The following is a 57,671-nucleotide window of genomic DNA, read 5'->3' as shown; positions in this document are numbered from 1 at the left end:
CGCTTGCAGCCTCTTTGGGATTTCCAATGATTTGGCCATGCAGGTAGTCAGCGTCGGCTTTGTCATCGGTGTCATTCAGGACTCCTGCGAGACAGCCCTCAACTCTTCTACTGATGTCCTCTTTACAGCTGTGGCCGAGATGAGCAGCTGGCCGAAAGAAAAACGCTATTAATTTCAACAAAAACCTCTAGACTTCCATCATTACAGAAAGCTAGAGGCTTTTTTATGTGCGAAAATTAGTTCTTTCGATGCTTGGCAAAGTATTTCTTTGTTTCACTGATAACAATAGGAGAAAGCACCAGAAGAGCGATTAAGTTCGGCAAGGCCATGAGGGCATTGACAATATCTGCAAGAATCCAGACCGCCTCTAGACCCACAAAGCCACCGAGAACAATCATAAGGACAAAGAGCAGGCGATAAACGCGGATATAGCGCACCCCAAAGAGAAATTCAAAACAGCGCTCGCCATAGTAGTTCCAACCTAAAATAGTCGTAAAGGCAAACAGAACTAGAAAGACTGAAAGCAGAACCGGACCAAAATTAGCAAAAACACTCGCAAAGGCTGCCTGAGTCAGGGACACACCGTTGAGATTGCCATCCCAGACCCCTGTGATTAAAATCGTCAATCCTGTCAGGCTACAGATAATCAGGGTGTCAATAAAGGTTCCGGTCATGGAAATCAAGCCCTGTTCTACCGGTTCCTTAGTCCGAGCTGCCGCCGCTGCAATGGGCGCTGATCCCAAGCCAGATTCATTGGAGAAAACTCCACGCGCGACCCCATTTTGAATTGCCATCTGGATGGTCGCACCGGCAAAGCCACCGACAGCAGCCGTCTGGCTAAATGCTGAGCTAAAGACCAGCTGGAGAGTCGGCAGCAGACGATCGAGATTAACCGCTAAGACAGTCACAGTCCCCAAGATATAAATAGCCGCCATAAAGGGCACAACCTTGGTCGATACTCGAGCAATAGACTGGATACCGCTGAAAATAACCAGAGCCACCAAAATAGCCAAGATAGAAGCTGTCACAGCTGGAGGCAGCTGAATGGTATTCTGCATGGCCTCTGTGATGGAATTGACCTGCGTAAAGGTCCCAATCCCCAAGAGAGCCACCAAGATACCAGCTATCGCAAAAAAGATGGCCAGCGGGCGCCATTTCTCGCCCATTCCTAATAGGATATAGTGCATGGGACCGCCCGCCATAGCGCCATGAGCATCCTTGCGGCGGTACTTGATAGCTAAGAGGCCTTCGGCATACTTCGTCGCCATCCCAAAGAAAGCAGCCACCCACATCCAGAAGAGAGCACCCGGTCCACCCGTTTTAATGGCTGTTGCCACTCCGATGATATTTCCCGTTCCCACCGTCGCGGCTAGAGCCGTACAGAGAGCCGCAAAGCTCGAGACATCGCCCTGATGCTCCTCGTCTGATACAAAGATTAGCCGAAAGGCACGCGGAAGACGAAAAATCTGCAACAAGCCTAGACGCAGACTGAGATAGATACCAGTACCAACCAGCAAAATGAGCAGGGGCGGACCCCAAACAAAAGAATCCAGACGATTCAATATTTCCAACATGATATAAACTCCTTTTCACACCGAGAAAAAGAAAGAGCACATGAAAAACATGTACTCTGGATGTGCTGGAGTAGGGAAATCCCTGCCTCTTCGCTCTGTCCTTTTACCTGAGAGTTTGAGCGGTTCTAAACCGCCTTGCCCCTTCGGTGCCATTCATGGTCTCTCCAGAGTTCCGTCCATTTCACAGTCAGAGGTGCCCGCCTCTTTCTGAAAAACTTCGTTCGGTGTTGATTATTAATTTTCTATTATTCTAAAAGAACATTCGCCTTTTGTCAATATTTTATAAAAAAATTTAAGCATGTAAACGTTTTTTTATACAAAAAAAGAAGCCCAGAGGCTTCTTACTTAGCTTAATTCAGCGATAATAGCCTTGAGCTGGTCTTTAGTATGAACACCTGCGACTTGCTTAACGACTTGACCGTCTTTCTTGAACAGAAGGGTCGGAATGGACATAATGCCAAATTCGCGGGCAGTATTCGGATTTTCATCCACATCCATTTTGAGGATTTTCAATTCGTCTTCATGAACTTCCCCTGCCAACTGCTCCAAGATAGGTGACTGCATACGGCATGGACCGCACCAAGTTGCCCAAAAATCAATCAGAACCAGTCCGTCTTTTGTTTCTTCTGCGAATGTTGCATCTGTAACTGCTACTACCATAAATTTTCTCCTTTAATAGCTTACTTTTGATAACATTTTACACCAAAAGCAAGAGAAAGAAAAATATTTGCTACGGGTAGGATCTTAGTCACTCAGTGAGAAATGGTTGGTCATGAGATTGCTGGCATCCAAGAGAACTTTCTCCAAGAGCCGGTCTGTCGCTTCTTGCACCTTGTCGCTCATAGCTTGATTTTCAGCTTCAAAGTCCACATCCTCGCCCTTAGCCAGAGCTCGATCTACCCGACCGATCATCTCATGACCCCAGGCCATGATCTTTTCCTGATAATCATCCAAGTCTCCGACATGACTGCTAAAATGAGCATCAGCCAGACCAGCAATCAGGCGATTGGCCCAGTAGAAGGAATCCGTCGAAACCTTGTCTGTCGTGTTGGCAAAGTAGTCTGGCGTTGTTGAGACTTGAGTAAAGAAAGGAACAGCTGTATTGTAAGGCATGGAGCCGTAGGATAGCCACTGGATGCCCGTTGTTTCCTGCGGTTGATTAGGGCGCAGCTGTAAGATAGCTGTCTGACTGGTCCGATTGATCCCAATGGTCCGAAAGGCCCGTCTGCTGTGGTAATCTCCCTCTGCTCCATAAGGATCATAAGGCGAATCCTGATAGTGACTGCTCAGGACATACTTGACATCTTCGATTGTAATCTTGCGGTAAGGCTTACGACACCAAGGAATGAAGAAACTTCTTGGATCTTGCTCCGCTTCTGGATTGAGAAAACGCTGGATATCCCAAGCTCGCGGTGTATTGTAATGGCGGTCCTTATCCTTCTGGCTGCCAAAAGCATAGCGGGGATTGAAACCCTCGTCCGAGTAATTCAGATTGAGATGGTTTTCCTCAATAAAGTTTTTAAGATTTGGATGACAGAGGAAGTGCTCAGGATTGTCAAATTCAAAATAATCGCTGCCCAGCTGATTGGGATTGGTCACATAGGCATCATCCGGCACGCGCCGCGCCATCCAATGGTGGCCGCCAATGGTTTCCAGCCACCAGATTTCATTGACATCTGAGATTGCAATTCCATTGGACTCATAAGTGCCGTACTTCTCTAGGATTTTCCCTAGACGAAGAACCCCTTCGCGAGCTGTCTTGATATAGGGAAGAACCAGCGTAAGGATATCTTCCTCGCTGATACCTGACTCTACCAAAGGGTCAGCCCCCAGTACGCGGCTGTTGGTCGTAATCGTTTCCGTTGCGCTGACAGCAACATTGTAGCTGTTAATCCCGGCTGCTCCCCAAATTCCATCTTTGGGAACTGCGTCTGGCACTGCCGTATAACGGACTGGATTATCTGGCAACTCCATCTCAAAAGATGTCAAAACTGACTGATAATGGCGTGGCTGGTCTTGTGGCTCCACTACAACAAATTTCTTGGGCGTAAAGACCCCGTTTTGTGAATCCTCTGTACGAGCCACAATGGTTGAACCGTCGTAACTGGCTTTCTTGCCTACCAAAATAGTCGTGCAAGAACCTGATGCGTGTTTTAATCTCATTATTTAATTTACCCTCCGAAACACTTTATGCTGCTTACATTATAGCAAAAAGCAGGCCCTCATAAAAGGACCCGCTGTTATCTCTCGCTGAAACTTCTAATACCCTATTCGATTTTCAAGACATAGGTATGTTCCTTGTAAAGCTCATCAATCTCAAAATGCTCCAAATCTTCTTTCCTTGAGACAATATAATGTCCTTCTCTTTGATAATAGCCTAAAGGATTTCCTGACTTATCTGTCAGACAGATTGTCTGCTGCTTAGTATCAACGCTGAAAGAAAACGGTCTTTGATCTTTGGAGCGTCCGACAACTAAATAATCTTGACAAATCAGCTTGCCGCCCCACTTCTGATAGAGGTGATTTGCCTGCTCTCCGTCTCTGGTAAAGATGACCAAGGCCTCAACTTTCTTTTCATGCAGCTGCTCTCGAGCAGTTTGAAAGAGTTGACTGGCTATCCCTTGATTCTGAAAATCAGGATGGACAGCCAGATTAGCGAAGTAAGCTATCTTTTCTCCCGGATAATATGCATAAGAATGACTTGCCTCTTCGGTGTAAATCCCAATATCTAGAAGCCCCACAACCTGATCATCTTCCACTGCTATGAGCTCAATCGAATCTTGGTAAGGCTCTTCAGTAAACTCATCCTTGCTGCGGCTCATATCATCAAAGAAAGGCGAAAAGAGATAACTCAAAGCCTTTGTATAAATCCAACTTTTCTCATAAGTCGAGTCATAGATTTGTATTTTCATTTCTGGCCTCTTACTTAAATATCACAATCGTTGCACCGCTGCCGCCAGCATTTTGCGGAGCATAGCCAAAAGACTTAACGTGCTTGTTGCGGCGGAGGTATTTTGTCACTCCTTCACGGATGACGCCGGTCCCGATACCGTGGATAATATCCACCTGAGCCATGTTATTGAGTAGGGCCTGATCGATAAAGGCATCCAGCTCTTCCATGGCCTCTTCGTAGCGTTTACCGCGCAGATCTAGCCTAGCTTTCGGTCCAGCAGTATTAGCCCGCTTGACCACATTGACCTGCTTGCGCTTAGGTTGCTGCTCCTTTTCAGCTTTGAGTAAGTTGAATTCCTGCTCATCTAGTGTCATCTTGATAAGACCGACCTGGGCTTCCCAACGACCGTCCTTGAGTTGCTTGACCAAGGTTCCCCGCTGACCATAGCTGGTGACTAGGATATCATCTCCCACCTTGGGCGCCCGATTTTTCTTGGCCTGCTTGAGCACCTTATTCTTTGATAAATCAACGGTTTCTGGTGCCAACTTTTTAAGCTGAGACTTGGCTTCAATAATCTCATGCGGTTTGAGACTGGATTTATCATGGAGATTTTTGAGAATGCTCTCACTCTCTGACAAAGCCAAATCAACGATTTCCTGGGCTTCCAACCGTGCCTTATTCAGCTCGGTTTCCTTTTCTCGGTTAAACTCATTATAAAGTTTTTTGAGGGCTCGGTTAAATTTGAGATTTTCCTGCTCCACCTCACGGATATTATCCAAGCGCTTGCGGCTTTCCAGCGTCTGCTCCTCTAGTCGCTCAATGATTCGATTGACATCGCTGTCTGTGTTGGTCTGCTCTTGGGCATGGCCAACGATAACTTCCGCCAAGCCCAAACGTCGAGCGATTTCAAAGGCATTGGAGCGACCAGGCACTCCCTGCATAAAGCGATAGGTCGGTCTTAAACTATCTGTATCAAACTCCATGCTGGCATTTTCCACCCAGTCCGTCTCAATCCCATAGGCTTTGAGCTCAGGATAGTGGGTCGTCGCCATGGTTTTAATCTGCCTTAGCCGCAAGTCTTCCAAGATAGCAATAGCCAGAGCTGCTCCCTCCTGCGGGTCAGTTCCAGCTCCCAGCTCATCCAGCAGAACCAGACTCTCGCTATCAACCTGCTCTAAAATAGAGACGATATTAGTCATGTGACTGGAGAAAGTCGACAAACTCTGCTCAATGGACTGCTCATCACCAATGTCTGCAAAAATCTGACTGAAAATCCCGACGCGACTCCCCTTGTCCGCCAGAATCGGCAGACCTGACTGGGCCATGATCTGAGCCAAGCCCAAGGTCTTCAGCATGATGGTCTTACCACCGGTATTAGGCCCGGTAATGACAATCTCTGTCAAGTCTGGCCCAAAATGCAAATCATTAGCCACTGCATTTTCAATCAGGGGATGACGGATACTAAGCAGTTGGATGTCCTGCTCTTCCGACAGGTCAGGCACCACCGATCCCGTCTCCTGCATGAAGCGGATCTTGGCACGCACTAGGTCCAGATGTCCGATAATCCAAGCATTGTTGGCAATTTCAGCTGCATGGGGACGGAAGAGGTCAGATAATTCCTGCAAAATCCGCTGAATTTCATAACGTTCGTCCGCCCGACTGCTGGCAATTTCTTCGTTGAGATTGACAACTGCTCTAGGCTCGATATAGACGGTATTGCCGCTAGCAGAAATATCGTGAACCACACCAGAAATGCGGTTGCGGTAGGTATTTTTCACGGGCAGCACATTGCGGCCATTCCGGCTGGCTACTACCTGATCCACCAGCATTTCTCCCTTGTTTTTGAGAATCTCTTGCAGAATTTCCCGCACCTGGTTTTCATTTTCTTGAATTTTTCGGCGGATACGGCTCAAACTTTCGCTGGCAAAGCTTTCAATAAAGCCGCCATCATTCACAGCCTGCAGACTTCCTTGCAGCTTAGGGAAAACAACTAGATTCTCAAACAGACGGTCCAGCTTTTCCAAGTGCACATTTTCCAAGTCATCATAAAAGGACTTGAGTTCCTGAGTCACAGCTAAGACGCGCTTGAGAGCCAAAAACTCCTCAATATTCAAGTCGCTTTCCAGCTCTAAGCGCTTGGTCAAGGCAGTGATATCCTGGGTCGCAACCAGACTAAAGTGCGGATGCTGCACAAAAATCTGCTGCATATCTGTCATTTCCAGAAAAGCCGAGGCCACCGTCTCCTTCTTGCTAGTCGGCAAAAGCAGGCCCAGCTCCAGCTGCCCCTGCTCGGTCAAAAGATAGGGAGCAAAAAGTTCTTTAATCTTGCTAAATTCTAAGGTTTCTAAAATTTTTGTGTTCATAACTTTCTTTTCTAGTAAAAAAGAACCCAGCTAGCAGGCCAACTGAGTCGTCTTTTATCCGATAACTTGATTCACCCAGAGATCTTTGAGGATATTGGATGTGATAGGGGTATACTTGACAATAAAGCGAATCATGAAGCTGCTGTTGAGCCGCTCCTGAACCATCTCCATCGGCACCGTCGCTAAAATAGTCAGGCACATTCCCAAAACAAAAATAGAGATGCAAACAGCGATGGCTCCGCTGGTCACATTGTACCATTTGGTATCTAGCTTATTGGGGTAGGGAATCAGATTCGCAAAAATCCCAAAAAAGCGACCAAGGATGTAGACAGCTGTAAAAATAATGAGATAGGCCAAACCAGCATAAAAAACCTGATCCAACTGAAAGAGCTGGGAGCTAGGGAAAAAGTAGGTCGAAGAGCCCTGAGTCGCGCTGGCATAAGGCACCCAAAGACTGATAAACTTGGCCAAGCTCTTATAAAAAGCTCCAGCTACCAGCATGGAAACCATGGTCGCAGCAGCATAATAGCCCTGCAAAACAATGCCACGCGAGTAGCCGATATAAAAGCTCCAGGCCAATATTAGTAAAATAATAATAGAAAACATTATTTCTCCTCTATTTACCCGACTTTTCTCTCAAATCACTGAGCATTTTGTGACGAAAATCTTCTAGTTCTTTTTCTTTGTCATCAAACTCAATCTCTCGACTGAGTTGAGTAGACAGGCTATTGACCGCCAGCAAAATCGCCAGGACTTCATCATCTGCCGCAGGCATCTGCTCTTTGATAGCCTTATATTTTTCCTTTGCTACCCGTTCCACTTCTTCCATAAAGAGATTATCGTGTTCTGTTGTTAGAGTTAAGGTCTTGTTTCCAAATGTAAATTTATATCGATTCAAATTTGCCATAAAATCACCTCATTGTATTATATCAAAAAAGAAGCCCTTTGTCAGTTATAAAAACACTTGGAACTAGACAGGGACTTTCTTTTTCATCTTTTTTGACATAGCAAACAGTGATGCTCTCCTACAAAATTTTTGTAGGATTTTCAATCTTATGACTTTCGACTTTTCCATTTTATGGTACAATAGGGGGTATGGAAAGTATCACCCTCAGTCCCAAACAGCAAGAAATTCAGGCTTTTGTTGAGAAATATCAGAGCCAGCTGGCTCCCAGCAAGAACCCACATATTCAATATTTCTTCCGGCTGGATCAGGCGACGGTCAGTGTCTTTAGCTCTGGAAAAGTTCTCTTTCAAGGGGCAAAAGCTGCTCACTACGCTGGCTTTTTTGGCCATCAACCAGAAAAATCCAGTTCTAGTGCTGCTTCTCAGAATTTTGCCCTCATTGGGACAGATGAGGTCGGCAACGGCTCCTACTTTGGAGGTCTAGCCGTCGTAGCCTCTTTCGTCACTCCAGACCAGCACGACTTTCTGAGAAAACTGGGTGTCGGTGATTCTAAAACCTTGAACGATAGCAAGATTCGCCAACTAGCGACGGTCTTGAAAGAAAAGATTGCCCATCAAGCTCTGCTCCTATCGCCAGAGAAGTATAACGAAGTCATCGCTTCTGGCTACAATGCTGTCTCTGTCAAGGTAGCCTTACATAATCAAGCTATCTACCTACTGCTGCAAAAAGGTCTAAATCCTGAAAAAATCGTCATCGATGCCTTTACCAGCCAGCAAAACTACAATAAATACCTAAGGCAGGAAAAAAATCATTTTCCAAATCCGGTAAGTCTGATTGAAAAGGCTGAAGGAAAATTTCTAGCTGTTGCGGTCAGCTCTATTATCGCTCGTGACCTCTTTCTGGAAAATCTAGAAAATCTCAGTCAAGAGTTAGGCTATACCCTGCCTAGCGGAGCCGGAAGCAAGAGCGATCACGTTGCCAGTCAGATTCTTCAAGCCTATGGAATGGCCGGTCTGCAGCATTCTGCTAAACTTCACTTTAAAAATACTGAAAAAGCACAAAAAATTCTAGAAAGGTAACCTATGAAAAAATCAAATCCTGTCCTCACATTTCTCAAAGAATGGGGCCTCTTTCTCTTCTTCATCTCTGTCATTATCCTATCACGGCTCTATCTCTGGTCCCCTGTAAAGGTAGATGGCCACTCTATGGACCCTACGCTGGCCAATGGGGAATATCTACTTGTGCTTAAATATCAGTCTATTGACCGATTTGATATCGTTGTTGCCACTGAAACAGATAAAGATGGAACAACCAAGGAGATTGTCAAGCGGGTTATCGGTATGCCGGGTGATACTATTCAGTATGAAAATGATACTCTTTACATCAACGGTAAAAAAACAGACGAGCCTTACCTGACAGACTACATCAAAAAATTCAAAGAAGACAAGCTCCAATCCACTTATACTGGGGATGATTATGATGACAATGGTGAGTTTTTCAGAAAACTCGCTGCTCAGGCTCAAGCCTTCACTGTTGACAAAGATGGCAGTCCTGTCTTCACCATCAAGCTTCTAGATGATGAATACCTGCTTCTGGGTGACGACCGGATTGTTTCCAAGGACAGCCGACAGGTTGGTGCCTTCAAAGCAGAACAAATCCAGGGCGAAGCCAAGTTTCGCTTCTGGCCGCTGCTGCCTTTTAAGACCTATTAAGCATATCGAACTCAGTTGAACGTCAGCTGGGTTCGTTTTAAAAGAAGAACCTATAAACTATGGAATTTTACTTTTCAGGAACGATTGAACGCATTATTTTTGAAAATCCCAGCAATTTTTTCCGTATCCTGCTCTTAGATATTGAGGATACAGATGCCGAGGATTTTGAAGATTTTGAAATCATTGTCACCGGATCCATGGCAGATGTCATGGAAGGCGAAGACTACACCTTCTGGGGCAGTCTTGTCCAGCACCCAAAATATGGCCAGCAGCTGAAAATTTCCCGCTATGAGCGTGCCAAACCCAGCAGCAATGGCCTAGTAAAATACTTCTCCAGCGACCATTTCAAGGGCATCGGGGTCAAGACTGCTCAAAAAATCGTCCAACTCTACGGAGAAGATACCGAGGACACCATTGATAAGATTTTAGCAGAGCCGGAAAAGCTGACTCAAATAAACGGCTTGGCAGCTAAGAACCGCGAGGCCTTTGTCGCCAAGCTCAGACTTAACTACGGAACTGAGATGGTACTAGCCAAGCTGGCAGCCTACGGCATTCCCAACAAGCTGGCTTTTCAAATCCAGGATACCTACAAGGAAGAAACGCTGGATATTGTCGAAAAATTTCCCTATCAGCTGGTAGAGGATATTCAGGGAATCGGCTTTAAAATCGCTGACCACTTGGCAGAAGAACTGGGCATCCAAAGTGATGCCCCTGAGCGTTTTCGGGCTGGCCTTGTCCATACTTTGCTGACCCAGTCTATGGAGCGGGGAGATACTTATGTTGAAGCTCGTGATTTACTAGAGCATACCATCGAGCTCTTAGAAAGCTCACGCCAAGTGGAGCTGGACCCTAGTCTAGTCGCTGATGAGCTGGCCCATCTGATTGAGGAAGATAAGGTCCAAAATGTAGAGACCAAGATCTTTGAAAACAGCCTATTTTTTGCTGAAGAAGGGATTAAGAGCAATCTGGTCCGTCTGCTGGAAAAAGGAGAGCAAGACTGCTTTGACGCAGATAACATTACTGCGGCTATCCAGCAAGTGGAGGAAAGCTCCGGCATCTCCTATGACAGTATCCAAAAAGAAGCCATCCGTCAGGCTATCAATCAGAAGGTCTTTATCCTAACCGGCGGACCGGGTACTGGAAAAACTACGGTTATCAACTGTATCATTGCAGTCTACGCCCAGCTTCGCGGTTTGGATCTGCGAAAGGTCAATGATCTGCCGATTCTGCTAGCAGCTCCCACTGGACGTGCTGCTCGTCGCATGAACGAATTGACCGGTCTTCCTAGCGCTACTATCCACCGCCACTTGGGGATGACTGGCGATGATGATACCAGTCATTTGGATGATTATCTGGATGCTGATTTTATCATTGTGGATGAATTTTCCATGGTGGATACTTGGCTGGCTAATCAGCTGCTCAGCAATATCTCCTCTCAGACCAAGCTCTTGATTGTCGGAGATGCGGACCAGCTGCCCTCTGTCAGTCCAGGTCAGGTACTGGCGGACTTGCTGCAGATACCAACTATTCCACAGACTAAGCTGGAAACCATCTATCGGCAGAGCGAAGAGTCTACAATTGTCACACTGGCTAGCCAGATTCAGAAGGGCATTTTACCAGCAGACTTTACAGACAAAAAAGCGGATCGCTCTTATTTTGAAGCTAGAAATGAGCATATCCCGCCTATGATTGAGAAAATCGCTAGCGCAGCCATTCGCAGCGGTATCCCAGCTCAAGATGTTCAGGTATTGGCACCTATGTATCGGGGGCCAGCCGGTATCGACCAGATTAACAATCTTATGCAAAATCTCATCAATCCTGTAGAGAAAGATGAACTGACCTTTGAAGCTCCCGACTGTCAGTATCGCCAAGGAGATAGGGTTATCCACTTGGTCAATGATGCTGAAAGCAACGTCTTCAACGGTGACTTAGGCTATATCAGCGACCTGCTGCCTGCTAAGTACACCGACTCCAAGCAGGACGAGCTAACCATTAACTTTGATGGCAATGAACTTGTTTATCAACGCAGCGAATGGTACAAGATCCGCCTAGCCTACGCCATGAGCATTCACAAGTCTCAGGGCAGTGAGTTTCCCGTGGTTATCTTGCCCATCACCAAGAGCAGTCACCGGATGCTGCAGCGCAACCTCATCTACACTGCTATCACCCGCGCCAAGAGCAAGTTGATCTTACTTGGGGAAAAAGCAGCCTTTGACTATGCCGTCAAAAACACCGGTACCGCCCGCAAAACCTATCTGAGAGAGCGTTTTGAAGACCTTCAGTCTCCTCCAGAACTTGCCCACAGTCCTGTGGATAGCGTGGAAAAAGCTGTGGAAAACTATGTTCTGACCGAAGAAAATTTCCTGAAAATCGACCCCCTAATCGGCCTGACCGAGGAAGATATCCACAGTATATTTAGCACATAAATAAAAAGGCTGGGACAGAATTAAATTTTTTAGTTCTGTCCCAGCCTTTTTTTATGCCTTATTTCTCTGGCTAAAGAGCTGCATGAGCTCATCATCAAAGATATCCATGCCGATCGAGGTCATCATAAACTGCAGAAAATGGAAGCGTTCTGGCAGTTTTTCAGGATCGCTTTCAAAAACGGTCCCATGCATCCAAAAATTCACCAGCAGCAGAAAAACTTCTGCAGCCTGGTCCGGATACTCGGTCTGAAGGGAGCCATCTGCCATGCCTTTTTTGATAATGTCACTGACCACAGAGGCGCCTATCCGCAGATTGTCCCGCATCATGGTCAAAATAAAGCCCGCGTCCTTCTCATACTCACCCAAAATGATGCCATCTATGGCCCGGGCTGTCTGACTTTCCAGATTGGACTTGAGGATGGTTTGCAGCTGCTCTCTGCCAGTCAGATTTTCCGTAGCCTTGAGCCACTGCTTCATCTCTTCTTCCATCAGCTCCTGCCGGCTACTCATCACCGCCAGGACAATCTCATCTTTTGACTTGAAATGATGGTAGATAGCCCCCTTGGAAATGCCTGCCGTCTGGGCGATGTCCTGCATACTGGTCTTTTCGGGCCCCTTTTGGATAAAGAGCTGGGTCGCTGTATTTAAAATTTTTTCTCTCATGGCCTGGGATTTGTCTTTTCGTTGCGCCATTCTGTTCCCCTTTGTTTCTAATATAGCTTTATTCTACCAAAAAAGCCGGGGAAATACAAAACCATAAAAATATCTTTAAGCCTTGTCTTGCTGATCCCTTTGATACCAAAGATAGATACTGTAAGCCGCCATCAAGATATAGCCTAGGAAAAAGAGCGGATTTTCCGTCCCCTTCCCCAGGAAAATGCCTTCACCAATGGTATTGATGGCCCCGTGGAAAAGAACACAGTAAAGGATGGACTGACTGACCTTGTAAAGAGCCGCCAGCCAGAAACGGGCGAGCAGGCAGGCGGCAGTAAAGACTAGAAAAGAAGTCCCTGCCTGACTGCTGCCGGGGGTAAAGAAGAGGGGCAGATGCCAGACAGCCCAGATTAACCCAGTTGTTACAGTTGCTAAGGGAAAGGGCAGAAGCTTTTCCAGAGTCGGCTGCAGGAAGCCCTGCCAGCCAATCTCTTCATTGCCGCCTGTCAGAAGAGTCGTCATGAGAAAAAGCAGAGCAATCCTGAGGGGGCTAAAACCAGGCAGGAGCGGGCTCCAAAAGACTATGGAAAGGGTGTAAAGAATTGTAAAAATCAAGAGATGGACCCAAGTCCTTTTTCGGGCCGATCCGATAGAAGCCAAGAGCTCCTTGAACGATTTTCCTAAGACCAGTTTGGCTCCAATGGCCGGGCCAAAAACACCAGCGATGGTTAGGACCTGGGAAATAATAGGAATCCTCAGAAAAGCCGAAGCCAGCCAGGCAGACCAGCTGATGCCAAAAGTCCAGAGCAGAAAAATTAGAATTTGCTTGACAGATGAGGAATCTTTATAGTTTCTAGCTTGCATCTTTCTGAACTCCTTTTCGATTGCCCTTCCAATACCACCAGCCGACCAGCAGGGCGGTCATGATCAGATTAGCAGCCTGGAAGCTGAGATACCTTCCGCCATTTGTAGCACTGCCGACAATCGTCGCCTGAGCAAAGTTAATGCAGCCGTGAAAGACCATGCAGGCAAAGACAGAGGCCGTCTGCTTGTAGAGAACCGCCAGACAGAAACAGAGCAAGATACCAAAGGAGAGATAGAAGAGCAAAGAAATCTGACTTTGACTCGTTCCCGGAATCAGCCAGAGGGGCAGATGCCAGGCCACCCAGACCAGAGCCGTGATGACAGTTGCCAGAGGGAAGGAGAATTTTTTCTCCAGAGCCGGCTGCAGGAGGCCCCGCCAGCCAATCTCTTCATTCCCGCCTCCAGCAAAGGTGATAAAGGCCCAACCCAGAGGAAACATCAGAATGGCATTCAGAGGCGGCAAGGCTGGATTGGCGATAAAAAGGGTCAAAACCCGAACCAGACAGAAGGCCAGCATATAAATCCACCAGCCCTTAGCATGAGAAAAGATAAAGTCCAGCATCTTCTTAGGATGAGAAATTTTGAGGCTGAGAAAAGTTCCCAAGGCCGGTCCGAAGCCACCGATGATAATGAGAGCATAGCCCAAAGGCTGATCCCCGCTGGTCAGCTTCAGGGCGGCTAAAATATACAGAATCAGCCAGGATCCCCAGCTAATACCAAAGGTCCAAGCTAAGTAAGGCCAAATATGCTTGGGTTCTGGCCCAACATGTGTTTGTGTGTTCATATGATTACTCCTTTTTCTTTGGCAGAAGAGCGATTGCCAAGATTTTTAGCCTGCATCTTTCTGAACTCCTTTTCGATTGCCCTTCCAATACCACCAGCCGACCAGCAGGGCGGTCATGATCAGATTAGCAGCCTGGAAGCTGAGATACCTTCCGCCATTTGTAGCACTGCCGACAATCGTCGCCTGAGCAAAGTTAATGCAGCCGTGAAAGACCATGCAGGCAAAGACAGAGGCCGTCTGCTTGTAGAGAACCGCCAGACAGAAACAGAGCAAGATACCAAAGGAGAGATAGAAGAGCAAAGAAATCTGACTTTGACTCGTTCCCGGAATCAGCCAGAGGGGCAGATGCCAGGCCACCCAGACCAGAGCCGTGATGACAGTTGCCAGAGGGAAGGAGAATTTTTTCTCCAGAGCCGGCTGCAGGAGGCCCCGCCAGCCAATCTCTTCATTCCCGCCTCCAGCAAAGGTGATAAAGGCCCAACCCAGAGGAAACATCAGAATGGCATTCAGAGGCGGCAAGGCTGGATTGGCGATAAAAAGGGTCAAAACCCGAACCAGACAGAAGGCCAGCATGTAAATCCACCAGCCTTTGGCATGGGAGAAGATAAAGTCCAGCATCTTCTTGGGATGAGAAATTTTGAGGCTGATAAAAGTTCCCAAGGTCGGTCCGAAGCCCCCGATGAAATTGAGAGCAAAGCCCAAAGGCTGGGCTCCGCTGGTCAGCTTCAGGGCGGTTAAAATATACTGAAGCAGCCAGGATCCCCAGGTAATGCCAAAAGTCCAGGCCAGAAAGGGCAGGATATGCCTTGTCTCTGGCTCTACATGTGTTTGTGTGTTCATACGATAACTCCTTATCAAATGTAGAATAGTGAAAAGTCATCCGAAAACTGGTCAAAAGCATCCTTTACTTTCAGTCTTTCAGATGATTGCCTGTTTTGAAACGCAGATTTTTAAAATCCGATCATTCGGTTTGTTTTGTTATAAAAAATAAAGACCTGCGCCAAATAGAAAACATAGTCTTTTAGTCCTTGCCTAAAATAAAAAGCAAAGATAGACTAAATAATCCTAAAAGCTATATCAGCACCGTTTAGCTACTGCCTGCTGCTTTTAGTTTCTAAGTTGTCCTGACTCTGATGCTTAAGACAGGCCATTTCTCTGCTACTTGCTCCTTTCTTGATTTTGCAATCGCCGAATTTGCCAGAGATTGGAGGCAAGGCTCAGACCCCCTACTGCCATAATACCCAGTCCTCGCCAAGGGCTAAAGACAGAAGTCAGCAAGCCACCAGCAAGGACAGCATATCCAGCTTTGACTCCCCACTTAGAATAGCGTATGAGATTCTCACCCTGTGTTATCTTTTCTAGCCACACCTTACGTTTTTCTGCCTGCTGCTGCAAAAACTCTTTCTGACCTTCCCGCTGCCGATCCAGCTCCTGATTAAACTTGAGGATGTGCTCGCTTGTTTTTTCTACTACAGATTTCTTCATTTCGGCTCCTTTCTTTTTAAAAACCGACCAGACGGTTTTTTATTTTATAAACTCAGTATAACAGACACAGAAAACTTTGTCCAGTATTTTTTCAAAAAAGATTATTTTTAGTCAATGAAAATTATCAGACAACTTAGAAACTCGTCACAAGCAACTCTCTCATACTAAAAACTATATCTAAAAAAGCCCGGTAATGAACCAAGCCTTTATCTTTATTCAAACCCCGTCACTGTCAGTCCTAGCAGACGAATACCTCGTGGTTGTTCTTCCAAGCTATCGTAAATCTCATGAGCCGTTCGCTCGATTTGCTCCTTGTCTTGAGTGGCTAGATTCAAACTTTTCCTTTTAGTCAAGGTGGAGAAATCAGCATAGCGGATTTTCAGAACGATAGTTCGCCCTTTCTTGTCATGCTTAGTCAAGCTATTTTCTACCTTCTGTGCCAGCAGGGTCAGCTCTTTCTTGATGTCCTCCTCACTATAGAGCAGTTTGGCATAGGTCCGCTCCTTCCCGATCGACTTACGAATACGATTGGATTTGACTGGACTATTGCTGATGCCACGCGCTTTACGATAGAGATCAAAACCAAAGCGACCAAACTTATCAATCAAGGTCATTTCTGATACCTTGAGCAGATCTGCACCGGTATAAATACCCATGCCATGTAGTTTTTCAACGCTCTTCTTACCAACTCCATGAAACTTGGCAATATCCATAGGCGCCAGAAAGGCCTCTGCTTCCTCAGGCAGAATAACAGTCAGACCATGAGGCTTCTCATAGTCACTGGCAATCTTGGCCAGAAACTTATTATAAGAAACGCCTGCCGAAGCTGTCAGATGGAGTTCATTCCAGATATCATGCTGAATCAGCTTGGCTATTTTGACTGCGGATTTAATCCCCAGCTTGTTTTCCGTTACATCCAGATAAGCCTCGTCGATGCTCATGGGTTCAATCAAGTCCGTATAACGTTTGAAAATTTCTCGGATCTGCAATCCGACCGCCTGATATTTTTCGTAATTCCCCGAGATAAAAATCCCCTGGGGACAACGCTCATAGGCTTCCTTGGAGCTCATAGCCGAATGAACTCCGAACTTTCTGGCCTCATAATTGCAGGTGGAGACGACACCACGACCGCCTGTCAAGCGTGGGTCGCTGCCGATAATGACTGGATGCCCCTTTAACTTAGGATTATCCCGCTCTTCCACCGAAGCGAAAAAAGCATCCATATCAATGTGGATAATCTTCCGAGATGTATCGTTAATCAGTGGAAAAATCAGCATACCCTCCTCCTTTCTCCTGCCATCAATCTCAGCTTACAGGCTTTCACAAAGTCAGCCCTTTTTGCTCAAATAAATCTGAAACAGTTTTTCGTTCTTGTAAAAAGTATTTTAAACGTAAGATTCTTCGTCAGCAATTTTTGTATGACATTTTAATTACTTTTATTATAACTTTTTTACCCATTTTTCCAAAATATTTGAAAAGAGTTATGTTTTTCAAATCTATAGTACACATCTGAGACTTTTTACTTTCTGTATTATAAAAGAAAGTCTTTCTTTCTGCCAAAAATGGTTTGTGAAACCGATTACCATATGATATACTTTACTTATAAATGTAACAGTTTATGTTGCTAGAATAAAGAGGAAAATCAAATGGTTGTAAAAACAGTTGTTGAAGCTCAAGATATTTTTGACAAAGCTTGGGAAGGCTTCAAAGGTGAAGACTGGAAAGAGAAAGCAAGTGTTTCTCGCTTCGTTCAAGCTAACTACACACCTTATGATGGAGATGAAAGCTTTTTGGCAGGTCCTACTGAGCGCTCACTCCACATCAAGAAAATCGTAGAAGAAACAAAAGCTCACTACGAAGAAACTCGTTTCCCAATGGACACTCGTCCAGCATCTATCGCTGGTATCGACGCTGGTTACATTGACAAGGACAACGAACTGATTTACGGTATCCAAAATGACGAACTCTTCAAATTGAACTTCATGCCAAAAGGCGGTATCCGCATGGCTGAAACTACTTTGAAAGAAAATGGATACGAACCAGATCCTGCTGTTCATGAAATCTTTACTAAATATGTTACTACAGTAAATGACGGTATCTTCCGTGCTTACACTTCTAACATCCGCCGTGCTCGTCACGCCCACACTGTAACTGGTCTTCCAGATGCTTACTCACGTGGACGTATCATCGGGGTTTACGCACGTCTTGCTCTTTATGGAGCTGACTACCTCATGGCTGAAAAAGTTCGCGACTGGAATGGTTTGACTGATATTGACGAAGAAACAATCCGTCTGCGCGAAGAAATCAACCTGCAATACCAAGCACTCGGTGAAGTTGTAAAACTTGGTGATCTTTATGGAGTGGATGTTCGCCGTCCTGCCTTTGACGTTAAAGAAGCTATCCAATGGACTAACATCGCCTTCATGGCTGTCTGCCGTGTCATCAACGGTGCTGCTACTTCTCTCGGACGTGTGCCTATCGTTCTTGACATCTACGCAGAACGTGACTTGGCTCGCGGTACTTACACTGAATCAGAAATCCAAGAATTTGTTGATGATTTCGTTATGAAACTTCGTACAGTGAAGTTTGCTCGTACTAAAGCTTACGACCAACTTTACTCTGGTGACCCAACCTTCATCACTACTTCTATGGCAGGTATGGGTAACGACGGCCGTCACCGTGTTACAAAGATGGACTACCGTTTCCTTAACACACTTGACAACATTGGTAACTCTCCAGAGCCAAACTTGACTGTTCTCTGGACTGACAAACTTCCATACTCATTCCGTCGCTACTGTATGCACATGAGCCACAAGCACTCTTCTATCCAATACGAAGGTGTAACAACAATGGCTAAAGACGGCTACGGTGAAATGAGCTGTATCTCTTGCTGTGTGTCTCCACTTGACCCTGAAAACGAAGAACAACGCCACAACATCCAATACTTTGGTGCCCGTGTAAACGTGCTGAAAGCCCTTCTGACAGGTCTCAACGGTGGTTACGACGATGTTCATAAAGACTACAAAGTATTTGACATCGAGCCTATCCGTGACGAAGTTCTTGAATTCGAATCAGTTAAAGCGAACTTTGAAAAATCACTCGACTGGTTGACTGACACTTACGTAGATGCCTTGAACATCATCCACTACATGACTGACAAGTACAACTACGAAGCTGTTCAAATGGCCTTCTTGCCAACTTACCAACGCGCTAACATGGGATTCGGTATCTGTGGATTTGCTAACACTGTTGATACCTTGTCTGCTATCAAGTACGCAACTGTTAAGCCAATCCGCGACGAAAACGGCTATATCTACGATTATGAAACAATCGGAGAATACCCACGTTGGGGTGAAGATGATCCTCGCTCTAACGAATTGGCTGAATGGTTGGTTGAAGCTTACACAACTCGTCTGCGCAGCCACAAACTTTACAAGAACGCTGAAGCAACAGTATCACTCTTGACTATCACATCTAACGTTGCTTACTCTAAACAAACTGGTAACTCACCAGTCCATAAAGGGGTATACCTCAACGAAGATGGCAGCGTGAACTTGTCTAAATTGGAATTCTTCTCACCAGGTGCTAACCCATCTAACAAGGCAAAAGGTGGCTGGTTGCAAAACTTGAACTCACTTGCTAGCTTGGACTTCAGTTACGCAGCTGACGGTATCTCATTGACAACTCAAGTTTCACCTCGTGCGCTTGGTAAGACTCACGACGAACAAGTAGACAACTTGGTTACTATCCTGGATGGCTACTTTGAAAACGGTGGTCAGCACGTTAACTTGAACGTTATGGACTTGAAGGATGTTTACGACAAGATTATGTCTGGCGAAGACGTTATCGTTCGTATCTCAGGTTACTGTGTAAACACTAAGTACTTGACTCCAGAGCAAAAGACTGAATTGACTCAACGTGTCTTCCACGAAGTACTCTCTATGGACGATGCTTTGAGCTAATAAACGACTTACAAACCATTTGAAAGAAGATTGGAAATCTCCAATCTTCTTTTTTATATTTTAGACTTCGAGTGACTGCCAACTTGATGATATTTTTCAGAGGCTTTATGGTATAATGGTTCTATTGCTATACTAGGAAAAGGACTGGGGAAATGACAGAGAAAGGTATCAGGGAAAAAGCTAAAGATTTTAATCTGGCAGTAGATGTCATTATGCTGGCTGGGACTCTGCTGCTGCAGAGCGGATCCGAGACTTATCGGGTGGAAGATACCATGATACGTATCGCTCATTCGCAAGGGATTATCGACTGCAATGCCTTAGCAATGCCAGTGGCTATTTTCTTTTCGATTGAAAATACAAATGTTTCACGGATGAAGCGCAATCTCAAGACCAACTACAATATCGAGAAGGTCTGCGATGTTAATCAGGTCTCCCGTCAGTTGGTAACAGGAGAAATCAGTCTTCAGGAGGCTTTTGATGAGCTGAATCGCCTCAAAGCTAAGGAGCTGCCCTATAACAACAAGCAGCTGATTGCTGCGGCAACGCTCAGTGCTCCCTTCTTCTCCATCATGTTTGGCGGAAACTTCTACGATGCTTTGGGGGCTGCCATTGCTACCTTCTTTGGCTTTGCCTTCTCTTTGTATGTTGACAAGTATATCCGCATTCCTTTTGTGACAGCTTTTGCTGGAGCCTTTGTCTTCGGACTGCTGGCTCATGTCTGGACGCGCTATTCCGGTTTTAACTCCACAGATGATTTGATTATTGCGGGCTCTGTCATGCCTTTTGTGCCCGGAATTGCTCTGACCAACTCTGTGCGTGACATCATGACCAACCATATCAACTCTGGGATGAGCAAGCTCTTTGAATCGCTCCTCATCACTCTTGCTCTCGGTGCAGGCACTTCTGTTGCCCTCCTTATTATGAAATAAGCCTATGACAATCTTGACATTCTTACTGCAAGCAGTTGCCAGCCTACTGGCTATCATTACTTTTTTAATCGTTCTAAATGTCCAGCGCAGTATGCTGATTCCCGGTGGAGTACTGGGTATGGCTATTTGGCTGCTCTATCTCCTGCTCAAAGGACCGACCAATGTCATTATAGCAACCTTTGTGGCTGCTATCATTGGTTCCTGCGTCAGCCAAATTCTCAGCATCATCTACAAAACGCCCGCTGTTGTTTTTATTTTGGCCATTCTAGCCCCCTTGGTCCCAGGCTACATTTCCTATCGGACGACTGCCTTCTTTGTCACTGGTGACTACAGCCAAGCCATGATTCACGCCACTCTGGTGGTCATTCTGGCCTTGGTCATCTCGATTGGCATGGCCAGCGGCACTGTCGTACTCAAGCTCTACCACTACTTGAAAAAGCGCCAAAGCAAACTCACAGCAAACAAACAGTAGAGCCATCTGCTGTTTTTATTTTGGAAAATACATCTTAAGCCTGATTTAGCTGAGATTAGATGTTTTTGTAAGAGTTTTATTCCTAAGTATGGTAAAATAGTTTTCGGAATATACTAGAATAAAAGGATTTAAAGAGGTCTTATAATGACAATCGGAATCGACAAAATCGGTTTTGCGACCAGTAATTATGTCTTAAAATTAAATGATTTAGCGGCAGCCCGTGGGACTGACCCAGACAAGCTTAGCAAGGGGCTCTTGCTCAAGGAACTTAGCATTGCTCCTCTGACTGAGGATATTGTTACCTTGGGAGCGGCAGCAGCAGAACCCATCCTGACAGCAGAGGACAAAGAAAAGATTGATATGGTCATCGTGGCTACTGAGTCAGGGATTGACCAGAGCAAAGCGGCAGCCGTTTTTATCCATGGTCTTTTAGGCATCCAGCCTTTTGCCCGCAGCTTTGAAATTAAGGAAGCCTGCTATGGAGCTACTGCTGCACTGGACTATGCCAAGCTCCATATCGAAAAACATCCAGACAGCGAAGTTTTGGTGTTAGCTAGCGACATTGCCAAGTATGGCATTAACACACCTGGCGAGCCAACCCAGGGAGCGGGAGCTATTTCTATGCTGATTAGCAGCAATCCTCGTATCCTCGCTTTCAATGATGATAATGTAGCTCAGACACGCGATGTCATGGATTTTTGGCGACCAAATTACTCGACAACGCCTTATGTCAACGGCCTCTATTCAACCCAGCAATATCTGGATAGCTTAAAGACAACTTGGACAGAGTACCAAAAACGCCACAAGCTAGCTCTCAAAGATTTTGCAGCCTACTGCTTCCACCTGCCTTATCCAAAACTGGCCCTTAAAGGCCTCAATAAAATCATGGATAAAAGCCTGCCCCAAGAGCAGCAAGACCAGCTCAGAAAGAACTTTGAAGCCTCTATTCTCTACAGCCAAAAAGTTGGAAATATCTATACAGGCTCCCTCTTCCTAGGTCTTCTGTCTCTTTTAGAAAACTCTGACAACCTCAAGGCTGGCGATCGGATTGCTCTCTTTGGCTATGGCAGCGGAGCTGTCTCTGAAATCTTTAGTGCCAATTTGGTAGAGGGCTATGAAAAGCATCTATCTCAAACACGCCTAGAGGAATTAGACCAGCGTCAGGCTCTTTCCATCCCGAATTACGAGCGCATCTTTTTTGAAGAAGCTGAGCTGGATGCGGAAGGCAATGCCAGCTTCTCTGGCTATGAGGAACAAAGCTTTGCTCTGGCAGAAATTGCAGAGCATCAACGTAAGTACATCAAAGTTGAGAAATCATCATGAAAGTAAACTGGACTGGATTTTCTAAAAAAAATCCTGCTGAACGGCTGCAGATGCTGAAAGAAAAGGGACTTTTACAAGATGAACATTGGCAGCTGCTAGACAGTCAGCAGACTTTGCCTCTGGAAACAGCCAACCAGATGAGTGAAAATGTGCTGGCCACTCTAGCCCTGCCCTACTCTCTGGTGCCAGACTTTCTGGTGGATGGCAAAAGCTATCAAGTTCCATTTGTGACAGAAGAGCCATCTGTGGTAGCAGCAGCCAGCTTTGCCGCTAAGATTATCAAACGTTCAGGCGGATTTGAGACCGAGGTTCACAAACGCCAGATGATTGGGCAAATCGCGCTCTATCAGGTTGATAATGCAGACCGAGCCATTAAAGATATTCTCATGAAAAAGAAAGAGTTGCTGGAACAGGCCAACCAAGCCTATCCATCAATTGTTGCCCGTGGTGGTGGCGCTAGAGAATTCTGGCTGGAGCAAAAGGATGACTTCCTTATTTTCTATCTATCTGTGGATACGCAGGAAGCCATGGGAGCCAATATGCTCAACACCATGCTAGAGGCCCTCACCCTTTCTCTGGAAGAGCTGACTGGCGGTAAGAGTCTGATGGCTATCCTGTCAAACTATGCAACAGATAGCCTAGTAACAGCCCGCTGTGTCATCGACTATCGCTTTCTCAGCCGGGATAAGTCTGAGGCGGAGCTTCTTGCGGATAAAATGCAGCTGGCCAGCAAATTAGCCCAGGTTGACCCTTACCGGGCAGCTACCCACAATAAAGGTATCTTTAATGGTATTGATGCTTTGGTGCTGGCTACTGGAAATGACTGGAGGGCTGTGGAAGCCGGTGCTCACGCCTATGCCAGCCGAGAAGGAAGCTACCGTGGCCTCTCTACTTGGACGGCAGACCCAGACAAACGCCAGCTTCATGGTCAGATGACCCTGCCCATGCCCATTGCAACTAAGGGAGGCTCCATCGGCCTCAATCCAGCAGTGGCAGCCAGCTTTGACTTGCTGGGGCAGCCTCAAGCCAAGGAATTGGCTTCCCTCATCGTATCGGTCGGATTGGCACAAAATTTCGCTGCCCTCAAAGCCCTGGTCAGCACTGGCATCCAAGCCGGACATATGAAATTGCAAGCCAAATCTTTAGCATTACAAGCTGGAGCCCAAGGCGAAGAAATTGCTGCTGTAGTCCGTCGCTTAACAGCTAAGAAGACTTTCAACCTCGCTGCTGCTCAGGAAATCTTAGCTGACTTACGAAAATAGAACAAGTAAAAAGGCCTTAATGGCCTTTTTTGTATGTCTTTATGCTATTTATTTAATCTGTTCCTGAGCTTCTTTTAGCCGACCGTAGAATAGATAGGGTACACTCTTTAATTCTTGCAAGTTTCGGCAGGACAGGGCGCACATGATAAGGCGCAGATCCAATTTCCAGCCTTCTACAATATCAATAACCTCTTCCACTGAGTGATTTTCCACCAAGTCTAGCATGGTACGAGAGAGACCAACCGCCTTGGCTCCTAAAACAAGGGATTTGATCATATCCAAAGGATGACGGACACCTCCACTAGCCAAGAGATCGACCTCGTCGCGAAGTGGTTGAAGAGCTAGCAGGCTCTGCAGAGTAGATTGCCCCCAATCATTAAGGTAATCACGATTGCCACCCCGCTGATTTTCAATATAGGCAAAGCTAGTGCCGCCCCGGCCAGAAATATCAAAAGTCTGAATGCCCAAGGAGCGCGCTTCTTCGACAGTAGAGCGATCCATGCCAAAGCCAACTTCTTTAAGAATTAGGGGAAGATCCAGTCGCTGACTATAATCCGTCAAGTGCTGGCGCCAAGAACGAAACTCCCGCTCGCCCTCTGGCATCAGCAATTCCTGCATGAGATTGACATGAACCTGCAAAAAGAGAGGCTGCAAATCAGCTATCGCCTGCTGGGCGGCTTGATAAGGCTTGTCCAATCCGATATTGGTAGCCAGCAATAAATTAGGCCGACCATCCGCCACCCGATAGGAAGGATCAGAAGGATTCTTCAAGGCTGCGCTGTAAGAGCCAGTTACAAAAAGAAGGCCACAACTTTCAGCTACTTGAGCCAACTTTTCATTGATTTGACCGCCTTTGTGGCTACCGCCAGTCATAGCATTGATGTAAAAAGGAAAGTCCCAATCACGACCAGCAAAGTGAGTAGATAGGTCAATCTCTGCCAAATCATACTTGGGCAGAGAACGGTGAACCAGTTCCATTTCATCAAAACTGTTGTAACCCGGACGCTGCTCTAAAGCGTATTTGATATGGTCATCCTTACGATTCTGGCTCATCATGGCCCATCCTTTCTCTGTATAATAGCTCAATACCAGCTTCTTGCCAGGCTTGAATCAATTTCTTACTAGATGCAGCATCAAAGCTGAGAGCAATCCCGCAGTCGCCACCACCGGCACCACTGCTCTTAGCCACACAGTTCAGTCCCTCTGCCGCTTCTTTTAAGACTTTCAGCCTGTCTGTATAAATAGCTGGACTGAGCCTTTCTAAGAGCTGACTAGCCTTTTCCATACTAGACTGAATAGCAAGCTTATCTCCTGCTAATAAAGCCTTCTCCAAGGCATCAACCTGCGTCCTACTGCCTGTCAAAAAGGACTCTGAAATAGCTGACTTGACCTGATTGACTAAGTCCTTAGAGATAGCCGGCTGCTTGGTCCAGCCAACTAGAAAATCCATGGCTAAGCAAGGCTTAATACTACGAATTTCAAACCCCCAATCCTCTGCTAACAGCTGTAGCAAATTAACTTTGCCCATACGCTTGCGAACCAGCTCTCTATCAAAAGATCGGTAGTAAATCAGGTCTTCATAAGCAATGCAGGCTAGATCTCCCATGGAGCCATTGTCCCCTCGCTTGAGGAGAACGTAAGAAGCCATTTTAAAGAGTAGCTCCGACTCCAAGTCCAGCTCATAAAGTCCTGCCATGGCCTTCAGAATCAGAGTAACCACACTACCGCTGGAGCCAATCCCGAACTTCTTGCCGTCCCTTTCCATCTTGCCACTAATATTCAGAGAAAAAGGCTGAAGTTGGCAGCCTAAGTCCTGCAAATAAGTGTTCATAACTGCTATCGTCTCCTGAATCAAGGCATAATCAGGGTCTGGCTCTAGGTTAGCACTATGATTAAACATATCTGATGTCAAGCGATAGGCAGAGGCTGTCTGGATTTCCCCAATCATATAGATAGGAATGGCCTTGATAATGGCTGGCTGACCAGCCGTCAGCACTGCATATTCACCCGCTAGATAAAGCTTGCCACAGGTTTGGACTCTTACACTAGTCTTCATCTGACAAGTCCTTTGTTTTGGAGACGATAAGCCGGTAGTCCTTCTCAAAAATAGCCACCAGATGGGCTAGGTCTTCCTCCAAGCAGAGCACCTTGACATTTGGCCCCGCATCCATGGTAAAGTAGCAACGCTCGCCCTGGTCCCGCAGCTTTCTGACAGCATCCATAGCTTGGTAAGACTCCTCTGTCAGATAAGAAAACGGCGGATAAGCTTTCTCTGTCGTGGCATGCATCCGGAGAGCATTTTCTTCCGTCAGCTGACCCACCTTGGCAAAATTATTGTCTCGTAAATAGCCTAGCATGGCCTGATAATCCAAGGCAGACTGGGCAATCCAATCTGGGAAAATGGTGGAAGTTTTAGCACAGAGCTCCATGCCGTCGCGGCTGGAAATGGGCTTTTTCTCATCGTGCAGAACCAACATAATCATGGCTAGTTTCAAATCCGTCTTGACTGGATAAATGGCCCCACTGTCCTTATCCCAGGCCGCTAGCGGACCAAAGAAAGACCGAGCTGATGACCCTGAAGCAAACTTAGCCAGCTGGGCCAGCTCTTGCGTCTGATAGCCCGTCTGAAAATAAGCATTGCAGGCCTTGACTAGGGCAGATAGACCGCTGGAGCTGGAAGACAGCCCTGCTGCAGTTGGCATATTATTGCTGGTATCAACGCGGACAAAACCATCTTCTGGAGAGCGGAAACGGTCAATAATCTTACTGATTTTGGCATGTTCTGCCGAGCTTTGCAACTGACCGTCAATATAAAACTCATCTTCAGTCGCTGTAGCCGGCAAAGGACTCAGTTGCGTCTCGGTATACATATTTTCCAGTGTCAGCGAGATACTGCTGGTAGACGGAATCATCTTTTCTGCATCTTTCTTCCCCCAATATTTGACAATTGCAATATTGGCATAGGATTTGACACTTACAGGCTTTCGATCCATGTGTTAATGGCCCCTTTCTCTCTCAATAAGGCGGCTAAGGCCTCCGCCTGATTTCTTTCTCCTACAAGAGCAATGACACAGCCACCCAGACCGCCGCCGCTCATTTTAGCTCCCAAAGCTCCGTTTTCAAGAGCTGCCGCTACCAGCTCATCTGCTTTCTGGCAAGAAACCCCTAGCTTGGCTAACTTCTCATGAGCCTTGGTCATAGCTTGTCCCATTGTCATCAGGTCCTTGATAGAAATGGCTTTCTCAAGGATTTTCGTTAAATTCCCCAATTCCTGCAGCAAAGGCAGAGCCTTTTGGCCCTGACTTTCTACAGCACGGATAGCTTCGCGGGTATGACCGTGAATGCCCGTATCTGCAATCACTAAAAAGGCATCCAGATCCAGCTCAATTTCGCTGAAACCGAAATTGCGGATAAACTTAATAGCTACATCGCTAAGGCAGGTCTTGGCATCGAGGCCGCTGGGATTCATATGGGCAATCATCTCTGCCCGATTGGCCAGAATCTCCAGTGTTTGGTCATCCAGTTCTTCCTCAAAGTAGTCAAAGACCGCCCGAATAGCTGCAATACTAACCGCGGCTGAAGACCCCATTCCCCTCTTCTCAGGGACCATGGACTCCACCTGACAGCGAATCTTAGCCCCTTGCCGGCCGAGATGTTCTAGACAGGCAAAAATAGCCATAGACAGCGTATCCTCGGCATAGAGGGTCCAGGCCCGCTCAGATGGAAAGACCTGACAGGTCACTTCAATACGATTAAGAGGCAGGGAAATGGCCGGATAGCCGTAGACCACCGAATGCTCTCCCATTAAAATAATTTTACTATGTGCCTTGCCGACACCGATTTCTTTTGTCATACTCTTCTCTTGTCTGTAGATTCTCTCTATCTTATTTTAATATACTTTGGCAAAAAAAGCGATTTTTATTAAGAGAAAATCACTGGGGCTAGAGACCAATATTTATATAGGCAGACACGATAAAACTCCGGGGCTTGCAGCCGGAGTCTTTTAAAGTTCTCTTCTTATCAGGTCCATCAGCTGGTTACGGTCTAAGATCCATTGAGCCCGCTCGTCTTTTTCATAGGTCCGGTTGGATAGGAAAATAGCCGCCTTTTGCTCCTTACGATTATACATGATAAAGGTTCCTGTGTAGCCAGTGTGATCCAGCCAGCTGCCCTCTAGATTCCAAGCTAGACTGCGTCTTTTGCCAGGCTCTTTGGAAAAATTCTGGGTCAGATTGGCCGCAAAGTCATCCTGCAGATAATGTTCCAGAAATATTTCCAAATCCCTGAGACTTGAAAATAAGCCAGCACTACCAGAATGGATGCCTAGAGCACGCGCCTTGGGGTCATGAACCTGACCATCCTTGACACCGCGAACGGTCGGCACAGCTCCTGGAACTGGCCCAAAACCTGTCTCAGTCAAACCCCAAGGCTGGAAAATCTGACTTTGAAAAATCTGATCCAAGGCCTGACCGAAGATCTCTTCCAGCATAAAACCCAAGAGCAGAAAATTCACATCCGTATAGCGAAAGGTCTTATCTTCAAGCACTGTCAAATGATTGAGTGCTTCTTTCAACTCGGGAGCTGTCAGCTGATCACGATTAGGAATAAAGGGATCTAGTCCTGATGTGTGGGTCAAGAGCTGACGCAAGGTCACATCTTCTTGATGAAAGGCCGGATAATAATGCTGTAAGGGCAAATCCAGTTCCAGCTTGCCCTGCTCATACAAAAAGGCTGCCAGAGTACCAACTCCGACCACCTTGCTGACGCTAGCCAAGTCATAGACCAAACCCACTTGAGTGGCCTTTCCTTCTTGCGGATCAGCTAGACCAAAGTAGAATTCCTGCCACCGGCCAGCTTGGTACAAGGCCAGACTAGCACCGGGATAGATACCATCTTTTAGCTGTTCTTTGATTTTACTGATGATGTTTTCTATAGTCATGCTTCAAACCACAATTCAATCTTACTAAAATCCTGACTCAGCAGGAACTTATCTGACTTAGGTACAAAGACCTCGTGTCCTTCAAAGATAGGACGCAGCGCAGCGGTTTCTAAACGATTGACTTGAGCTTTGAGCATAGTCAAGTCCCAAGTTAGGGCATTGTCTGCCTGCAAGTCTTGTCCCTCTGCTTCTATAAAGGTCAGAAAGTCCAGCGCATTTTCAATCTTGCTGTAAAATTCTTGGGCTTCATTGGCATTAGGTACACGAATTTCTACCGTCTCTATCTCAAATTGGCTAAGACCGATAAAGTCCTCTTGCTTTTCAAATTCAGGCGCCACCGTGACTTCTTGTAGATTTGCTCTATTCTCTTCTGCATGCAGAAGAACTAGATCGCCCTCTGGTGACAGAGCTTCAAAAGCATAGCCTTTCTCTCCTTTATACAGCTTAGTCCAAGCAGGCTTTTGAGCCAATAGCGACTCGATTTCTTTAGCATCTGCAACCTTGACAACGATTCTGGCTAATTTTTTAGGACCTTTGACTCGCCGCGACCGCATACTGGGTGATTCTTCCAGCTGCAGTTTCTCTGTCTTAGTCTGATCACCCAAGGACAGAAATGCAGCTTCCTCTAAAAGGGCCTTCATGCCCAGCTGATTTACGAAAAATTCTTGATTTAAATGACGATTATTTATTTTTAATACAGGGATAATTCTAATAATATGATTCGCGCTCATAATTCCTCCAAACCATTTTATTGTAATGGATTTTCATCTTTTTGACAAGAAATTATGCGCAAATAAACAATTTTTAAAACAAGAAGGACTTGGATTTATTGGTAAACGGTCTGAGCAATAACCAAACCCCTAGCGGACTCAAACTCGTACTGCAGATAGGACTGGTAGGTACCAGGTGCGATAATACCACGAATATCCAGAATATCTGTCCCAGCCTGCCCAATAATCGAATCTGCTAGCAGGCAACAGTTGGTCGACAGGACAAAATACGTCTTGAAACGACTGGTTTTAAACTTATATAGCTGCGCTCCTAGTTCATGCTTCAACTTGTAGGAGTATGTTGGCTGGCCATTTTTCAGTTCTGCTGGCGGCTCCCATTCTACCAGCAGCTGATTGATCTCAGCCAGGCGCTTCTCAACCGCCTCCTTCTCCTTATCCGTCAAAGCCAGAGAATAACCAAAGAGTGTTTTCTTGCTTTCTTTTTTGCAAAGCTCAATATAGGCGTCTTTAGGAACCTTGAAGAGAACACCATCTCCAATCATGCCCTTGCATCGCTCAGAAAAAACATCATAACTGCCATAAGAAATCACTTGTCCCTGATAGCAAATATCTACATGACCTATGGCTCCTAATAAACTTGTCTTTGAAGTATGAACCAAGACCTCTAAGTCCGCTTTTTTCTCTCTATTCTTAACAAGACTATAAACATTTTTACGATCAGAAGCTGCATCTCCCTGAATCAGTCGATTAAAGCGTTCCAGATTTTCTACCGGAATAAAGGTTGCAAAAATAATAGGTAGGTTAATACGAATTTGCCTACGCAGCCGATGTTTTTCACGGTCATTATCAAAAAAGAGGCCATCCCGGATATTGGACGTTCCCAACATCATCAAATAGATTCCCAAAATCAAAAACTGCAAGTGTCCGTCAGTCGCAGGCGAAAGAATACTGGTCAGTCCAATCCCACCATAGAGAATGGTATCAAATAGATAGCGCAAACCTCCCTTGACATGATTTTGCCGATAAAGCAGATAGGTCACTCCGTAAATACCTGCGGTTAAGAGCTGGTAGCTACCCAAACTGATAATCACAATATTGACAGGCACATCACTGATTCGGTTGAGCCAGCTGATACCTATAGCGACTGCAATCTGAAGCAGACTATGCCAGACAGCCCCTTCTTTCTTGCGCGTAAAAACATGAAGAACAATATTTACCAAGCCAACAACTGTCAGATAAAGCGAAATAAAATCGAAGGCCAGCTTAGTAAATCTGAAGCCATTGACAATGATAATCAGGCCGAAAACAAGGGCTAAAAGACCAAAGAGTAAGGTTCTACGGCCACTGATCTTATGATATTTTGATACTTGCATCTCCATCTTTACCTTCTCTATCGTTCGAAAAAAGAGCTGAGGAAATCCCCCAACTCTAATCTTATGTGCTTATCCGTAGATTGTTTTAAACAAGAGGACCGCTGTGATACCTGCAAGAATCGGTGCTACAACTGGAACCCAAGAATACCACCATTTTGAATCACCCTTGTGTTTACCCAAAACAGCTTCTGGCAGGATGAAGTGGAGGATACGAGGTCCGAGGTCACGAGCAGGGTTCAGTCCAGGTCCAGTAGGGCCTCCCAGAGAGGTTACCAAAGCCATTACCAAGAAACCAAGTGCCAAGTGAGCGACTGCTGATGAAGCATTGGTTGCTTGAGCAAAGGTATTATGCACCGCCTTATCCAAATCAGCTTCTGCTATTTTTTGACCAACTTGAGCCGCTTGTAAAGCTTGTTGCTGAACATTTGACTCAATAATTGATTTTAGCTCTGCACCAAAATGAAGTTTTGTCAAGCCTAGAGCGGCAAAGAAAAGAACAAAAGAACCAACAAACTCATTGATAAAACCATTGAACAAGGCAGCTTTACGTGATTCAGGCGTGCCATGGTCTAGGCTAGAGATAGTAGAGAAAGTACCTAAGATATTGTTAGGGTTTTCTGTTTTCAGATAGTAAGGACGGTGAGTCGCAACGACCAAGGCCTGTCCAAAGATAGCTCCTAAAAGCTGCGCTGCAATGTATGGTGCAACCTGTGCCCAAGGGAAATACCCGCTGACAGCAAGTCCCAAAGTAAAGGCAGGGTTGATATGGTTACCAGACACATTACCAAACATCAAAGCTGGAATCATAACCCCCATACCGTATCCGACAGCGATGACCAACCAACCGCTCTGATGTCCCTTAGTTCCTTTTAATTCAACGTTGGCAACAGCTCCGTTCCCCAAGACAATGAGGATAGCTGTTCCTAAAAATTCTGTGGCGTATTTAACGACCCATTCGAAATCCATTTAGTGATACTCCTTAAATATTTTTTAGACAAAGTCTATTTTATCAAGTATAATGGATAATGTAAAGGTCATTTTTAATAAAAATAAGAAAAAGAGGGAAGAATATGCGTTTTAATCAGTATAGTTATGCAAAAACGAAACGGGAAAATATGTTGATAGAATTAGCTGAATTAGGCTTTTTTTATGACAGCAATCGCTCTGATAAGGAAAATCTTGAAGATTTTCTACGCACCAGCTTTTTCACTTATAAAAATACAGATTATCCCTTGAAGTCCTGGGCTGCTGACAGCCAAACAGACCTGCTGAGCTTTTTCCAGTCTGACAGAGAACTGACGGCGTCTGTTTTTTACACTGTGGCCTTTCAGCTGCTTGAGTTCTCGCCCTTTATTGATTTTACGGATGTTGAGGCCTTTCGCAAAGAAACGGGCTTTCCCATTACATTTGGAGACTTGTTGGAAAACCTCTACCAGCTGCTCAACACTCGGACAAAAAATGGCAACCTCTTAGTTGATAAGCTAGTCAGCGAGGGTTTGATTCCTGAGGACAATACCCACCACTACTTCAACGGCAAGAGTCTGGCAACCTTTTCCAGCCATGATGCCATCCGTGAGGTGGTTTACGTAGAATCACGCGTGGATACTGATCAAGACGGTCGTCCGGACCTCATCAAGGTCAGCATTATCCGCCCTCGTTACCAAGGGAAAATTCCGGCCGTCATGACTGCTTCTCCTTATCATCAAGGAACCAATGATCCTGCCAGCGACAAGGCTCTCCATGACATGAATGTAGACTTAGTAAAAAAAGAGCCTCATCAAATCAAAGTACAAGATCCTGAGCTCAAATTGCTCCAGCTGGATTCGCCAGTTCCTGCCCAAGAAGTCTCTGAAGCCGAGGAAAAATTGGGTCATATCGGCACCTACACGCTCAATGACTACTTGCTGCCCCGCGGCTTTGCTAATCTCTATGTGTCTGGCGTGGGAACCAAAGACTCTGAAGGACTGATGACCAGCGGCGACTATCAGCAGATCGAGGCTTATAAGAACGTTATTGATTGGCTAAACGGCCGCTGCCGAGCCTTCACCGACCACACTCGCCAACGGGAAATCAAGGCCACTTGGTCCAACGGAAAAGTGGCTACGACCGGTATCTCCTATCTGGGCACCATGTCCAACGGTCTGGCTACGACTGGTGTAGACGGATTGGAAGTCATTATCGCAGAAGCTGGGATTTCTTCTTGGTACAACTACTACCGCGAAAACGGCCTTGTCACAAGCCCTGGCGGTTATCCAGGAGAGGATTTTGAATCCTTGACCGAACTGACCTACTCCCGCAATCTGAGGGCTGGTGACTACCTGCGCAACAACGATGCTTATCAGCAAAGCCTAGAGCAACAGCGCAAAGACCTAGACCGGCAAACTGGAGATTACAATCAATTTTGGCATGACCGCAACTACCTTCTCCATGCAGATAAGGTCAAGGCCGAAATCGTCTTCACCCACGGTTCTCAAGACTGGAATGTTAAGCCCCTCCATGTCTATAATATGTTTCGAGCCTTACCGCCCCACATCAAAAAGCATCTTTTCTTCCATAACGGCGCCCATGTTTACATGAACAACTGGCAGTCCATTGACTTCCGTGAGTCTATCAATGCTCTGCTGAGCAAAAAACTGCTGGGATGTGAATCAGACTTTAAACTGCCAACAGTCATCTGGCAGGACAACAGCCAAGCTCAAAGCTGGTTGACCTTGGAAGACTTCGGTGGACAAGAGCAGAAACTTCAGCTCCAACTAGGCCAAGACTGCCAATCTATCCAAAATCAATATCCAGAAGAAGACTATAATCGTTTTGCTAAAAATTACCAAAGCTTCAAGACTGAGCTTTTTGAAGGTAAGGTTAACCAGATTACTCTGGACTGGACCTTGGAAAAGGACCTCTTTCTCAACGGAGCGAGCCAGCTCAATCTTCGCCTCAAATCCAGCACCGATAAGGGACTACTTTCTGCTCAATTGCTGGACTTCGGACCAGCTAAACGCCTCACACCAATTCCTACGCCTATTGAGCCTAGAGTCATGGACAACGGCCGCTACTATATGCTGGACAATCTGGTTGAACTGCCCTTTGCCGAAACGCCTCATCGCGTCATCACCAAAGGCTTCATCAACCTGCAAAACCGGACCAACCTACTGACTATCGAAGAAGTCACTCCTGACCAATGGCTGGAATTTTCCTTTGAACTGCAACCAACTATCTATAAGATGAAAAAAGGCGACCAACTGCGCCTTGTCCTCTACACTACAGACTTTGAGCATACCGTCCGTGATAAGACCGATTATCAGCTGACTGTAGATTTGAAGCAATCTAGTCTGGATTTGCCAACCATGAGCTTTAATATGAACGAAGATTTAGACGAAACAAGCAATTAAAAGAGCAAGGCTCGCGTCAAATAGGTTTCATCAAAAATTCTCAATACGATACACATTCCCCTTATAAAGAGCATAGCCTGCTTTTCATTATTGAAAAACTCTGGCTCTGCTTCTTGCCACTTTCCCAAAAAATGATATAATTTGAAGAGTGAAGATTACCAAGGGCTCAGCCCTTGCGAGAGAAAGGAAAGAAAATCTTATGATGAACATGCAAAGCATGATGAAGCAAGCACAAAAGCTGCAAAAACAAATGGAAAAAGGACAGGCAGAACTGGCTGCAACAGAATTTACCGGCAAATCAGCCCAAGATTTAGTCGTTGCTAAACTGACTGGTGATAAAAAAGTAGTCAGCATTGACTTCAATCCAGCCGTTGTGGATCCTGAAGATTTGGAAACTCTGTCAGAGATGACTGCACAGGCCCTGAATCACGCGCTGGCTCAGATTGATGATGCTACTCAGAAGAAAATGGGCGCTTTCGCAGGCAAATTGCCATTTTAAGCAAGATAAATAACCTTCCAACTTGACTAAACATAAGTCAAGCAATACTCGAACCAGCAAAAAAGACTGAAGAATCTCAGTCTTTTTTGATTTATAGTCATTTTCTCACTAGTCCACTACACAAAATTAAGCAAATCCGCTGCCTTGCTCATCAAAAGCAGGGCATAGTCGGGATTGTTTTGCAGTTCCTTGATGGAGCTCTGAACCAGCTCTAAATCATCAGTTATCATGCCATCAACACCCAGACGGAAGGATTTGCCGATGCTGTCTGCATCATTGATGGTCCAGTCATAGAGTTGCTTATCCGTCGTCCAAAGCTTATCGACAAAGTTTTCATCGAGGGTCGAGTACTCCATCGTATAGCCAGAAGCCTGTGTCCGTGGGAAAATAGTATTGTAGGGCAGGATAAAGAAGGTCGGTATGCTCTCATCATACTGGACTGTCTTGTCAATAACCTGATAATCCAAAGACTGAATCTGATGGCCATAAACCTTGATGTTGGCTCCGTATTGGCTAAGGAAACGGTCCATCATATCGTCTGAGTCCAAGCTGCTGGTCTTGATTTCTATCAAGAGTCTCTGGCCCATCTGATTGGCTCGTTTGAGATAAGCATCAAAACTGGAAATTTTGGCAGTGTGTCCATTTTCTGAAATATCTAAAGCTGTCAGCTCTTTCAGAGTCAGCTCTTGCGGTTTAGCATCAACGCCGGCCAAGGCTTTTAGATTGGCATCGTGCATCATGACAAACTGGCCATCCTTGGTCTCCTGTACATCCATTTCGATATAATCTGGCTTGAGCAGGGCAGTTTTCTCTAGCGACTCAACTGTATTCTGAACACCATTTCCCTGCGAAACCCCACGATGCGAGATGGTCAGAGGGACGTTTTCCAAGGGCAGATTGAGATAGACAAAGCCTTCAAGGGCAAAGACAGAGCTAGTGACCAAAAGGATAAACCAGCGCATGATAGGCAGGCCTTTCCTGTAGCGGTATTCAGACAGCTTACTGTCTGTCAGAAAAGCCACAAACTTAATCAGAAAGTAGGCTACCATGAAGTAATAAGCCAGCTTTATGAGGCAGTAATTGACAACCGCTGCTATCAAGGCTATCTGATTGGACTGGCCATCCGCATACTGCTGCAACACTAAAATCGGAATGCTGCTTAAAAGAAAGAAGAGAAAGCTCTTGGCCAGTATCCAAAAGAGCTGCCAAGTATAGCGAATCAAGTGCCCCTTGGTCTTCTCCAAACTATACCTAATCGCGTCTCGTAGGCGGAAATGCTCAAAAAAGAGCTTGGGCAGGGCAAACATTAGTCGGACAGCTATCAAAAAAAACAGAAAACCTAAAGCATAGATTGATAATTTCATCCATAAGGCCGTCTTGAGATAGGTCACGATAAATTCTGGAATCAGAATTTTATTTAAGTAGTAGATTTTGAGAATTTGCCTCAGAAAGGGAAAGATAAAGCCCATATACAGTGCAATAAAGAGGACCTTGCTGGGTCGGGCGTAGCAAATCAGCGAACCGCTGTCTTTAAAACTTTTCTTAATAAACTGAAAGGCGCTGCGTTCTTCCTCGTCCAGAAGATTGCGGAGCCCCATAAATATCAGTCCAATCTGAAAATAAGCGATAAAGAGATTGGCCGCAAAAAGCGCTAGAAAGGCTAAGCCAACCCAGACATTTGAAGTCAGAACTTTAAAGGCATTCGTATAAGATAAGAAGAGGTAGCCTGTCTGCTTGAGCAGAGTCTCTGCTGCAAAGGAGTTGAAAGGCACCCAGGCCAGCTCCATGAGCATAAAGACTGTGAAAAAGAGCAACAAAATTTTATCAAGATTGCGATAGAGACGTAAAAGTCCCAGTCTTTGTGATTTCATTTTCTTCCTTTATATTGTGAACGATACAAAACTTGCTAAAAAGCAATTCTTATTTAAAACAAGGTTGAGACAGATGTCCCAACCTTATTTTTATTTTCCAAATAAACGTGCCCAGAAGCCCTTGCTTTCCTGCTCCTGCACCTTTTCCTTGGCTTCATCCAACTCCAACAGCAAGGTTTCACGCTCATTCATAGCCTTAGCTGTTAGCTGCTGCTGCTGGTCCAGCTGCTTGTCCTTTTCAGCAATCTGGACATCCTTGATGCGCAGCTGCTCATCTTTCTTAGCCAACTGGCTGTCCTTGGCCTTAAGCTGCTCATAGAGACGCACAATCTCAGCATTTTTTTCATCCACCAAGATTTCCATCAGCTCGCGTTGCTTCACATCTTCGCTAACAGGTTCATCTTCAAAAATAGTTTTCTTATAAATCTCTTCCAGCTTAATCAAGCCGCTGCGGGTCACCACCGTGACTCCTTTTTCATTCTTTTCCGTATCTTCTGGCGGCAGTGCCTTGACACGATTGTTAATCGCCTGGCGGCTAACTCCAAGAATCTCGGCTAACTCGCTGACTGTCTTTTCAATTGCCATAATTTCCTCAAAAACTTTTTCTAGTTTGTAGATACCTAAATCTTATCATATCAAGCCTTAACTGTCAAATTTCACAATATTTTTTGAGCCTGACTCCTATCTTTTCAACCCCTTTTTGTGATACAATGAGACAGATTAGTCTAATAAAAGAAATGAAAAAATCGAATGATTTTAGAAGCCTAGAGATGTTCAGCTACAGTCCTCCAAGAGGAGCTGCAAGACAGCAAAAAGGCATCCGTAAGGACATACCAGACTTCCAACCAACAGATAAACTCCACTCTCCACGAAAGGAAAAGACCAATGAACCATTTTGACACAATCATCATCGGTGGAGGACCGGCTGGCATGATGGCAGCCATTTCCAGTTCTTTCTACGGGCAGAAGACCTTGCTCCTTGAGAAAAATAAACGATTGGGCAAGAAACTAGCCGGAACGGGTGGTGGCCGCTGCAATGTGACCAATAACGGAAACCTAGATGACCTCATGGCCGGTATTCCGGGCAACGGACGCTTTCTTTACAGCGTTTTTTCCCAGTTTGACAACCATGATATCATCAACTTCTTTACAGAGAACGGTGTCAAACTCAAGGTTGAGGACCACGGCCGTGTTTTCCCAGCGACAGACAAGTCCCGCACTATTATAGAAGCTTTGGAAAAGAAAATTGCAGAGCTGGGTGGCACTGTCATCACCAATACTGAAATCGTCTCCGTTAAAAAATCCGACGACCTTTTCACTGTCAGATCCAGCGACCAGACTTGGACCTGCCAGAAATTGATTGTGACGACTGGCGGCAAGTCCTACCCTTCAACAGGCTCGACAGGCTTCGGTCATGATATTGCCCGACACTTCAAGCACACAGTGACTGACCTAGAAGCTGCTGAAAGTCCTCTTCTGACTGACTTTCCTCACAAAGCGCTTCAGGGGATTTCGCTGGACGATGTGACCCTCAGCTATGGCAAGCATGTCATTACCCACGACCTGCTCTTTACTCACTTTGGCCTATCAGGCCCGGCAGCCCTGCGCTTGTCTAGCTTTGTCAAGGGTGGAGAAACCATCTTTCTGGATGTCCTTCCTCAGATGAGTCAGCAGGATCTGGCGGACTTTTTAGAAGAAAACCGGGAAAAATCGTTGAAGAACTGCCTGAAAATCCTCCTACCCGAGCGAATGGCAGACTTTTTTGCCCAGACCTTTCCCGAGAAAGTCAAACAACTCAATCTCATTGAAAAAGAAGCCCTCATCAAGCAAATCAAAGAACTAGCCATCCCTGTCACTGGCAAAATGTCCCTGGCCAAGTCCTTTGTAACCAAGGGTGGCGTCAGTCTCAAAGAAATCAATCCCAAAACTCTGGAAAGCAAACTCGTTCCCGGCCTCCACTTCGCTGGAGAGGTCCTAGACATCAATGCCCACACGGGCGGATTCAACATTACATCTGCCCTCTGCACCGGCTGGGTGGCAGGAAGCTTACATTATATGAGTGATGGCCCATATTTATCCATTCAGGTCAAACAAAAGGAATAAGCAAATGAATCGACTAGAAAATGTAGAATTCGTCAACATGTGCATGATTTATGAAGGAGAAAAAGTTCTCGTACAAGAACGAGTCAAGTCTGACTGGCCTGGTATCACTTTTCCTGGCGGGCATGTAGAGCACGGGGAATCTTTTACCGATGCAGTTATCAGAGAAGTCAAAGAAGAAACTGGATTAACCATATTCAATCCTCAACTTTGCGGCATAAAGAACTGGTATGATGATAAAGATTTTCGTTATGTCGTCCTGCTCTACAAGACAAAGCACTATTCCGGTGTGCTGAAATCCTCAGACGAAGGACAGGTCTGGTGGGAAGATTTTAAAAATTTGTCCCATTTAAAGCTAGCAACAAGTGACATGTCTGATATGCTGCGTGTTTTTTTTAGAAGACGATTTAAGTGAATTCTTTTACTATAAAGACGGTGACGACTGGCTTTATGACTTGAAGTAGAAATAAATAGGCTAGGAAATTCCTAGCCTATTTATTTCGCATTTGTCCGAACATAAGCAGCAATCACATCCGCTGTGTACTGGGCAGTTCCTGATCCAAATTGATCGATATTCTTCTTGAATTCTGGATTGTGGACATAGCCTTGACCGATGTGAGCAAAGACTTGCAGCGAGCAGTCAAAACCGTAAGTGCGAATGGCTTGTAAGAGACGCGCTGCCTGCTCCTGATTTTCTGCTGCTTCAATCGGCAAGCCTTGCTGCATATTCTCTGCCAGACTTTGAAAAACTTGATTGAAAGCTGCGGCAGATTCTTCTTCCCGTCCATTTTGACGAGCCAATGCTTCTGACATGACTTCTTGACCGTATTCTTCGACAGCATCTTGATGGTATTTGTGATTGTCTTCGTAGGTAAAACCTGCGAATTTTTCTTTCATTGTCATCTTTCTTTCTCCCTTTTCATCTTGGATGGTTTTTTGCAAGGTGGAAATCAAGGTATCCAAGCGGTCTCTTTCCTGCTGCAAATACTCTAACTGCCTAACCAGATGCGGCAATAAGGCCTGATCGTCCTGACTCAGCAGCTCTGCTATTTTCTCCAAAGAAAAACCCAGATACTTATAGTAAAGGATGACCTGCAGCCGCTCTAAATCAGCTTGGCTGTATGTCCGATAGCCATTTTCTGATTTGGCAGGAACTAACAGTCCGATTTTGTCGTAATGATGCAGGGTTTTGACAGAGACGCCTGAAAGCTGCGCAGCTTCTTTGATATGGTACATGATAGACCTCCTTACCTAACTAGTATATACCATGACCTAAGGGGAGGGTCAAGTTTTTTAGAAAATTTTTAAAATTTCCTTACAGTTTCCAAAGCGGCTAGCAGTTATTTACGAGAAACCATAGCAATAAAGCCCAGTTTTTCTTGATTCTTTTGGAACATCTTAAACATCTTCATAAACTGACCGTAGTTCTCTTTTTTAAGGGCATTAAAGCAGATTTTCAGAGTTCCTCCAAGTCCTTCATCATAAATCATCCCTCGAAGACTCATCAAGGTCATTTCGCCGACAAAGGTGTCCACACGGTCAAAAGCATGAGAACGTGCCAGCTGAATCCAAGATCCTTCGGTTAAGGGTCCCACATTGACATTAATTGCACGAGATAGCTCTTCCCGGACATTCTCATCTTTTTGCTTGAGCATGACGTCGTGGGTGAGGAGCACTCCACCTGGCTTCAGCACCCGGTAGTACTCATCCATACATTTGGCCTTCCCCTTATCCGTCTGCATGGTCAGCATGGCTTCATTGATAACAATATCAAAAGAATTGTCATCATAAGGCAGCTTCATGGCATTAGCCTGCTCAAATGTGACGAGTTCACCAACACCAGCCTTGTCTCCATTAAGTCGCGCCTGAGCCAGCGCAGCCTTATCTAAATCAACTGCAGTAATCTGGCAGCCATATTTTTTCGCTAATTCAATCGTTGTAGTTCCCATATTGCAGGCAACCTCTAGAACTTTCTTATCGCTGGAAAACTGCCCCTGCTCAATCAGCCAGTCGGTTGCCAGCTTACCACCGGGACGAAGCCGTTTCTTTCCTAATTTTGCTAAAAATTTATGACCTGCTTCTGCCATTTTCGAACCTCCATAATTTTGATTGGTTCCATTATAGCACAAAATATTATATTTTCAGACAATTCTTAGAATTTAGCAAAAAAACAGACCGAATCAATCTGTCTTGTATATCTTTACAGCCCAAGAAATCCAGCCAGATATCGCAGCAAGGCCACCAAGACTACACCAAATACAACAGTTGCAATTAAGTTCTTATACTTAAAAGCCACATAGCTAGTTGGAAAAACGGCCAGCAAATCCAACCATTTAAAACTTGGCAGCTGGCCTGTTTTAGCATTGGTGACACTGGATAGGATAAGGGCAAAGATTATGGAAACTGGCAGATAGTTGAGGAAACGCTCCACCATAGGCGGAAGCCCCTTGTACTTGACTAGGATAAAGGGCAAAACCCGTGGAATCCAAGTGACCAGGGCTGACAAAAGAATGGCCAGCAAAATATACTTACTTATCATCCAAAATCACCCCCACTGTACATCCTAACAAGGTTGCAAAAAGCACCGCCAGCGAATTTTGAAGCAGCATGGTCAGGAGCAAGTAGGCAAGGCCCACTACACCTAAGACTAAAAAGAGCTTCTTTATCTTGACCCGGCGCAGCATGATTGTAAATTGAGAGGAGAAAATACCAATAAACATGGCGACTAGGGCAAAGTCTAGGCCAAAGCTCTCAGGATTGGGCAGAAGGGCGCCGAGGGCAGTTCCTAAAATAGTACCCAAGACCCAAGCAGTATAGCTCATGAAATTGTTACCCATCATCCAGCTAGCCGCAATCTCTTCTGTATGCACCTGCTCTCCCATCAAGACTCCATAAGATTCATCTGTCAAAAAAGAGCCAATGACAATATTCTGCATCAAGCTAAACTTACGAAAAAGGGTCGATGCATGCAGACAGAGCAGAAGATGCCGGATATTGATGAGAAAAACAGTCAGTGCGATGGCCAAAACCGGCGCCTGCTGGGCAAATAAACCAATCATGGCAAACTGAGCACTGCCAGCATAAACCAGAATACTCATCAGCCCCATCTCCAAGGGATTCATATGAGGCGCCGCCATGATGCCGCAGGCTAGACCAATTCCAATATAGCCCAGAGCCGTTGGCACTGCCGCTTGTGCCCCTTGTTTAAATGTCTGTCCACGCATTCTTCTCCTTTACTCCATCGTTTCAAAAGCCAAACTCGGCTTAGCATTCAGATCCAAACTGGCAAAACTCTTCTTATTCCACTCACTGACACTAGCATAAGCAATCATACCAGCATTGTCACCGCAGAGGCGAAGAGGCGGAATAATCACCTTAACATCCTGAATCTCAGCTGCCAAGCGTTCTCTCAAGCCTTGATTGGCCGCAACACCGCCCGCCACGACCAGAGTTTTAACTGGATATTTTTCCAGTGCTTTCTTAGTCTTGGCCATAAGAATATCCATGACCGCCGCCTGAAAGCTTGCTGACAGGTCTTGATTAGACAAGGCCTCTCCTTTTTGCTGGGCATTGTGGTGCAGGTTGATAAAGGCCGACTTGAGACCAGAAAAAGAAAATTCCAGATTGTCTTCCTTAATCATGGCCCGCGGAAAATCATAAATATCCTGTCCTTGATGAGCTAGCTGATCAATCTCCCGGCCTGCTGGATAGGTCAGCCCCATGACTCGACCGACCTTATCATAGGCTTCACCGACCGCATCATCGCGAGTTTCCCCCACAATCTTATAGTCACCAGCCTGACTGACATAGACCAGCTCAGTATGACCGCCACTTACCAAGAGAGCCAGCAAAGGAAACTTCAAGGGCTCCACACTCTGGGCTGCCATCAGGTGCCCAGCCATATGATTGACTGGAATCAAGGGAATATCATGAGCCCAAGCAAATGATTTGGCTGCGGCTAAGCCAACCAAAAGCGCCCCAACCAGACCTGGACCGTAGGTAACAGCCACAGCTGTGACTTGCTCCTCGCTAATCCCTGCTTCTGCCAAGGCCTCCTCAATGCAAACCGTAATGACCTCCACATGATGGCGGCTGGCCACTTCTGGTACCACTCCGCCAAAACGCTTGTGACTTTCAATCTGGCTGGCAATAACATTGCTCAAAAGCTCCGTCTCATTCTTCAGAACCGCCACACTGGTCTCGTCGCAAGATGTCTCAAAAGCTAAAATATATCTATCTTTCATGGATCTCTCTTTTCATGACAATCGCATCTTCCACCGGAGCATGGTAGTAGGCCTTCCGCCACGCGATTTCTTCAAATTTTTCTTTTTTGTAAAATAGCAGAGCTGACCTATTTGACTCTCTCACTTCGAGGAAAATTTCCTTGTCGGTAGGTAAAAAGTCGAACAAGGCTGTCGCGATTTTCTGTCCCTGGTAACTAGGCAATACAGCAATCTGCAGGACTTCTGCTTCAAAGTCTGTCTCCTGCCAGATTAAAAAGCCGACAAGCCGATTCTCATCTTCTGCCAGCGCACAACTGTTCACATCCGAATGCAGAACCTCTTCCAATTGACCCACAGTCCAAGGGCTGACCTCATAGACTGCAAGCAAGAGCTGTTCCAGCTCTTCTGCCAGAACTGCCGCGTCCACATCCGAGTTAGCGCTCCATTTTCTCATCTCAATCATAGGCGCTGAATGTAAGAATCACTGGATTCCTGATGGGTCTTGAGCCAATTTTCCTCGGCTTCTACCCGCTTGAGATAATTAGGGACAAAGTCATGAATGGACTGAGCTGGCAGGTCCAAACCGAGACGACCAATAACTGCTGCGTCTGGTAAGGTTGGCTGAATAGCAGCCTGAGGAAGAGCCGCTTCAATCTGCTCCACAAAAGCTGTCGTTTCTCCGACAAAGGTGACTGGCTGGTCAGCAGTGTCAGCTATTCCCAAAACCTCTGCCAAAGGTAGATGAGCTTCCGGCCGTACAGCCTGACCAGACTGGTAAAAGCCAGCGTAGACATTATTGCGGCGGGCATCCATGATAGGAATGACCAAGCCTTCCACCTGCTCTGGAACTAAAGCCAGCAAACTAGATACACCAACCAGCTCAATCTTGAGGGTATGCGCCAGGGTCTTGGCTGTCGCCACCGCCATTCGCAGACCTGTGTAGCTGCCCGGACCCTGAGCAACTACGATACGATCCAAATCCGTCGGCTTCATGTCCAGACTATTCATCAGAAAATCAATAGCCGGCATCAGGGTAATGCTGTGGTTTTTCTTTATATTTAAAGTCATCTGCGCCAGCAAGGTCTCGTCCTCTAAAATCGCGAGCGTCAGCGCCTTACTTGACGTATCAAAAGCTGCAATCTTCATGCTTATCCTCTATTTTTCCTCTTGCCGCCAAAGTGAGCGGCGTTTTAATTTGTCTTCGTAGAAACTATCTACCAAAAATTCCTCTAAAATCTGGCTAAAAGCCTCCAAATTAGGCACTTGCTGCGCCAAGTGTTTTCCAAAAATCGCTTCTTGCTCAGCAATCTTGGGCAGCAAATCCGCTCCAGCAGCAGTCAAGCTCAAGCGAGAACTGCGCTTGTCTTTGCTAGAAATTTCCTTCTTGACCAAGCCTTTTTTAATCAAAGCCTGCACCAAGCGACTAGGGCTTTTTTCCTCACAAATCAGGGATTCCCCCAAGCCCTTGAGAGACAGCGGAGCATGTTCGCCCAAAACGAGCAAGACCTCGCTTTGATTGGGCGTAATTCCCAAAGGCTCTAGCAACTTCCCATATTCTCTCGTCGCTAAGCTCTCTGCACTTCTAAACAAATAGCCAAATCGAATTCCTTCTGCTACCACGCTGCTCTCCTTTCAAAAATCACTTCTATACTATTTTACACTAGATTAGGTAAATTGTTGACAATTTTAGTTAAAAAATATAAAATCTTAAATAGATGATATATCATCTATTTGCAAAAGGAGGAAAAACGGATGACCCCAAACCCTACAAATCAAAAACCAGCTAGAACAATGACCCACGCTTTTGTGACTGGTGCGACCGGTCTTTTAGGAAATAATCTCGTGCGTGCTCTGCTAAAAGAAAACATTCAAGTGACCGCTCTCGTTCGCTCCGAGGAAAAAGCGCGCAAACAATTTGCCGACCTGCCTATCCAGATTGTCAAGGGGGATATTTTAGAGCCCGAAAGCTATCGTGACTATCTAGCAGGCTGCGACAGCCTCTTTCATACCGCTGCTTTTTTCCGCGATAATTATAAAGGCGGCAAGCACTGGCAGGAGCTCTACGACACTAATATTATAGGCACAAATAACCTCCTAGAAGCTGCTTACGAGGCTGGTATCCGCCAATTTGTCCATACTTCCTCCTGTGTCGTACTGGAAGGTGAGGCCAATCAGCTAATCGATGAAAGCATGTCTCGCTCAAAAGATACTCCTTTTGATTACTATCGCAGCAAGATTTTGAGTGAAGAGGCCGTTCGTGATTTCTTGGACAAGCATTCAGATGTTTTCGGTTGCTTTATCTTGCCGAGTGTAATGTTGGGTCCTAGAGACCTTGGTCCGACCTCCAGTGGGCAGCTGATTATCAATTTTGTAGAGCAAAAACTTCCAGGTATCTTAAAGGCTAGCTATAATATGGTGGATGCTAGAGATGTAGCAGATATTCATCTCCGCGCCATGAAATACGGACGCTCAAAGGAGCGCTATCTGGCAGTTGGACGGCAAGTGACCATGACAGAATTGTACCAAATACTGGAAAAAATCACTGGCGTTCCCGCCCCCAAGCGCAAGATCTCCCCTCTTTTCGTCAAAATCTATGCCCAAGCAAGTGAGCTCTACCACCGGCTCACCAAAAAACCAATTTTGGTTACCAATGAGCTCGCTCATCTCATGGCCGAAGAATATCTCAAAAGTAATTTTAGCTTTGCCAAAACCGAGAGCGAGCTAGGCGGACAGCATCGCCCTCTCGAAGAAAGCTTAGCTGACGTGGTAGATTGGTACCGCAAGCACGGCTATTTCGCCAAATAAGCAGCCCTCAAAATCAAGTGACCAAATGTTCATCGCTTGATTTTTCTTTTTGTCAAGCCGCTTTGGCTGAAAAACCGTCTCTGAAATTCACCGTCCCGACTTGCTTCCTAAGCTCATTCTATGGTATAATTACAATAATAATTAAACATCAGGTCAATTTCATTACTCTTACTTTTCCATAAGATACAAGGCTAAAACAGCATTTTAGCCTCTTCATTTGAGTAAGCCCTATCAGAAGTCACAGCAATCGCTCACTTTCCATTTATCATTTTTAATTTATCATGTGAAGAAATGCGCTAACGCCTGCCTTCTTTTATTTTTTAGACCTTATCACAGAAAGGAATCTTATGATTTACAAAGTTTTTTATCAGGAAACAAAAGAGCGCAGTCCGCGCCGTGAAAAGACACGTGCCCTTTATTTAGAGATTGAAGCGGCTAATGAATTGGAAGGCCGCATTCAGGCTCGTAAGCTCATCGAAGAAAATACCCCTTACAATATTGAATTTATTGAGCTCTTGTCTGACAAACACCTCGAATACGAAAAAGAGTCAGGCACTTTTGAATTGACGGAGTTCTAACCCATGGCATATACCTTAAAACCCAAAGAAGTTGGCGTTTTTGCGATTGGTGGGTTAGGCGAAATCGGTAAAAACACCTACGGGATTGAATACCAAAATGAAATCATCATCGTAGACGCCGGCATCAAGTTCCCAGAAGACGACCTGCTAGGAATTGACTATGTCATTCCCGACTACTCTTATATCGTGGAAAATATTGACCGCGTAAAAGCTGTCCTCATCACCCACGGGCATGAGGACCATATCGGCGGTATTCCTTTCCTGCTCAAGCAAGCCAATGTTCCTATCTATGCTGGTCCTTTGGCCTTGGCCCTCATTCGGGGCAAGCTAGAAGAGCATGGACTTTTGCGCGATGCCAAACTCTATGAAATCAATCAAAACACAGAACTGCAGTTCAAGCATCTGAAAGCTACTTTCTTCCGGACAACCCACTCTATTCCAGAGCCTTTGGGAATTGTCATCCATACGCCGCAGGGTAAGATTGTCTGTACCGGTGACTTCAAGTTTGACTTTACACCAGTCGGTGAGCCAGCAGACTTGCACCGTATGGCCGCTCTGGGCGAGGAAGGTGTGCTCTGTCTCCTATCTGACTCGACCAATGCTGAAGTTCCGACTTTTACCAATTCCGAAAAAGTGGTCGGGCAGTCTATTATGAAGATTATCGAAGGCATTCATGGACGGATTATTTTCGCCTCCTTTGCTTCAAACATCTTCCGGCTCCAGCAAGCAGCAGATGCTGCTGTCAAGACTGGTCGTAAGATTGCGGTCTTTGGCCGCTCCATGGAAAAAGCCATTGTCAACGGGATTGAGCTAGGCTATATCAAGGTTCCTAAAGATACTTTCATTGAACCAAATGAACTCAAGGACTATCCAGCTGGCGAAGTGCTGATTATGTGTACCGGAAGTCAGGGTGAGCCGATGGCAGCCCTGTCTCGGATTGCCAATGGTACCCACCGTCAGGTGCAGCTGCAACCTGGAGATACAGTCATCTTTTCCTCTAGCCCTATCCCTGGTAATACGACCAGCGTTAACAAGCTGATTAACATCATTTCCGAGGCCGGTGTAGAAGTGATTCACGGTAAGATTAACAACATCCACACCTCTGGACATGGTGGCCAGCAAGAGCAGAAACTCATGCTTCGCTTGATCAAACCTAAATATTTCATGCCAGTCCATGGTGAATACCGTATGCAGAAAGTCCATGCAGGCCTAGCCGTTGATACTGGAGTACCAAAAGACAATATCTTCATCATGAGCAATGGTGACGTTCTGGCTCTGACAGCTGACTCAGCCCGTATTGCCGGCAGCTTCAACGCTCAGGATATTTATGTTGATGGGAACCGCATTGGTGAAATCGGAGCTGCAGTCCTGCGCGACCGTAAAGACTTGTCAGAGGACGGTGTTGTTCTCGCTGTCGCGACGGTTGACTTTGAGTCCAAGATGATCTTAGCCGGTCCAGACATTCTCAGTCGCGGTTTTATCTACATGCGCGAATCAGGCGACCTCATTCGCCAAAGCCAGCGTATCCTTTTCAATGCCATTCGCATTGCACTCAAGAATAAAGATGCCAGCGTTCAATCTGTCAGCGGCGCTATCGTCAACGCCTTGCGTCCTTTCCTCTACGAAAGTACCGAGCGCGAACCTATTATTATTCCGATGGTGCTTACACCAGACGAAGACAACTAAAAAATAAGCTTTGCTAGATTAGCAAAGCTTATTTTTCTGCTTTATTTTTTGTTCGAGAAGCATGCTTAATAATCCAAGCGCAACTCGGACTCAATTCTTCCTTTTGCCAAGATCCAATCACCCTCTCAAACTTTTCAGGATCTTCTTTATATAAATCATTCAGATTATTAGCGACACTTTTTTGGATTGATTTATCCGAATCATCCTTTAGATTCCTTAAAATAGCGCTAAATTCATCAAAATAATCTAAGACCACTGTCTGCTTTTTAGCCCAAGGCAATCGGATACGCATACACTCGCTTGCTAATCTACGGACGCGCATATTCTCGTCTTGGCTCCACTCCAGCAGTAAATCCATCGTAGCTTTAGGATAATTGGCCAGCAAGGGCCGCATGGAAAATTCTCCAGTAAATCGCTTGGTTAATTCCTTACTGAAGGCTGCACTCAGCTCGAATTCCTGACCTCCGTACAGTTCTACGTATTTGCCAATTGGCCACAACCAGTACCCCTCTGAGAACATACCCAAGCCGCCCTCTAACTCTGGACCAAGTATCTGCTCAAAAACCTTCAGAGAATCAGCATAGGAAAACGGCAAGCATTCTTTGATACTCTTTGCCAGCAACTCTTGACGCTGAGTAAATTCCAAAGCCTCTAATTCGCTTTCAACTAGAGAGATAAAATGCTGAGCATCAAATTTATCTGTTACTGTTTGCAAGCGACGGCTCAAATCCTCCGCATGAACCAAATCATAATAATCTTTAACCTTTTTCGCCATGATTTTTAAATCCCCTTAACAGACTTCTCACTGCTCCTCTGACTTCTGCTTCTTCCTCTTTCTCAGCTAGAAAAAGAGACAACTCATTCAAGGCACCTGAAATCATATGAGCCGCCATATCCAAATCAATAGAGATAAGTCTTCCTTCTTTAGATAAAATGTCTAATTGCTCTCTCAAATGAAAGAAAGAATTAGCCTCATCCTGACGACGCCACTCTTTCCACTCAACGACATTGGGACCATCAAGCAGAAGAATACGTTTATTTTCCGTCAAGGTCGCAAAACGAACAAAAGCAACACAGCCTTCCACCAACTGCTCCCAAGAATCCTGTGCTTCCAGGGCGTTTTTTTCTACATAAGATCCCAGTTCGGATTGAATTTGTGCTAGTACGGCGGTAAATAAAGCTTTCTTATTCCCGAAATGGTGATAAAGTGCGCCTCTTGTCATTCCCAACTCATCTACAATTTCTTCCAAGGAAGTTTCTGAAAAACCCTTTAAAGAAAAATGTTTCCGGGCGATAGCTAATATTTTCTTGCTTGTCTCTAAGGAAGCCTGCTGTTTTTTATTCATCTTCACTCTCCAAATAATTTGCTGCAAACTCAGCGTTAGGTGGAATGACTTGAATTACATCAACCAAAACAGAACCCGGCGCTTCCACAATGAAATGGCGCTGACCAAAATCTTCACTCTTAATGGGAAGAAGGAACTCCATTTCTTCTTGCTGACGCAATTCTTCATAAAAACAATCCACATTGTCAACTTCGATATTGATGATTAGGCCACTCGCCTTAGACTGGTAGGCTTGTGGCACTGTCCCATGCTTGCTATCAATAAAAGCAAGCTCAAAACCACTCTCGATATTCTTTAAACTAATATACCAATCTGAACGGAAAGATTCCTGAAATTGGAAATGGTCAATGAAAAATTGTGCCACTTGATGGACATCTTCGCTCATTAAAACGGGGTATAAACTGGTAATCATTTGTTCTCCTTTTCTTAAACTTTATTTTAACATACACACTGAATGTATGCAAATGAATATTAAAAAACAGAAGCCAAATTGGCTTCCGTCTATTTAAGAATGGCTTCGTTTAATCGCTTGATAAAATGATATTTGGTAATGCCCTTTTGCGGGACATCTGTTAGACTGGCGTAGATTTCATAGCCTTGCTTGATGTAAAAATCCTTGGCCTGATAAGATTTAGTGGACAAGGTTATACTAGTAGCTCCAACTTCTGCAACCTTTTCTTCTAATTCTGCCAGCAGACTGGCTCCCAAACCTTTTTTCTGATGTTCTTTATCCACCACCAAAGCCTTGATATGAATGTTTGCCAACACCTGTTGGGCATGGAGCAAGGCAATTAACTGGCCATCTTCCTCCCGCCTTAGATAATAATCTTGAGGTTCAAGTTTTTCAAGCATACCTGAACCAAAACAAGCCTCATATTGCTCATCAAAAACCCGCTTAATAAAATCATGAAATTCTTCCATCTTTCTCCTCCACGAAAAAGCAGGGGATATGCCAATCCTCCTGCTCTAAGTTTAGTATAAATCTAAATAATTATCCACTTCCCATTGAGAGACAAATGTTGCATAGCTTGCCCACTCAATGCGCTTAGCTTCTAAGAAGCTCGTATAGATATGCTCGCCAAGAGCCGCTTTAACGACTTCGTCTTCTGTCAAGGCCTTCAAGGCATTGTGAAGAGTAGACGGCAGGTCTGTAATTCCAGCTTCCTTCCGCTCCTCTGGAGTCATGATATAGATATTCTCTTCGATTGGTGCTGGAGCTTCGATTTTATTTTCGACACCGTGCAGTCCAACTTCCAAGAGAACAGCCATAGCAATATATGGATTGGCCATCGGATCAACGGAGCGCAACTCCAAGCGAGTACCCATACCACGAGAAGCCGGCACGCGCACCAACGGTGAACGATTGCGTCCTGCCCAAGCGATATAAACGGGCGCTTCATAGCCAGGAACCAAACGTTTGTATGAGTTAACCGTTGGGTTCATGATAGCTGTATAGTTATAAGCATGATTAATCAAACCACCCAAGAAATGGTAGGCTATTTCTGACAGCTGCATACCCTTTGGATCTTCTGGATCGAAGAAGGCATTATTTCCGTCTTGATCAAAGAGGGACATATTACAGTGCATACCAGATCCCGCAATGCCAAACTTAGGCTTAGCCATAAAGGTTGCATACAGACCATGCTTACGAGCAATAGTTTTCACAACCAGCTTGAAAATCTGAATCTTATCACAAGCCCGAAGCACTTCGTCATACTTAAAGTCAATCTCGTGCTGGCCGACTGCGACCTCATGGTGGCTAGCTTCTACTTCAAAGCCCATCTTGGTCAGGACATTGACGATTTCCCGACGGGTATTGTCTGCCAAGTCTGTCGGCGCCAAGTCAAAATAACCACCCTTGTCATTTACTTCCAGCGTCGGGTCCCCATTTTCATCCAACTTAAAGAGGAAAAACTCTGGCTCTGGTCCGAGGTTAAAGGATTTGAAGCCCAGCTCTTCCATATGCTTGAGGGCGCGCTTGAGGTTACTGCGAGGATCCCCTAGAAACGGTACATGATCTGTCGTATAAACATCGCAAATCAGACCCGCTACACTGCCGTTTTCATCTCCCCAGGGAAAGACTGTCCAAGTATCCAAATCAGGATAGAGATACATATCTGATTCATTGATACGGACAAAACCTTCGATGGAAGAACCATCAAACATGGCTTTATTGGATAAGACCTTGTCAAGCTGTTCATCCGTGGCAGGAATTTCCACATTCTTCATAGTCCCTAAAATATCAGAGAACATAAGACGAATAAAGGTAACATTTTTCTCTTTTACTTCGCGACGGATATCAGCTGCTGTAATAGACATTAAATTTCTCCTTGTAATTCAAACAAAATAACTATGGTCGACGCATCTGACCAAAGGTTGGCAGAGAAGAAGCAAAACGACCTTGCTGCAAGATGTCATGATGCAGGGCACGGCGGACATCTTTGTCACTAACGGTCTTGCGGGACTTGGCTTCACGCTCAGCATATTTCCTCTTAATTGCAGCGATATTATAGCCTTCCGAGATATAATCCTTAATTTCTAAAAGGCGGTCCATATCATTCAAAGAATACATCCGACGATTGCCCTCATTCCGAGCAGGGGTAATCAGATTCTGGTCTTCATAATAACGGATCTGACGGGCAGATAGGTCCGTCAGTTTCATAACACTGCCGATGGGAAAGACTGCCATGTTTCGGCGAAACTCTTTTTCCTTCATTCAAATTCCTCTCTACGCACTATTATAGGACGAAATAAATCTTATGTCAAGAAATAATGTCAGATTTTCTTACACGGATTTTATTTTTTCTTTTCAAAGATGGTTCGCAGCCGATCTATATCAGAATTTACCAGAATTGCAACAAAGACTCCCATAAAGGTTTCAAAGATTCTGGCAAAGACATACAAGATGGTATCTTCCGGCCGAATGGACAGGGTAATAATCAGCATGGCAGATACTCCGCCAATGACTCCCGCCTTGTTGTTCATAGCGACATTGGTCATGATTGTCAGCATGGTACAGACCGGCACCAAAAGGAGGGTGACCCAATACTGCTCCTTAAAGACACTATTGGCAATGAAAAATAGCAGAGCGTAAAAACCACCGATGCTGTTTCCCAAGATTCGCGATGTCCCGAAGTGGACACTCTTATCAAAATCCTCACGAAGACTAAAGACTGCCGTCAAAGCACCGATTTGCAGCCCTTTCCAACCAAAAAGGCCAAAGAGCAGTAGAATGATGAAAACAGCCAGACCGGTTTTAAAGGTACGCATGCCCAGACGAAATTTCGATTTATCAAACTTGTACTTATTGAAATAACTCATTAGTCTCCTTCCAGGAAATCCTCCCTCTCTTCATTTTAACATATTTCGTCTCAAAAAAACTCTTTCTGCTCAGGACTTTTCTCGCACAAAGAAAAAGCTCTATCAGCTAGCGCATCAAGAGCTATCGACTATTTAAAAGCTGAGACATTATCTGTCCCAGCCGCATTTTTATTATCTTTAGTTTGGATAAATGTAGGTAACTCCACCCATAAATTCATTCGGATTAAAGTAGCCACGATAGTTGTTAATTTGCTTTTGGCGATTGTAATTCGCTTCTAGAACTTGAATTGAGCTGTCGCTTTGCACATCTGTCACATAAGCAACATGTCCGTATTCGCCACCATCCCAAACTGCAATAGCGCCTGGTACTGGAACATTTCCTGTTGCATAACCCTGAGCACCAGCATTGATTGCCCAAGTATTAGCATTCCCCCACCAGTTGCTTGCCCAGGGAGCCATTTCTTTCACGCCCCAGGTACATTGGCCGATTGGGTAAGAATTGCCATAGTCAGTTGGCGTATTTAAGACAACATCTTCAGTATCAGATACCAAAGCAGCATCACTTGTCGCTTCATAAGCTGGAGCGCTGTAAGGATTGTAAGTCTGAGCCAAAGCTGTACCATTTACTTGCAGCACATCTCCTGGGTTAATCGTATCAAAAATTGTCTTTCCATTATTGGCAGCAAGTTCGTAAGGATTCATTCCATTGGCACTAGCAATGGCAAAAAAGGAGTCCCCTTGCTGGACAACATAAGAATCTGCATGAACAGCTTGAGCGCCGATTGTCGCCAAAAAAGCTGTGGAAGTTAAACCAAGAGTCGCTTTAGCAAATGTTTTTTTCATAACTGTTTTTCTCCGTATAATTTGATGATAAAAAAATCATACCTCATTTACATGTCAGTTTTTTTAGAGTTATGTTTTTGTCATGTTACAAATGATTTAGACTTTTGCTACATAAGATTTTGCAGTATTTTTAAAGATAAAAAGGCTAGGGATTCCCTAGCCTCATCTATTATCAGTCTTCTTTACCTTTCAATTTTCCTAGACCTAAAGCACCAATAATGGCTGCTAAACCTAGATATGGCAGATAGACTGTATCTTTTGCTCCCGTTTCTGGCAGAAGAGAAACAGGAATCTTTTTAGCCACTGAAGTTGGATTAGCTCTTCTTGGATCGTTTATATCTGAAACAAGCAGATGCTGTGCCTTAGGAGTGACTGTTGTAACTGTATTTGAAGCATAGACCACATGGTTGACCGTATTGATGTAGGTATTTTCAAAAGTACCCGTAGCAATCCGCTTCATCTGTAGATAGGTTTCAGCCTGAAAAGCTGAATCCAGAGAAATAGTCTCTAAGAATTCTTCCTTGAAACGAATAGAAATCAAGCCTTTCTCAAGATCAATATTCGCAGCTGTATACTCAGTCAAATCTGTACCAGCCTTTATCACCTTACCATCTTTGAGCATGATATCTACTTTGGCAGAGGTTTTGTAAGCACCCGTGTACTCATCGCCTCGTTGATCATAATCATCCACAAAGCTATAGTCTGTCAAATCTTCAGAATGGTTAGCAGGGATCAAGCCGCCGATGAGACGGTAGTTAAAGTGCCGTCCCAACGTCAGTTCCTTGCCATCCAAGTTCTCCGCACTTGCTGGATCAAGGCTCAGAGTAATATCTTTTTCAGGACTGATTTTAGGAACATTGTTGACGACTACGTCTGTCGCATAACCATTTCCAAAGTCAATTTGATAAGCCCGGTTCTCGAATTTACCGCCTGTGCGGCCCATTCCTTCTTTGACAGCCATAGGGCTTGTTATCGTCAAAGACTTACCTGTTACGACATATTGGTCATAAAAGGCTTGGGCATCGTCTGCTGCAAAGAGTTGGAAAGAACCTTTAACAGTGATATTGGCCTTTTGAAGGAGCTCTCGAACTGCTGCAGGGGCTGTTTCAAGGCTCTCGTAGTGGGTCAATGTTACACCTGCCACAGCTTTGCCATCCGCATCTACTAGCTTGACTAATTCCGGACGAAGTTCAAGTGCTTCTTCCGGATAGTCATCTACATAGTAGAAACCTTTTTGAATCGTGCTCTTAGATGACTTGTCACCCTTATACTGATCCAAATCCCAAGTCAGCTCGTAGTAATTGGTCGAACCAGCCAAGACTTCCTTACCATCAATCACCAATCCTGCCTTGTTTTTATTGACCTTGGTTGGCTTGATGTAATTATTGCTAGGATTGTCTGAATCATCAGGCTTACCTGGTGTAGTCACGCGTACTACGTTTGAGCGGACACCATAGGCATCATTGACTGTCAGGGTGAAATTATTAGTATAGGTTGCGCCATCGTTGAGCACTCGGCCAACCACTGTCGGAAAGAGCGTAGCAACTTCTTTGGTCGTATCAGCGTTATAAGTAGCTAAGGTTGCTGGAGTTGCCTTGAATGTCACTGTGTGACTAGCCCTATCATAGCTGACGTCAAAACCTGCGCTAGCAGCTTTTGTTGCTTCTAAGTCAACTTCATAACCACTTGGCAACGGATCAGCAATGACAAAGGAAGTCGTTTCACTTCGCCCAGCTGGAAGAGCTTCTGTCTTTAAAGCAAACTGAACAACTGATTGTTTAGCGACTAGAGTCTTATCAATATTGGTGCCTTGGTCATTTTGAATCTCTTTATGAATCTGCGGCTGAGATTGCAAGAGATGATAATGATAGTGCACAGTCGGAGCTACGGGCACTGCTGGCTCTTTTTGATAAACAGGCTCTGCTGGTGAGGTTGGTAGCGGGCTATAAGTTGGTTCTACCGGCTTGTTAGGCTCCGGTGTATCTGGTGTAGGAGTTGGCGCTTCCGGCTCCTTATCATAAGTCGGTGCTGCCGGAGGTGTTGGCTCCTTTTCATAGGTCGGTTCTACCACTGCTGGCCGGACAGCTTTTTCTACTTCATAGTTTGGCTCAGATGGCTTACTAGGCTCTGGTGTTTCCGGTGTACGCGTCGGTGGCGTCGGATCTTTTTCATAAGTCGGTGCTGCCGGAGGTGTTGGAAGAGCCTTCGGTGTCGGTGTAGTTGGGGCTGGATCCAAAGGCTTAAGCGCTTCTTCAGTTGGCACTGCAGGAGCTGTAGGAGCTACTGGCGCTTCCGGTTCTTCTACTGTGATGATTGGCAAATCATTCGCTCGAACATCACCATTAATCGCAAACCAAATATTTGGTTTCTTAGGAGCTAGCTTGTCAGCCCTACGTGGATCAGTAGCCTCTGGCTGGCCTAACACTTCAGAAGACGAAATCGTTCCAATCGTCATGCTGTTGGTTGTACCAGAAATTTCCACCGCTCCTGCCCCATACCATGAGTTAGGAGCATCTGTAGTGTCCCAGCCTGAGTCTGGCTGAGCATTCTTATACATGGTAAAGCGAGATCCGCCAACTCCTTTTTTGAAGTTTTCAGACTCAGTCGCATAGATTTGGCCGTTCTTTTCACCAATAGATGAACCCGAAATCTTGTTGAAAGTTCCGGTATAATCTTTGGCCATTTCGATAGAGTTAGCTTCACGGTTGAGGGAAGCCACGGACATCAAGGCCTGGTCAAAATTAATCGGTTGGCCTTTATCATCATAAAAGACAAATTCCGTCTTCACAAAGAGAGAGGTTGCATCTTCAAAATTTCCTGTATAAGCTGAAGCAAACACTCCCATGGTTGGATCTTTAAAAATACCTAACCAAGCCTTATCATTGCGGAATTGGGAGCTTGGATCAAGAGTATAAGTATAAACGATTTTAGAAACTTTTTTCCCTCGATAATAAGTTCCCTGAAGATTTGTATAGGTTGCTGTTGCAGACTGACCGCGGCTCAGCAAAACAGAAGACCATTCAGTCGGCCCTTTACCACTTGTTACGTTAGAACTATAGTCTGCATACTTGCCAACCGTACCAAAGCTTTCCTGCTGATTGGTCTGATAGTTAGCATTTTGAATATCTGTTACTTTGAAGTTGTCCAACTGGAAGAGTTTCTTAGAAAACTCTGCAGTGTTCTTCACAGCGGCTTCCATGCCAGCATAGCTGACAAACTCACCAGTTGTAGTCAGTGACAGATCAGCATTAGGTTCTGATTTGAAAACCAGACTTTGCGCAATTGGACGGCTCAGATGCCCGTCTTCAGTCTTCTTTGCTTCTGCGATAGCCAGTCCAGCCTTAATCTTGGCCTGTTCAGCATCATACTTAGCCTTATCTTGCTGATACTTCGCTAATTTTGTATTATAGACAGCCAAATCAGCATTATACTGGGCCAACTGAGCTTGATAATTTGCTTGGGCTTGAGCATTACGCTTCTTGATTTCTTCATTTTCAGCTGCTATAGTGGCATTCTTAGCTTGGTTCTCTGCCAGCTTTTGCTCATATTCTTTTTGAGCTGCTGCATTTTCAGCTTCAATTTGAGTCTTTTTAGCTTCATAAGCTGCTAAATCTGCTTCATATTGAGCTTTTTTATCTTGATTTTCCTTTTGGATACGGGCCAATTCTGCCTGATAATTCGCCTGAGCAGCTTGATATGCCGCTTCATTATCAGCATTGGTCTTTCGGACAGTAGCTAAATCTGTTTGATATTGGGCAAGTGCTGCCTCGTAGGCCGCTTTTGCAGCCGCATTCCTCTGTTTAATAGCTTCATTATCAGCAGCAATCTTAGCATTGGCAGCTTCATTGTCAGCCAAAGCTTTTTCATACCGAGCCTTAGCTTCCGCATTCGCTTTTTGAACACGGTCCAGCTCACTAGCATAAGCCGCCAGAGCCGTATCATAATTAGCCTTTGTTTCCGCATTTAGTTTTTGAACACGAGCTAATTCTGCATCATAGGCCGCTTTTGCTGCTTGATAGGCTGCCGCATTATCCGCATTCGTCTTTTGAACCGCTGCTAAATCTGTTTTGTACTTGCTCAGTGCTGCTTCATAATCTGCTTTCAGCTGAGCATTTTCTGCTGTGATCCGAGCTACTTCTGCTTGATGAGCAGCCAAATCTTTAGCGTATTGTTCCGCTGTCGCTTTGTTTTCTGCTGTAATCCGAGCTACTTCCGCCTCGTAGGCTGATACTTTTTCTTTGTACTCCTTGACCTTGGCATCAATCTCGGTTACCTGCGCTTGATAATCTGCTGCAATCTCCGCTTTTTTGTCTGCTGTTTCTTGAGCAGTCTGGGCTACTCCTTTGTCAACAGCTGG

At 45.3% G+C, this 57,671-nt stretch carries 55 protein-coding genes, 1 pseudogene and 1 riboswitch (1 of these 57 running past the window's edge); of the genes and pseudogenes, 16 read left to right on the top strand and 40 right to left on the bottom strand.

Annotated elements, in window-relative coordinates; all coding sequences use genetic code 11:
- Positions 1-172 carry the end of a serine/threonine transporter SstT gene (gene sstT, locus RWX26_RS08715; protein WP_314580931.1) on the top strand. Its footprint begins 1,046 nt before the window's first position, so only the last 172 of its 1,218 coding nucleotides appear in the window; the start codon falls outside the window, past its left edge; it ends in the stop codon at positions 170-172.
- A 64-nt stretch (positions 173-236) separates the two neighbouring features.
- On the opposite strand, the gene RWX26_RS08710 is transcribed toward sstT, so the two are convergent.
- From RWX26_RS08710 to RWX26_RS08680, 7 genes are all read right to left on the bottom strand, one after another.
- A complete protein-coding gene (locus RWX26_RS08710; RefSeq protein ID WP_227970013.1) occupies positions 237-1,574 on the bottom strand; it encodes a sodium:alanine symporter family protein in 1,338 nt (445 codons plus the stop codon).
- A gap of 85 nt (positions 1,575-1,659) precedes the next feature.
- Positions 1,660-1,752, bottom strand: a riboswitch (glycine riboswitch).
- Between the two features lie 167 nt (positions 1,753-1,919).
- On the bottom strand, positions 1,920-2,234 hold the full coding sequence (trxA, locus tag RWX26_RS08705) for a thioredoxin (RefSeq protein ID WP_314580926.1): 315 nt from the start codon (positions 2,232-2,234) through the stop codon (positions 1,920-1,922).
- A gap of 84 nt (positions 2,235-2,318) precedes the next feature.
- The gene (locus RWX26_RS08700) at positions 2,319-3,737 is read right to left on the bottom strand and encodes a C69 family dipeptidase (protein WP_314580922.1); all 1,419 of its coding nucleotides are present in this window, start codon (positions 3,735-3,737) and stop codon (positions 2,319-2,321) included.
- A gap of 104 nt (positions 3,738-3,841) precedes the next feature.
- A complete protein-coding gene (locus tag RWX26_RS08695; protein WP_314580919.1) occupies positions 3,842-4,486 on the bottom strand; it encodes a GNAT family N-acetyltransferase in 645 nt (214 codons plus the stop codon).
- Between the two features lie 10 nt (positions 4,487-4,496).
- Positions 4,497-6,830 (bottom strand): endonuclease MutS2, encoded by a 2,334-nt coding sequence (locus RWX26_RS08690; RefSeq protein ID WP_314580917.1) that lies wholly within the window; start codon positions 6,828-6,830, stop codon positions 4,497-4,499.
- 54 nt (positions 6,831-6,884) lie between these two features.
- Positions 6,885-7,436, bottom strand: a complete 552-nt coding sequence (locus tag RWX26_RS08685) for a CvpA family protein (RefSeq protein WP_002903748.1) — start codon at positions 7,434-7,436, stop codon at positions 6,885-6,887.
- Between the two features lie 10 nt (positions 7,437-7,446).
- Positions 7,447-7,737, bottom strand: a complete 291-nt coding sequence (locus RWX26_RS08680; RefSeq protein ID WP_002896593.1) for a hypothetical protein — start codon at positions 7,735-7,737, stop codon at positions 7,447-7,449.
- A gap of 188 nt (positions 7,738-7,925) precedes the next feature.
- Here RWX26_RS08680 and rnhC point away from each other — a divergent pair, with 188 nt between their 5' ends.
- Genes rnhC through RWX26_RS08665 form a run of 3 tightly spaced genes read left to right on the top strand, consistent with a single transcriptional unit; the run spans position 7,926 to position 11,875 of the window.
- A complete protein-coding gene (rnhC, locus tag RWX26_RS08675) occupies positions 7,926-8,816 on the top strand; it encodes a ribonuclease HIII (protein ID WP_314580914.1) in 891 nt (296 codons plus the stop codon).
- Between the two features lie 3 nt (positions 8,817-8,819).
- Positions 8,820-9,449 carry a signal peptidase I gene (gene lepB / locus RWX26_RS08670; protein WP_314580911.1) on the top strand — a complete coding sequence of 210 codons (630 nt, stop codon included), beginning with the start codon at positions 8,820-8,822 and terminating at the stop codon, positions 9,447-9,449.
- A 59-nt stretch (positions 9,450-9,508) separates the two neighbouring features.
- On the top strand, positions 9,509-11,875 hold the full coding sequence (locus tag RWX26_RS08665) for an ATP-dependent RecD-like DNA helicase (protein ID WP_314580908.1): 2,367 nt from the start codon (positions 9,509-9,511) through the stop codon (positions 11,873-11,875).
- 51 nt (positions 11,876-11,926) lie between these two features.
- On the opposite strand, the gene RWX26_RS08660 is transcribed toward RWX26_RS08665, so the two are convergent.
- The 6 genes from RWX26_RS08660 to dinB all read right to left on the bottom strand — a co-directional run bounded on the left by RWX26_RS08660 (position 11,927) and on the right by dinB (position 16,939).
- Positions 11,927-12,568 carry a TetR/AcrR family transcriptional regulator gene (locus RWX26_RS08660; protein WP_111676549.1) on the bottom strand — a complete coding sequence of 214 codons (642 nt, stop codon included), beginning with the start codon at positions 12,566-12,568 and terminating at the stop codon, positions 11,927-11,929.
- A 75-nt stretch (positions 12,569-12,643) separates the two neighbouring features.
- Positions 12,644-13,393, bottom strand: coding sequence for a CPBP family intramembrane glutamic endopeptidase (locus tag RWX26_RS08655; RefSeq protein WP_314580904.1), 750 nt, complete (start codon positions 13,391-13,393; stop codon positions 12,644-12,646).
- Complete coding sequence (locus tag RWX26_RS08650) at positions 13,383-14,177, bottom strand: CPBP family intramembrane glutamic endopeptidase (RefSeq protein ID WP_314580901.1); 795 nt, start codon at positions 14,175-14,177, stop codon at positions 13,383-13,385. Before RWX26_RS08650 ends, RWX26_RS08655 begins: the two co-directional genes overlap by 11 nt.
- 45 nt (positions 14,178-14,222) lie before the next feature.
- Positions 14,223-15,017, bottom strand: coding sequence for a CPBP family intramembrane glutamic endopeptidase (locus RWX26_RS08645; protein ID WP_314580899.1), 795 nt, complete (start codon positions 15,015-15,017; stop codon positions 14,223-14,225).
- Positions 15,018-15,335: 318 nt separating this feature from the next.
- A complete protein-coding gene (locus tag RWX26_RS08640; protein ID WP_002896600.1) occupies positions 15,336-15,662 on the bottom strand; it encodes a hypothetical protein in 327 nt (108 codons plus the stop codon).
- A gap of 212 nt (positions 15,663-15,874) precedes the next feature.
- Positions 15,875-16,939, bottom strand: a complete 1,065-nt coding sequence (gene dinB, locus RWX26_RS08635) for a DNA polymerase IV (protein ID WP_002903390.1) — start codon at positions 16,937-16,939, stop codon at positions 15,875-15,877.
- 369 nt (positions 16,940-17,308) lie between these two features.
- Between dinB and pflB the strand changes: the two genes are divergently transcribed.
- From pflB to RWX26_RS08610, 5 genes are all read left to right on the top strand, one after another.
- Positions 17,309-19,624, top strand: a complete 2,316-nt coding sequence (pflB, locus tag RWX26_RS08630; RefSeq protein WP_176799471.1) for a formate C-acetyltransferase — start codon at positions 17,309-17,311, stop codon at positions 19,622-19,624.
- Positions 19,625-19,776: 152 nt separating this feature from the next.
- On the top strand, positions 19,777-20,553 hold the full coding sequence (locus tag RWX26_RS08625; RefSeq protein ID WP_314580888.1) for a threonine/serine exporter family protein: 777 nt from the start codon (positions 19,777-19,779) through the stop codon (positions 20,551-20,553).
- Positions 20,554-20,557: 4 nt separating this feature from the next.
- Entirely contained in the window at positions 20,558-21,025 is a 468-nt protein-coding gene (locus tag RWX26_RS08620; protein ID WP_002898388.1) for a threonine/serine exporter family protein, read from the top strand.
- Between the two features lie 144 nt (positions 21,026-21,169).
- Entirely contained in the window at positions 21,170-22,348 is a 1,179-nt protein-coding gene (locus RWX26_RS08615) for a hydroxymethylglutaryl-CoA synthase (RefSeq protein WP_314580884.1), read from the top strand.
- Positions 22,345-23,610, top strand: a complete 1,266-nt coding sequence (locus RWX26_RS08610) for a hydroxymethylglutaryl-CoA reductase, degradative (RefSeq protein ID WP_314580881.1) — start codon at positions 22,345-22,347, stop codon at positions 23,608-23,610. The genes RWX26_RS08615 and RWX26_RS08610 overlap by 4 nt, the downstream gene beginning before the upstream one ends.
- A 48-nt stretch (positions 23,611-23,658) precedes the next feature.
- On the opposite strand, the gene fni is transcribed toward RWX26_RS08610, so the two are convergent.
- The 8 genes from fni to gla form a co-directional block, all read right to left on the bottom strand.
- Positions 23,659-24,666, bottom strand: a complete 1,008-nt coding sequence (fni, locus tag RWX26_RS08605; protein WP_002926813.1) for a type 2 isopentenyl-diphosphate Delta-isomerase — start codon at positions 24,664-24,666, stop codon at positions 23,659-23,661.
- Positions 24,647-25,666, bottom strand: a complete 1,020-nt coding sequence (locus tag RWX26_RS08600) for a phosphomevalonate kinase (protein ID WP_314580875.1) — start codon at positions 25,664-25,666, stop codon at positions 24,647-24,649. Before RWX26_RS08600 ends, fni begins: the two co-directional genes overlap by 20 nt.
- Positions 25,656-26,603 (bottom strand): diphosphomevalonate decarboxylase, encoded by a 948-nt coding sequence (gene mvaD, locus RWX26_RS08595; protein WP_314580872.1) that lies wholly within the window; start codon positions 26,601-26,603, stop codon positions 25,656-25,658. Before mvaD ends, RWX26_RS08600 begins: the two co-directional genes overlap by 11 nt.
- Positions 26,585-27,463: a mevalonate kinase gene (gene mvk, locus RWX26_RS08590; RefSeq protein WP_314580869.1), complete on the bottom strand. Its 879-nt coding sequence runs from the start codon at positions 27,461-27,463 to the stop codon at positions 26,585-26,587. The genes mvaD and mvk overlap by 19 nt, the downstream gene beginning before the upstream one ends.
- Positions 27,464-27,613: 150 nt before the next feature.
- Entirely contained in the window at positions 27,614-28,549 is a 936-nt protein-coding gene (locus RWX26_RS08585) for a serine hydrolase domain-containing protein (protein WP_314580866.1), read from the bottom strand.
- A complete protein-coding gene (locus tag RWX26_RS08580) occupies positions 28,546-29,280 on the bottom strand; it encodes a CppA N-terminal domain-containing protein (RefSeq protein WP_314580863.1) in 735 nt (244 codons plus the stop codon). Before RWX26_RS08580 ends, RWX26_RS08585 begins: the two co-directional genes overlap by 4 nt.
- A gap of 95 nt (positions 29,281-29,375) precedes the next feature.
- Positions 29,376-30,659, bottom strand: coding sequence for a DUF308 domain-containing protein (locus RWX26_RS08575; RefSeq protein ID WP_314580861.1), 1,284 nt, complete (start codon positions 30,657-30,659; stop codon positions 29,376-29,378).
- Between the two features lie 63 nt (positions 30,660-30,722).
- Complete coding sequence (gla, locus tag RWX26_RS08570; RefSeq protein ID WP_314580858.1) at positions 30,723-31,619, bottom strand: aquaglyceroporin Gla; 897 nt, start codon at positions 31,617-31,619, stop codon at positions 30,723-30,725.
- A 104-nt stretch (positions 31,620-31,723) separates the two neighbouring features.
- Here gla and RWX26_RS08565 point away from each other — a divergent pair, with 104 nt between their 5' ends.
- On the top strand, positions 31,724-34,042 hold the full coding sequence (locus RWX26_RS08565; protein ID WP_314580855.1) for a Xaa-Pro dipeptidyl-peptidase: 2,319 nt from the start codon (positions 31,724-31,726) through the stop codon (positions 34,040-34,042).
- A 199-nt stretch (positions 34,043-34,241) separates the two neighbouring features.
- The gene (locus RWX26_RS08560) at positions 34,242-34,541 is read left to right on the top strand and encodes a YbaB/EbfC family nucleoid-associated protein (RefSeq protein WP_002919734.1); all 300 of its coding nucleotides are present in this window, start codon (positions 34,242-34,244) and stop codon (positions 34,539-34,541) included.
- 116 nt (positions 34,542-34,657) lie between these two features.
- Here the strand turns inward: RWX26_RS08560 and RWX26_RS08555 are convergent, their stop codons facing one another.
- Both RWX26_RS08555 and RWX26_RS08550 read right to left on the bottom strand, forming a co-directional pair.
- On the bottom strand, positions 34,658-36,412 hold the full coding sequence (locus RWX26_RS08555) for a glycerophosphodiester phosphodiesterase (protein WP_314580851.1): 1,755 nt from the start codon (positions 36,410-36,412) through the stop codon (positions 34,658-34,660).
- A 90-nt stretch (positions 36,413-36,502) separates the two neighbouring features.
- The gene (locus RWX26_RS08550) at positions 36,503-36,997 is read right to left on the bottom strand and encodes a DUF536 domain-containing protein (RefSeq protein ID WP_002896624.1); all 495 of its coding nucleotides are present in this window, start codon (positions 36,995-36,997) and stop codon (positions 36,503-36,505) included.
- A 300-nt stretch (positions 36,998-37,297) separates the two neighbouring features.
- On the opposite strand from RWX26_RS08550, the gene RWX26_RS08545 reads away from it, so the two are divergent.
- Together RWX26_RS08545 and RWX26_RS08540 are read left to right on the top strand one after the other, a co-directional pair.
- Positions 37,298-38,515, top strand: a complete 1,218-nt coding sequence (locus tag RWX26_RS08545; protein ID WP_314580848.1) for an NAD(P)/FAD-dependent oxidoreductase — start codon at positions 37,298-37,300, stop codon at positions 38,513-38,515.
- A gap of 4 nt (positions 38,516-38,519) precedes the next feature.
- A pseudogene (locus RWX26_RS08540) lies at positions 38,520-38,976 on the top strand (8-oxo-dGTP diphosphatase).
- Positions 38,977-39,007: 31 nt separating this feature from the next.
- On the opposite strand, the gene RWX26_RS08535 reads toward RWX26_RS08540, so the two are convergent.
- The 8 genes from RWX26_RS08535 to RWX26_RS08500 all read right to left on the bottom strand — a co-directional run bounded on the left by RWX26_RS08535 (position 39,008) and on the right by RWX26_RS08500 (position 44,355).
- The gene (locus RWX26_RS08535) at positions 39,008-39,748 is read right to left on the bottom strand and encodes a MerR family transcriptional regulator (protein WP_314580845.1); all 741 of its coding nucleotides are present in this window, start codon (positions 39,746-39,748) and stop codon (positions 39,008-39,010) included.
- A gap of 104 nt (positions 39,749-39,852) precedes the next feature.
- The gene (locus RWX26_RS08530; protein ID WP_314580842.1) at positions 39,853-40,599 is read right to left on the bottom strand and encodes a class I SAM-dependent methyltransferase; all 747 of its coding nucleotides are present in this window, start codon (positions 40,597-40,599) and stop codon (positions 39,853-39,855) included.
- 113 nt (positions 40,600-40,712) lie between these two features.
- Positions 40,713-41,051 carry an AzlD domain-containing protein gene (locus tag RWX26_RS08525; RefSeq protein ID WP_314580839.1) on the bottom strand — a complete coding sequence of 113 codons (339 nt, stop codon included), beginning with the start codon at positions 41,049-41,051 and terminating at the stop codon, positions 40,713-40,715.
- Positions 41,041-41,736, bottom strand: a complete 696-nt coding sequence (locus tag RWX26_RS08520; protein ID WP_004188866.1) for an AzlC family ABC transporter permease — start codon at positions 41,734-41,736, stop codon at positions 41,041-41,043. The genes RWX26_RS08525 and RWX26_RS08520 overlap by 11 nt, the downstream gene beginning before the upstream one ends.
- A gap of 9 nt (positions 41,737-41,745) precedes the next feature.
- Entirely contained in the window at positions 41,746-42,756 is a 1,011-nt protein-coding gene (tsaD, locus tag RWX26_RS08515) for a tRNA (adenosine(37)-N6)-threonylcarbamoyltransferase complex transferase subunit TsaD (protein WP_314580836.1), read from the bottom strand.
- The gene (gene rimI, locus RWX26_RS08510) at positions 42,746-43,198 is read right to left on the bottom strand and encodes a ribosomal protein S18-alanine N-acetyltransferase (RefSeq protein WP_314580835.1); all 453 of its coding nucleotides are present in this window, start codon (positions 43,196-43,198) and stop codon (positions 42,746-42,748) included. Before rimI ends, tsaD begins: the two co-directional genes overlap by 11 nt.
- Positions 43,195-43,881, bottom strand: a complete 687-nt coding sequence (gene tsaB / locus RWX26_RS08505) for a tRNA (adenosine(37)-N6)-threonylcarbamoyltransferase complex dimerization subunit type 1 TsaB (RefSeq protein ID WP_314580833.1) — start codon at positions 43,879-43,881, stop codon at positions 43,195-43,197. Before tsaB ends, rimI begins: the two co-directional genes overlap by 4 nt.
- Before the next feature lie 9 nt (positions 43,882-43,890).
- Positions 43,891-44,355: a MarR family winged helix-turn-helix transcriptional regulator gene (locus tag RWX26_RS08500; RefSeq protein WP_000225125.1), complete on the bottom strand. Its 465-nt coding sequence runs from the start codon at positions 44,353-44,355 to the stop codon at positions 43,891-43,893.
- Between the two features lie 132 nt (positions 44,356-44,487).
- Here RWX26_RS08500 and RWX26_RS08495 point away from each other — a divergent pair, with 132 nt between their 5' ends.
- The 3 genes from RWX26_RS08495 to rnjA all read left to right on the top strand — a co-directional run bounded on the left by RWX26_RS08495 (position 44,488) and on the right by rnjA (position 47,804).
- Positions 44,488-45,540 carry an SDR family oxidoreductase gene (locus RWX26_RS08495; RefSeq protein WP_002903702.1) on the top strand — a complete coding sequence of 351 codons (1,053 nt, stop codon included), beginning with the start codon at positions 44,488-44,490 and terminating at the stop codon, positions 45,538-45,540.
- 347 nt (positions 45,541-45,887) lie between these two features.
- Entirely contained in the window at positions 45,888-46,118 is a 231-nt protein-coding gene (locus RWX26_RS08490; RefSeq protein WP_011836427.1) for a DNA-dependent RNA polymerase subunit epsilon, read from the top strand.
- 3 nt (positions 46,119-46,121) lie between these two features.
- Positions 46,122-47,804 (top strand): ribonuclease J1, encoded by a 1,683-nt coding sequence (gene rnjA / locus RWX26_RS08485; RefSeq protein ID WP_002898451.1) that lies wholly within the window; start codon positions 46,122-46,124, stop codon positions 47,802-47,804.
- A 28-nt stretch (positions 47,805-47,832) separates the two neighbouring features.
- Here the strand turns inward: rnjA and RWX26_RS08480 are convergent, their stop codons facing one another.
- The 9 genes from RWX26_RS08480 to RWX26_RS08440 all read right to left on the bottom strand — a co-directional run.
- The gene (locus tag RWX26_RS08480) at positions 47,833-48,579 is read right to left on the bottom strand and encodes a DNA alkylation repair protein (protein ID WP_314580830.1); all 747 of its coding nucleotides are present in this window, start codon (positions 48,577-48,579) and stop codon (positions 47,833-47,835) included.
- The gene (locus RWX26_RS08475; protein ID WP_314580826.1) at positions 48,563-49,150 is read right to left on the bottom strand and encodes a TetR/AcrR family transcriptional regulator; all 588 of its coding nucleotides are present in this window, start codon (positions 49,148-49,150) and stop codon (positions 48,563-48,565) included. The genes RWX26_RS08480 and RWX26_RS08475 overlap by 17 nt, the downstream gene beginning before the upstream one ends.
- Positions 49,143-49,562 carry a VOC family protein gene (locus tag RWX26_RS08470; protein WP_314580823.1) on the bottom strand — a complete coding sequence of 140 codons (420 nt, stop codon included), beginning with the start codon at positions 49,560-49,562 and terminating at the stop codon, positions 49,143-49,145. Before RWX26_RS08470 ends, RWX26_RS08475 begins: the two co-directional genes overlap by 8 nt.
- A gap of 89 nt (positions 49,563-49,651) precedes the next feature.
- Positions 49,652-50,071: a GNAT family N-acetyltransferase gene (locus RWX26_RS08465; protein WP_314580820.1), complete on the bottom strand. Its 420-nt coding sequence runs from the start codon at positions 50,069-50,071 to the stop codon at positions 49,652-49,654.
- 51 nt (positions 50,072-50,122) lie between these two features.
- Complete coding sequence (gene glnA / locus RWX26_RS08460; protein WP_002898464.1) at positions 50,123-51,469, bottom strand: type I glutamate--ammonia ligase; 1,347 nt, start codon at positions 51,467-51,469, stop codon at positions 50,123-50,125.
- Positions 51,470-51,500: 31 nt separating this feature from the next.
- The gene (locus RWX26_RS08455) at positions 51,501-51,866 is read right to left on the bottom strand and encodes a MerR family transcriptional regulator (protein ID WP_002903692.1); all 366 of its coding nucleotides are present in this window, start codon (positions 51,864-51,866) and stop codon (positions 51,501-51,503) included.
- An 80-nt stretch (positions 51,867-51,946) separates the two neighbouring features.
- On the bottom strand, positions 51,947-52,471 hold the full coding sequence (locus RWX26_RS08450) for an aromatic acid exporter family protein (protein WP_002896642.1): 525 nt from the start codon (positions 52,469-52,471) through the stop codon (positions 51,947-51,949).
- A gap of 177 nt (positions 52,472-52,648) precedes the next feature.
- Positions 52,649-53,314 (bottom strand): CHAP domain-containing protein, encoded by a 666-nt coding sequence (locus RWX26_RS08445; protein ID WP_004188880.1) that lies wholly within the window; start codon positions 53,312-53,314, stop codon positions 52,649-52,651.
- Positions 53,315-53,486: 172 nt separating this feature from the next.
- A partial coding sequence (locus RWX26_RS08440; protein WP_314580813.1) for an antigen I/II family LPXTG-anchored adhesin occupies positions 53,487-57,671 on the bottom strand: 4,185 nt, incomplete at its 5' end.

It is taken from the genome of uncultured Streptococcus sp. (assembly GCF_963536705.1).
Lineage (GTDB): Bacteria > Bacillota > Bacilli > Lactobacillales > Streptococcaceae > Streptococcus.
The sequence above is the reverse complement of the archived record's forward strand: the minus strand, read 5'-3'. Positions and strand labels throughout refer to the sequence as shown.

Bases quoted from the DNA above. Each gene is read 5' to 3' on its own strand.
- RWX26_RS08710 (WP_227970013.1), bottom strand. From the start codon at position 1,574: ATGTTGGAAATATTGAATCGTCTGGATTCTTTTGTTTGGGGTCCGCCC.
- trxA (WP_314580926.1), bottom strand. From the start codon at position 2,234: ATGGTAGTAGCAGTTACAGATGCAACATTCGCAGAAGAAACAAAAGAC.
- RWX26_RS08700 (WP_314580922.1), bottom strand. From the start codon at position 3,737: ATGAGATTAAAACACGCATCAGGTTCTTGCACGACTATTTTGGTAGGC.
- RWX26_RS08695 (WP_314580919.1), bottom strand. From the start codon at position 4,486: ATGAAAATACAAATCTATGACTCGACTTATGAGAAAAGTTGGATTTAT.
- RWX26_RS08690 (WP_314580917.1), bottom strand. From the start codon at position 6,830: ATGAACACAAAAATTTTAGAAACCTTAGAATTTAGCAAGATTAAAGAA.
- RWX26_RS08685 (WP_002903748.1), bottom strand. From the start codon at position 7,436: ATGTTTTCTATTATTATTTTACTAATATTGGCCTGGAGCTTTTATATC.
- RWX26_RS08680 (WP_002896593.1), bottom strand. From the start codon at position 7,737: ATGGCAAATTTGAATCGATATAAATTTACATTTGGAAACAAGACCTTA.
- rnhC (WP_314580914.1), top strand. From the start codon at position 7,926: ATGGAAAGTATCACCCTCAGTCCCAAACAGCAAGAAATTCAGGCTTTT.
- lepB (WP_314580911.1), top strand. From the start codon at position 8,820: ATGAAAAAATCAAATCCTGTCCTCACATTTCTCAAAGAATGGGGCCTC.
- RWX26_RS08665 (WP_314580908.1), top strand. From the start codon at position 9,509: ATGGAATTTTACTTTTCAGGAACGATTGAACGCATTATTTTTGAAAAT.
- RWX26_RS08660 (WP_111676549.1), bottom strand. From the start codon at position 12,568: ATGGCGCAACGAAAAGACAAATCCCAGGCCATGAGAGAAAAAATTTTA.
- RWX26_RS08655 (WP_314580904.1), bottom strand. From the start codon at position 13,393: ATGCAAGCTAGAAACTATAAAGATTCCTCATCTGTCAAGCAAATTCTA.
- RWX26_RS08650 (WP_314580901.1), bottom strand. From the start codon at position 14,177: ATGAACACACAAACACATGTTGGGCCAGAACCCAAGCATATTTGGCCT.
- RWX26_RS08645 (WP_314580899.1), bottom strand. From the start codon at position 15,017: ATGAACACACAAACACATGTAGAGCCAGAGACAAGGCATATCCTGCCC.
- RWX26_RS08640 (WP_002896600.1), bottom strand. From the start codon at position 15,662: ATGAAGAAATCTGTAGTAGAAAAAACAAGCGAGCACATCCTCAAGTTT.
- dinB (WP_002903390.1), bottom strand. From the start codon at position 16,939: ATGCTGATTTTTCCACTGATTAACGATACATCTCGGAAGATTATCCAC.
- pflB (WP_176799471.1), top strand. From the start codon at position 17,309: ATGGTTGTAAAAACAGTTGTTGAAGCTCAAGATATTTTTGACAAAGCT.
- RWX26_RS08625 (WP_314580888.1), top strand. From the start codon at position 19,777: ATGACAGAGAAAGGTATCAGGGAAAAAGCTAAAGATTTTAATCTGGCA.
- RWX26_RS08620 (WP_002898388.1), top strand. From the start codon at position 20,558: ATGACAATCTTGACATTCTTACTGCAAGCAGTTGCCAGCCTACTGGCT.
- RWX26_RS08615 (WP_314580884.1), top strand. From the start codon at position 21,170: ATGACAATCGGAATCGACAAAATCGGTTTTGCGACCAGTAATTATGTC.
- RWX26_RS08610 (WP_314580881.1), top strand. From the start codon at position 22,345: ATGAAAGTAAACTGGACTGGATTTTCTAAAAAAAATCCTGCTGAACGG.
- fni (WP_002926813.1), bottom strand. From the start codon at position 24,666: ATGATGAGCCAGAATCGTAAGGATGACCATATCAAATACGCTTTAGAG.
- RWX26_RS08600 (WP_314580875.1), bottom strand. From the start codon at position 25,666: ATGAAGACTAGTGTAAGAGTCCAAACCTGTGGCAAGCTTTATCTAGCG.
- mvaD (WP_314580872.1), bottom strand. From the start codon at position 26,603: ATGGATCGAAAGCCTGTAAGTGTCAAATCCTATGCCAATATTGCAATT.
- mvk (WP_314580869.1), bottom strand. From the start codon at position 27,463: ATGACAAAAGAAATCGGTGTCGGCAAGGCACATAGTAAAATTATTTTA.
- RWX26_RS08585 (WP_314580866.1), bottom strand. From the start codon at position 28,549: ATGACTATAGAAAACATCATCAGTAAAATCAAAGAACAGCTAAAAGAT.
- RWX26_RS08580 (WP_314580863.1), bottom strand. From the start codon at position 29,280: ATGAGCGCGAATCATATTATTAGAATTATCCCTGTATTAAAAATAAAT.
- RWX26_RS08575 (WP_314580861.1), bottom strand. From the start codon at position 30,659: ATGGAGATGCAAGTATCAAAATATCATAAGATCAGTGGCCGTAGAACC.
- gla (WP_314580858.1), bottom strand. From the start codon at position 31,619: ATGGATTTCGAATGGGTCGTTAAATACGCCACAGAATTTTTAGGAACA.
- RWX26_RS08565 (WP_314580855.1), top strand. From the start codon at position 31,724: ATGCGTTTTAATCAGTATAGTTATGCAAAAACGAAACGGGAAAATATG.
- RWX26_RS08560 (WP_002919734.1), top strand. From the start codon at position 34,242: ATGATGAACATGCAAAGCATGATGAAGCAAGCACAAAAGCTGCAAAAA.
- RWX26_RS08555 (WP_314580851.1), bottom strand. From the start codon at position 36,412: ATGAAATCACAAAGACTGGGACTTTTACGTCTCTATCGCAATCTTGAT.
- RWX26_RS08550 (WP_002896624.1), bottom strand. From the start codon at position 36,997: ATGGCAATTGAAAAGACAGTCAGCGAGTTAGCCGAGATTCTTGGAGTT.
- RWX26_RS08545 (WP_314580848.1), top strand. From the start codon at position 37,298: ATGAACCATTTTGACACAATCATCATCGGTGGAGGACCGGCTGGCATG.
- RWX26_RS08535 (WP_314580845.1), bottom strand. From the start codon at position 39,748: ATGTACCATATCAAAGAAGCTGCGCAGCTTTCAGGCGTCTCTGTCAAA.
- RWX26_RS08530 (WP_314580842.1), bottom strand. From the start codon at position 40,599: ATGGCAGAAGCAGGTCATAAATTTTTAGCAAAATTAGGAAAGAAACGG.
- RWX26_RS08525 (WP_314580839.1), bottom strand. From the start codon at position 41,051: ATGATAAGTAAGTATATTTTGCTGGCCATTCTTTTGTCAGCCCTGGTC.
- RWX26_RS08520 (WP_004188866.1), bottom strand. From the start codon at position 41,736: ATGCGTGGACAGACATTTAAACAAGGGGCACAAGCGGCAGTGCCAACG.
- tsaD (WP_314580836.1), bottom strand. From the start codon at position 42,756: ATGAAAGATAGATATATTTTAGCTTTTGAGACATCTTGCGACGAGACC.
- rimI (WP_314580835.1), bottom strand. From the start codon at position 43,198: ATGATTGAGATGAGAAAATGGAGCGCTAACTCGGATGTGGACGCGGCA.
- tsaB (WP_314580833.1), bottom strand. From the start codon at position 43,881: ATGAAGATTGCAGCTTTTGATACGTCAAGTAAGGCGCTGACGCTCGCG.
- RWX26_RS08495 (WP_002903702.1), top strand. From the start codon at position 44,488: ATGACCCCAAACCCTACAAATCAAAAACCAGCTAGAACAATGACCCAC.
- RWX26_RS08490 (WP_011836427.1), top strand. From the start codon at position 45,888: ATGATTTACAAAGTTTTTTATCAGGAAACAAAAGAGCGCAGTCCGCGC.
- rnjA (WP_002898451.1), top strand. From the start codon at position 46,122: ATGGCATATACCTTAAAACCCAAAGAAGTTGGCGTTTTTGCGATTGGT.
- RWX26_RS08480 (WP_314580830.1), bottom strand. From the start codon at position 48,579: ATGGCGAAAAAGGTTAAAGATTATTATGATTTGGTTCATGCGGAGGAT.
- RWX26_RS08475 (WP_314580826.1), bottom strand. From the start codon at position 49,150: ATGAATAAAAAACAGCAGGCTTCCTTAGAGACAAGCAAGAAAATATTA.
- RWX26_RS08470 (WP_314580823.1), bottom strand. From the start codon at position 49,562: ATGATTACCAGTTTATACCCCGTTTTAATGAGCGAAGATGTCCATCAA.
- RWX26_RS08465 (WP_314580820.1), bottom strand. From the start codon at position 50,071: ATGGAAGAATTTCATGATTTTATTAAGCGGGTTTTTGATGAGCAATAT.
- glnA (WP_002898464.1), bottom strand. From the start codon at position 51,469: ATGTCTATTACAGCAGCTGATATCCGTCGCGAAGTAAAAGAGAAAAAT.
- RWX26_RS08455 (WP_002903692.1), bottom strand. From the start codon at position 51,866: ATGAAGGAAAAAGAGTTTCGCCGAAACATGGCAGTCTTTCCCATCGGC.
- RWX26_RS08450 (WP_002896642.1), bottom strand. From the start codon at position 52,471: ATGAGTTATTTCAATAAGTACAAGTTTGATAAATCGAAATTTCGTCTG.
- RWX26_RS08445 (WP_004188880.1), bottom strand. From the start codon at position 53,314: ATGAAAAAAACATTTGCTAAAGCGACTCTTGGTTTAACTTCCACAGCT.